The sequence below is a fragment of the Lysinibacillus sp. RC46 genome (genome assembly GCF_041262385.1).
Lineage (GTDB): Bacteria > Bacillota > Bacilli > Bacillales_A > Planococcaceae > Lysinibacillus.
Window position 1 is genome coordinate 1 of record NZ_JBGCCF010000029.1, and the last position, 57,671, is coordinate 57,671.

The 57,671-nt window shown below is 38.3% G+C and carries 58 protein-coding genes, 3 tRNA genes and 1 rRNA gene (1 of these 62 running past the window's edge); 56 read left to right on the forward strand and 6 right to left on the reverse strand.

The genetic code is table 11. From position 1 onward, the window contains the following. The 15 genes from rrf to ABH966_RS21150 form a co-directional block, all read left to right on the forward strand. Positions 1-93, forward strand: a 5S ribosomal RNA gene (rrf, locus tag ABH966_RS21080); the annotation flags it as partial. 116 nt (positions 94-209) lie between these two features. Next, the gene (locus tag ABH966_RS21085) at positions 210-644 is read left to right on the forward strand and encodes an SRPBCC domain-containing protein (RefSeq protein WP_370081849.1); all 435 of its coding nucleotides are present in this window, start codon (positions 210-212) and stop codon (positions 642-644) included. A 268-nt stretch (positions 645-912) separates the two neighbouring features. Next, positions 913-1,506: a TetR/AcrR family transcriptional regulator gene (locus ABH966_RS21090; RefSeq protein WP_370081851.1), complete on the forward strand. Its 594-nt coding sequence runs from the start codon at positions 913-915 to the stop codon at positions 1,504-1,506. Positions 1,507-1,693: 187 nt separating this feature from the next. After that, positions 1,694-2,230: an HXXEE domain-containing protein gene (locus ABH966_RS21095; RefSeq protein ID WP_370081853.1), complete on the forward strand. Its 537-nt coding sequence runs from the start codon at positions 1,694-1,696 to the stop codon at positions 2,228-2,230. 88 nt (positions 2,231-2,318) lie between these two features. Continuing rightward, on the forward strand, positions 2,319-3,743 hold the full coding sequence (locus tag ABH966_RS21100; RefSeq protein WP_370081855.1) for an aminotransferase class I/II-fold pyridoxal phosphate-dependent enzyme: 1,425 nt from the start codon (positions 2,319-2,321) through the stop codon (positions 3,741-3,743). Positions 3,744-3,760: 17 nt separating this feature from the next. Then, a complete protein-coding gene (gene tmk, locus ABH966_RS21105; RefSeq protein WP_370081857.1) occupies positions 3,761-4,390 on the forward strand; it encodes a dTMP kinase in 630 nt (209 codons plus the stop codon). Positions 4,391-4,583: 193 nt separating this feature from the next. Beyond that, positions 4,584-4,913 carry a cyclic-di-AMP receptor gene (locus ABH966_RS21110; RefSeq protein WP_049667342.1) on the forward strand — a complete coding sequence of 110 codons (330 nt, stop codon included), beginning with the start codon at positions 4,584-4,586 and terminating at the stop codon, positions 4,911-4,913. A gap of 47 nt (positions 4,914-4,960) precedes the next feature. After that, positions 4,961-5,401 (forward strand): YaaR family protein, encoded by a 441-nt coding sequence (locus tag ABH966_RS21115; protein WP_370081859.1) that lies wholly within the window; start codon positions 4,961-4,963, stop codon positions 5,399-5,401. A gap of 561 nt (positions 5,402-5,962) precedes the next feature. Continuing rightward, positions 5,963-6,967, forward strand: coding sequence for a DNA polymerase III subunit delta' (gene holB / locus ABH966_RS21120; RefSeq protein WP_370081863.1), 1,005 nt, complete (start codon positions 5,963-5,965; stop codon positions 6,965-6,967). Then, the gene (locus ABH966_RS21125; RefSeq protein ID WP_132364280.1) at positions 6,960-7,775 is read left to right on the forward strand and encodes a PSP1 domain-containing protein; all 816 of its coding nucleotides are present in this window, start codon (positions 6,960-6,962) and stop codon (positions 7,773-7,775) included. The genes holB and ABH966_RS21125 overlap by 8 nt, the downstream gene beginning before the upstream one ends. Before the next feature lie 27 nt (positions 7,776-7,802). After that, the gene (gene yabA, locus ABH966_RS21130; RefSeq protein WP_370081865.1) at positions 7,803-8,159 is read left to right on the forward strand and encodes a DNA replication initiation control protein YabA; all 357 of its coding nucleotides are present in this window, start codon (positions 7,803-7,805) and stop codon (positions 8,157-8,159) included. 63 nt (positions 8,160-8,222) lie between these two features. Further along, a complete protein-coding gene (locus tag ABH966_RS21135; RefSeq protein WP_370081867.1) occupies positions 8,223-8,972 on the forward strand; it encodes a tRNA1(Val) (adenine(37)-N6)-methyltransferase in 750 nt (249 codons plus the stop codon). Then, on the forward strand, positions 8,956-9,219 hold the full coding sequence (locus tag ABH966_RS21140) for a GIY-YIG nuclease family protein (protein WP_142510476.1): 264 nt from the start codon (positions 8,956-8,958) through the stop codon (positions 9,217-9,219). Before ABH966_RS21135 ends, ABH966_RS21140 begins: the two co-directional genes overlap by 17 nt. Next, on the forward strand, positions 9,216-10,088 hold the full coding sequence (gene rsmI / locus ABH966_RS21145; protein WP_370081869.1) for a 16S rRNA (cytidine(1402)-2'-O)-methyltransferase: 873 nt from the start codon (positions 9,216-9,218) through the stop codon (positions 10,086-10,088). The genes ABH966_RS21140 and rsmI overlap by 4 nt, the downstream gene beginning before the upstream one ends. A gap of 199 nt (positions 10,089-10,287) precedes the next feature. After that, entirely contained in the window at positions 10,288-10,413 is a 126-nt protein-coding gene (locus ABH966_RS21150) for a hypothetical protein (protein WP_370081871.1), read from the forward strand. 252 nt (positions 10,414-10,665) lie between these two features. On the opposite strand, the gene ABH966_RS21155 is transcribed toward ABH966_RS21150, so the two are convergent. Then, positions 10,666-10,944 (reverse strand): transition state genes transcriptional regulator AbrB, encoded by a 279-nt coding sequence (locus ABH966_RS21155; protein ID WP_004229214.1) that lies wholly within the window; start codon positions 10,942-10,944, stop codon positions 10,666-10,668. A 583-nt stretch (positions 10,945-11,527) separates the two neighbouring features. Between ABH966_RS21155 and metG the strand changes: the two genes are divergently transcribed. The 10 genes from metG (at position 11,528) to ABH966_RS21205 (ending at position 20,898) form a co-directional block, all read left to right on the forward strand. Beyond that, positions 11,528-13,504, forward strand: coding sequence for a methionine--tRNA ligase (gene metG, locus ABH966_RS21160; RefSeq protein WP_370081873.1), 1,977 nt, complete (start codon positions 11,528-11,530; stop codon positions 13,502-13,504). 253 nt (positions 13,505-13,757) lie between these two features. After that, positions 13,758-14,528, forward strand: coding sequence for a TatD family hydrolase (locus tag ABH966_RS21165; RefSeq protein WP_370081875.1), 771 nt, complete (start codon positions 13,758-13,760; stop codon positions 14,526-14,528). Between the two features lie 135 nt (positions 14,529-14,663). Continuing rightward, complete coding sequence (locus ABH966_RS21170; RefSeq protein WP_370081877.1) at positions 14,664-15,875, forward strand: resuscitation-promoting factor; 1,212 nt, start codon at positions 14,664-14,666, stop codon at positions 15,873-15,875. A gap of 221 nt (positions 15,876-16,096) precedes the next feature. Beyond that, on the forward strand, positions 16,097-16,663 hold the full coding sequence (rnmV, locus tag ABH966_RS21175; RefSeq protein WP_370081879.1) for a ribonuclease M5: 567 nt from the start codon (positions 16,097-16,099) through the stop codon (positions 16,661-16,663). After that, positions 16,656-17,537, forward strand: coding sequence for a 16S rRNA (adenine(1518)-N(6)/adenine(1519)-N(6))-dimethyltransferase RsmA (rsmA, locus tag ABH966_RS21180; protein ID WP_370081881.1), 882 nt, complete (start codon positions 16,656-16,658; stop codon positions 17,535-17,537). The genes rnmV and rsmA overlap by 8 nt, the downstream gene beginning before the upstream one ends. Before the next feature lie 157 nt (positions 17,538-17,694). Further along, positions 17,695-17,955: a biofilm formation stimulator Veg gene (gene veg, locus ABH966_RS21185; protein ID WP_370081883.1), complete on the forward strand. Its 261-nt coding sequence runs from the start codon at positions 17,695-17,697 to the stop codon at positions 17,953-17,955. Positions 17,956-18,064: 109 nt separating this feature from the next. Further along, positions 18,065-18,247 (forward strand): small, acid-soluble spore protein, alpha/beta type, encoded by a 183-nt coding sequence (locus ABH966_RS21190; protein ID WP_053594103.1) that lies wholly within the window; start codon positions 18,065-18,067, stop codon positions 18,245-18,247. A 523-nt stretch (positions 18,248-18,770) separates the two neighbouring features. Continuing rightward, entirely contained in the window at positions 18,771-19,637 is an 867-nt protein-coding gene (gene ispE / locus ABH966_RS21195) for a 4-(cytidine 5'-diphospho)-2-C-methyl-D-erythritol kinase (protein ID WP_370081886.1), read from the forward strand. Positions 19,638-19,693: 56 nt separating this feature from the next. Then, positions 19,694-20,527 carry a pur operon repressor gene (gene purR / locus ABH966_RS21200; protein ID WP_370081888.1) on the forward strand — a complete coding sequence of 278 codons (834 nt, stop codon included), beginning with the start codon at positions 19,694-19,696 and terminating at the stop codon, positions 20,525-20,527. Next, entirely contained in the window at positions 20,524-20,898 is a 375-nt protein-coding gene (locus tag ABH966_RS21205) for a RidA family protein (protein WP_142510486.1), read from the forward strand. Before purR ends, ABH966_RS21205 begins: the two co-directional genes overlap by 4 nt. Positions 20,899-21,051: 153 nt before the next feature. On the opposite strand, the gene ABH966_RS21210 is transcribed toward ABH966_RS21205, so the two are convergent. Further along, positions 21,052-21,237, reverse strand: a complete 186-nt coding sequence (locus tag ABH966_RS21210) for a hypothetical protein (protein WP_370081890.1) — start codon at positions 21,235-21,237, stop codon at positions 21,052-21,054. Between the two features lie 189 nt (positions 21,238-21,426). Here ABH966_RS21210 and spoVG point away from each other — a divergent pair, with 189 nt between their 5' ends. The 15 genes from spoVG to ABH966_RS21285 all read left to right on the forward strand — a co-directional run bounded on the left by spoVG (position 21,427) and on the right by ABH966_RS21285 (position 36,960). Next, positions 21,427-21,720: a septation regulator SpoVG gene (spoVG, locus tag ABH966_RS21215; protein WP_370081892.1), complete on the forward strand. Its 294-nt coding sequence runs from the start codon at positions 21,427-21,429 to the stop codon at positions 21,718-21,720. Between the two features lie 207 nt (positions 21,721-21,927). Beyond that, positions 21,928-23,298, forward strand: a complete 1,371-nt coding sequence (gene glmU, locus ABH966_RS21220) for a bifunctional UDP-N-acetylglucosamine diphosphorylase/glucosamine-1-phosphate N-acetyltransferase GlmU (protein WP_370081894.1) — start codon at positions 21,928-21,930, stop codon at positions 23,296-23,298. 24 nt (positions 23,299-23,322) lie between these two features. Then, a complete protein-coding gene (locus tag ABH966_RS21225) occupies positions 23,323-24,282 on the forward strand; it encodes a ribose-phosphate diphosphokinase (protein WP_370047888.1) in 960 nt (319 codons plus the stop codon). Between the two features lie 618 nt (positions 24,283-24,900). Next, positions 24,901-25,491 (forward strand): 50S ribosomal protein L25/general stress protein Ctc, encoded by a 591-nt coding sequence (locus ABH966_RS21230; RefSeq protein WP_370081896.1) that lies wholly within the window; start codon positions 24,901-24,903, stop codon positions 25,489-25,491. A 237-nt stretch (positions 25,492-25,728) separates the two neighbouring features. Further along, on the forward strand, positions 25,729-26,289 hold the full coding sequence (pth, locus tag ABH966_RS21235; protein ID WP_370081898.1) for an aminoacyl-tRNA hydrolase: 561 nt from the start codon (positions 25,729-25,731) through the stop codon (positions 26,287-26,289). 208 nt (positions 26,290-26,497) lie between these two features. Beyond that, the gene (locus tag ABH966_RS21240; RefSeq protein WP_132364328.1) at positions 26,498-26,725 is read left to right on the forward strand and encodes an anti-sigma-F factor Fin; all 228 of its coding nucleotides are present in this window, start codon (positions 26,498-26,500) and stop codon (positions 26,723-26,725) included. A gap of 137 nt (positions 26,726-26,862) precedes the next feature. Beyond that, positions 26,863-30,375 carry a transcription-repair coupling factor gene (gene mfd / locus ABH966_RS21245; protein WP_370081900.1) on the forward strand — a complete coding sequence of 1,171 codons (3,513 nt, stop codon included), beginning with the start codon at positions 26,863-26,865 and terminating at the stop codon, positions 30,373-30,375. 513 nt (positions 30,376-30,888) lie between these two features. Next, positions 30,889-31,425 carry a stage V sporulation protein T gene (gene spoVT, locus ABH966_RS21250; protein WP_142510491.1) on the forward strand — a complete coding sequence of 179 codons (537 nt, stop codon included), beginning with the start codon at positions 30,889-30,891 and terminating at the stop codon, positions 31,423-31,425. A 147-nt stretch (positions 31,426-31,572) separates the two neighbouring features. Continuing rightward, a complete protein-coding gene (locus ABH966_RS21255) occupies positions 31,573-33,195 on the forward strand; it encodes a putative polysaccharide biosynthesis protein (protein WP_370081902.1) in 1,623 nt (540 codons plus the stop codon). 9 nt (positions 33,196-33,204) lie between these two features. Next, positions 33,205-34,665, forward strand: coding sequence for a bifunctional methyltransferase/pyrophosphohydrolase YabN (gene yabN, locus ABH966_RS21260; RefSeq protein ID WP_370081904.1), 1,461 nt, complete (start codon positions 33,205-33,207; stop codon positions 34,663-34,665). 4 nt (positions 34,666-34,669) lie between these two features. Beyond that, positions 34,670-34,960 (forward strand): RNA-binding S4 domain-containing protein, encoded by a 291-nt coding sequence (locus ABH966_RS21265; RefSeq protein WP_370081906.1) that lies wholly within the window; start codon positions 34,670-34,672, stop codon positions 34,958-34,960. A gap of 149 nt (positions 34,961-35,109) precedes the next feature. Continuing rightward, positions 35,110-35,409, forward strand: coding sequence for a sporulation protein YabP (gene yabP / locus ABH966_RS21270; RefSeq protein ID WP_004229167.1), 300 nt, complete (start codon positions 35,110-35,112; stop codon positions 35,407-35,409). Further along, on the forward strand, positions 35,406-35,897 hold the full coding sequence (gene yabQ / locus ABH966_RS21275) for a spore cortex biosynthesis protein YabQ (protein ID WP_370081908.1): 492 nt from the start codon (positions 35,406-35,408) through the stop codon (positions 35,895-35,897). The genes yabP and yabQ overlap by 4 nt, the downstream gene beginning before the upstream one ends. 17 nt (positions 35,898-35,914) lie before the next feature. Beyond that, on the forward strand, positions 35,915-36,379 hold the full coding sequence (locus tag ABH966_RS21280; protein ID WP_370081910.1) for an FtsB family cell division protein: 465 nt from the start codon (positions 35,915-35,917) through the stop codon (positions 36,377-36,379). Between the two features lie 134 nt (positions 36,380-36,513). Further along, positions 36,514-36,960: a S1 domain-containing RNA-binding protein gene (locus ABH966_RS21285; RefSeq protein ID WP_054612548.1), complete on the forward strand. Its 447-nt coding sequence runs from the start codon at positions 36,514-36,516 to the stop codon at positions 36,958-36,960. Between the two features lie 151 nt (positions 36,961-37,111). On the opposite strand, the gene ABH966_RS21290 is transcribed toward ABH966_RS21285, so the two are convergent. The 4 genes from ABH966_RS21290 to ABH966_RS21305 all read right to left on the reverse strand — a co-directional run bounded on the left by ABH966_RS21290 (position 37,112) and on the right by ABH966_RS21305 (position 37,990). Further along, positions 37,112-37,363 (reverse strand): hypothetical protein, encoded by a 252-nt coding sequence (locus ABH966_RS21290; protein WP_370081912.1) that lies wholly within the window; start codon positions 37,361-37,363, stop codon positions 37,112-37,114. Between the two features lie 387 nt (positions 37,364-37,750). Continuing rightward, positions 37,751-37,822: transfer RNA gene (locus ABH966_RS21295), tRNA-Glu, on the reverse strand. Positions 37,823-37,827: 5 nt separating this feature from the next. After that, a tRNA-Met gene (locus ABH966_RS21300) sits at positions 37,828-37,904 on the reverse strand. Positions 37,905-37,915: 11 nt separating this feature from the next. Continuing rightward, positions 37,916-37,990 (reverse strand) — tRNA-Gly (locus tag ABH966_RS21305). 1,077 nt (positions 37,991-39,067) lie between these two features. Between ABH966_RS21305 and ABH966_RS21310 the strand changes: the two genes are divergently transcribed. From ABH966_RS21310 to dusB, 16 genes are all read left to right on the forward strand, one after another. After that, positions 39,068-41,461, forward strand: a complete 2,394-nt coding sequence (locus ABH966_RS21310; RefSeq protein ID WP_370081914.1) for a SpoIIE family protein phosphatase — start codon at positions 39,068-39,070, stop codon at positions 41,459-41,461. A 28-nt stretch (positions 41,462-41,489) separates the two neighbouring features. Next, complete coding sequence (tilS, locus tag ABH966_RS21315; RefSeq protein WP_370081916.1) at positions 41,490-42,896, forward strand: tRNA lysidine(34) synthetase TilS; 1,407 nt, start codon at positions 41,490-41,492, stop codon at positions 42,894-42,896. Positions 42,897-42,960: 64 nt separating this feature from the next. Continuing rightward, entirely contained in the window at positions 42,961-43,503 is a 543-nt protein-coding gene (hpt, locus tag ABH966_RS21320) for a hypoxanthine phosphoribosyltransferase (protein WP_132364364.1), read from the forward strand. 425 nt (positions 43,504-43,928) lie between these two features. Further along, positions 43,929-45,953: an ATP-dependent zinc metalloprotease FtsH gene (ftsH, locus tag ABH966_RS21325; protein ID WP_370081918.1), complete on the forward strand. Its 2,025-nt coding sequence runs from the start codon at positions 43,929-43,931 to the stop codon at positions 45,951-45,953. Positions 45,954-46,095: 142 nt separating this feature from the next. Then, entirely contained in the window at positions 46,096-46,929 is an 834-nt protein-coding gene (locus ABH966_RS21330) for an aldo/keto reductase (protein ID WP_370081920.1), read from the forward strand. A 764-nt stretch (positions 46,930-47,693) separates the two neighbouring features. Further along, positions 47,694-48,461, forward strand: a complete 768-nt coding sequence (locus ABH966_RS21335; RefSeq protein WP_142510501.1) for a type III pantothenate kinase — start codon at positions 47,694-47,696, stop codon at positions 48,459-48,461. 21 nt (positions 48,462-48,482) lie between these two features. Next, positions 48,483-49,364 carry an Hsp33 family molecular chaperone HslO gene (hslO, locus tag ABH966_RS21340; RefSeq protein WP_370081922.1) on the forward strand — a complete coding sequence of 294 codons (882 nt, stop codon included), beginning with the start codon at positions 48,483-48,485 and terminating at the stop codon, positions 49,362-49,364. Further along, positions 49,348-50,319 (forward strand): peptidyl-prolyl cis-trans isomerase, encoded by a 972-nt coding sequence (locus ABH966_RS21345; RefSeq protein WP_370081924.1) that lies wholly within the window; start codon positions 49,348-49,350, stop codon positions 50,317-50,319. The genes hslO and ABH966_RS21345 overlap by 17 nt, the downstream gene beginning before the upstream one ends. Positions 50,320-50,738: 419 nt before the next feature. Next, positions 50,739-51,668: a cysteine synthase A gene (gene cysK, locus ABH966_RS21350; RefSeq protein ID WP_370081926.1), complete on the forward strand. Its 930-nt coding sequence runs from the start codon at positions 50,739-50,741 to the stop codon at positions 51,666-51,668. A gap of 290 nt (positions 51,669-51,958) precedes the next feature. Further along, positions 51,959-53,368: an anthranilate synthase component I family protein gene (locus ABH966_RS21355; protein ID WP_370081928.1), complete on the forward strand. Its 1,410-nt coding sequence runs from the start codon at positions 51,959-51,961 to the stop codon at positions 53,366-53,368. After that, entirely contained in the window at positions 53,365-53,946 is a 582-nt protein-coding gene (gene pabA, locus ABH966_RS21360) for an aminodeoxychorismate/anthranilate synthase component II (protein WP_370081930.1), read from the forward strand. Before ABH966_RS21355 ends, pabA begins: the two co-directional genes overlap by 4 nt. Continuing rightward, the gene (gene pabC, locus ABH966_RS21365) at positions 53,947-54,786 is read left to right on the forward strand and encodes an aminodeoxychorismate lyase (protein WP_370081932.1); all 840 of its coding nucleotides are present in this window, start codon (positions 53,947-53,949) and stop codon (positions 54,784-54,786) included. It begins immediately after the preceding gene. Positions 54,787-54,799: 13 nt separating this feature from the next. Further along, a complete protein-coding gene (gene folP / locus ABH966_RS21370) occupies positions 54,800-55,654 on the forward strand; it encodes a dihydropteroate synthase (protein WP_370081934.1) in 855 nt (284 codons plus the stop codon). Then, positions 55,654-56,022, forward strand: coding sequence for a dihydroneopterin aldolase (gene folB, locus ABH966_RS21375; protein ID WP_370081936.1), 369 nt, complete (start codon positions 55,654-55,656; stop codon positions 56,020-56,022). Before folP ends, folB begins: the two co-directional genes overlap by 1 nt. Continuing rightward, a complete protein-coding gene (gene folK / locus ABH966_RS21380) occupies positions 56,019-56,540 on the forward strand; it encodes a 2-amino-4-hydroxy-6-hydroxymethyldihydropteridine diphosphokinase (RefSeq protein ID WP_370081938.1) in 522 nt (173 codons plus the stop codon). Before folB ends, folK begins: the two co-directional genes overlap by 4 nt. Positions 56,541-56,711: 171 nt before the next feature. Further along, positions 56,712-57,671: the 5' portion of a tRNA dihydrouridine synthase DusB gene (dusB, locus tag ABH966_RS21385; RefSeq protein WP_248717623.1), read on the forward strand. It continues 81 nt past the right edge of the window; the window shows 960 of its 1,041 coding nt (coding positions 1-960); its start codon is at positions 56,712-56,714; its stop codon lies off the right edge, out of view.

Sequence of the window (57,671 nt, forward strand, 5' to 3'; positions counted from 1 at the left end):
CACACCCGTTCCCATACCGAACACGGAAGTTAAGCTCTTTAGCGCCGATGGTAGTTGGGGGCTTCCCCCTGTGAGAGTAGGACGTCGCTAGGCACAAAGCAGCCACTGAGAAATCAGTGGTTTTTTTAATGTTTAAAAATCGGTAATAACGCCCTGAAAAATGTTAGAATTTAATTGATCTAAATGAATAAATAAAGGGGTGTATTGAAATGGCAACAGGATTATATAGTGAAAATATTCAAATTGAGAAAGCAAAACTACAAGAGTTTATTCATAATAAAGAGCAATGGGCTGTACTAATACCCGGATATTTACATCATGAATTTCCAAATGAACAAAATATGATTTGGGTATTTAAAGGGGATTTTGGCATTATCCAAAAAGCTGTAAAGGTTGAGCTTATGTGCAAGGAATCAAACCCTAATCAAGTTATGTTTGATTTGGTATGCTTATCAGACCCAATAAACGGTGACGGTTATTTTGAAATTACACAAGATCAGGATGGTACATGTCAGTTAGTAGGCAATTTAACAATGAAGGCAAGTGGTTTCTTAGCGGGCATGATGAATCCAATTTTAGAGAAGTTTGTACCACAATTAATTGAAAAGCTAGTACAAGGGATGGCGGTAAAAGCTAGTATCTAGTATGTTGTAGAGAAATTAGAGTTAAGTACATTTTAAAATAGTTTTTATTGATAAACGTGTAATATAAAGGATCGTTGCTATTAGGTGCAATGGTCTTTTTATATTTATCAGCAAAAGTAGTAAGAGATGACATGACATTATATTAAAACGTTTACGAGTCGGAACTGAAATCCTTTACGTTATTCGTACTTATTATATGGAATAACATGACAGATCCCTTTGTGAAGTTTAAATTTGAGTAAACACTCAAAAAAGGTGGTGAAAAGGTTTGGTATCAAAGAAGGATAAAATTTTAGAAGCGTCATTAGAGCTTTTTACTAAAAAGGGCTTTACCGCAACGACTACTAAAGAAATAGCATTAAAGAGCGGAGTAGCAGAGGGGCTTATATTTTATTATTTTAAAGATAAAAATGAACTTCTTAATTATCTTATTCATGAGTTTTCATTTATTGGCTCACTACAAAATGAGATAAAAGAGCTTTCAAAGATGGAGCCATATCCAGCTTTAATTAAATTTGGCCAATTATATGCCAATTTTTTATTAGATCATAAAAACTTTTTAACTTTTATTTGGTCTCCAGAAATAGTACAGAACACAAATGTTAGTAAGGATATTGTGGATTTTATAAATGCAATGGGTGAACAAGTCAGTTCACTTTTGATAAGAGCTTCTTCATGTGCTGTGGAAAAAAAGACGGTAGAAACAGCAGCTTCAATGTTTCTATCAACAATATTAACGCATGTTTTAATTGAAGAAAGAAAAACAGATAAAATGCCAATTGAAAATAATCATTATATTGAAGAGGTAGCTATGTTTATATTAAAAGGGATTCAAAATCCGGGCGCATTTGTTTATCTATAGCAAAAGCAATGCGACAGCGGTAATTATGCCAAGTCGAAATTGATATAAGTTGATTGAAGTGGAGATTAGATGCCCCTAGGAAAGCGCCCAATCGGAACGGAAATCAACCACACGTTATGATGAGAAGCTATTTTTTTTGAGAAATTTTGAGTAATTACTCAATATATTTTAGATAGGAGGAATCATCATGGAACAATGGGTAGGTATTCAAACACTTATTTGGTTATTTCCTATTATGTTTATTCTTCATGATTTTGAAGAAATTATTATGGTTGAAAAGTGGCTAAACAAGAATTCTATCATCTTGTACGAAAGATTGCCGAAAAACATTGCTGATCGGGTTATTAAACAGTTTTCGATGTCGACAGCGCAGTTTGCGGTAGCAGTCATCGTAATATTCATGTTTGTAAGTAGTTCCACTTTTGTGGCAAATCAGTATGTGAATCAAGGGCCATATGGAGATATCTACTTTTTTACTGTTGTTACACTAACCTACTTTCTACATGCGTTCACTCACCTTGCACAGTCTATATTTCTTCGTTCTATTACACCTGGTGCATTCACATCTTTGATAATCGTTATTCCATATAGTTTAATTTTGTATCATTCGTTATTAGTCAATAAAGTCATAACTTGGAACATTATTTTTATTTGCTTACCGTTTTGTCTTTTAGTGATCCCTATTGCATTACTAGCACATTGGATCGGGAAAAAGGTTATATGAATTTCACTTTATTTATCTTCAGCAAATGTTTTTGTAACGTAAGTGTTATAATTAACTAAGAGAATATAACGGAAATGGGTGTTTTGTTTTGCAAAAGAAAAGGCCGATTGTAGAAGGATTAGAGCGCTTTCGACAACAACAAAATATTTCCTTTCATGTCCCAGGGCATAAGCATGGAGAGCTGTCCCATCTTCCTCAGCCCTTTAAAGATGTAATGCGGTATGATGTGACTGAATTATCAGGTCTTGATGACTTACATCACCCAGAGGAAATGATATTAGAGGCAGAAAACTTGTTGGCAGATACATATGGGGCGATGAAAAGTTTCTTTTTAGTAGGCGGATCTACAATTGGAAACTTAGCGATGATTTATGCCACATGTAAAAAAGGAGATACGATTATTGTCCAACGTAATGCACATAAGTCTATATTTCACGCAATTGAGCTTGTTGGAGCAAAACCTGTATTTGTTTCCCCGCTATGGGATGAACGTACATTAACTGCAACACATGTTTCTTATAAAGATTTAAAAGGTGCAGTTGATGATTATCCAGTGGCCCGTGCTGTCGTATTAACGTACCCTACTTATTATGGTATAACATCTAAAGAAATGCAGCAGCAGATCGCGTATTGTCATGAGAAGGGTATTCCTGTTTTAGTGGATGAAGCACATGGTGCCCATTTTAGTGCATGTACTTTATTTCAACCATCAGCATTGACGTTTGGTGCAGATATAGTAGTACAGTCTGCACATAAAACACTACCTGCTATGACAATGGCATCCTTTATGCATGTTAATTCTGATTTAATCGATGTCGACAAAATAAATCACTATTTACGTATGTTACAATCTAGCAGCCCATCCTATCTTTTATTGGCTTCATTAGATGATGCACGTTATTATATACAGACATATTTGGAGAGTGACGGTGCATATATAATAGGAAAAAGAGATCAATGGGTTGAGGCATTACGAGCTATTGGCTCTTTGGAAGTTATTGAGGTAGACGACCCTATAAAATTATTGTTACGTGTTAATGGCTATAGCGGTTTTCAATTACAAGAGGCATTGGAAGCAAAGCATGTATATGCAGAACTAGCAGATGCAAATCAAGTATTGCTTGTGCTACCTTTATTGAAACAGGGACATAACTATCCATTTGCAGAAATACGCGTTCGTATTAAGGATGCTATAACATTGTTAGTAAGTACACCAAAGGCAGAAATAATAACGGCTTCACAAACAGCCTATAATTTTGTAGCTATTACGGAACCAGCCTACACATTTGAGGAAATTGAAAAGGCAGAAAAAGAATGGTTACCGTATATGCGAACAATAGGACGTATCTCTGCTAATATGATTATTCCTTATCCACCAGGCATTCCATTGCTTGTTCCTGGAGAAAAAATAACAGTAGCAAAGCTAAGCCAGCTAGAGGAGTTACTGGCTTGTGGTGCAACGTTCCAAGGAAATCACCGTTTAGAAGAAAAGATGATTGAGATCATTAAATAGTTGGAGGCAATAACAGCATGAATTGCAATTTATTTATTACATTTGAAGGTCCAGAAGGTGCTGGGAAAACAACAGTTATTCAAAAAATAGCCGAGCGACTTGCAGAAGAAAATATTGATGTATTAGCAACGAGAGAACCTGGTGGTATTGAAATTGCTGAGAAAATTAGGAGCATTATTTTAAACCCTGAACATACAGCCATGGATGAGCGTACAGAAGCATTATTATACGCAGCAGCAAGAAGTCAGCATTATTTTGAAAAAGTACGACCTGCGCTGGATGCTGGTAAAACGGTTATTTGCGATCGATTTATCGATTCTTCATTAGCATACCAAGGATATGCGCGTGGTATCGGCGTTGATGAAGTATTATCTATTAACGAGTTTGCAATCGGTAAGATGTTACCCGATATGACAATATTATTTGACCTTGCACCAGAGGTTGGCTTGGCACGGATTCATGCTCATGGAGAGCGAGAAGTAAATCGCTTAGATGTCGAAAGTTTAGCTTTTCATAAGAAAGTTCGGGAAGGATATTTACAGTTAGTAGAGCGTTACCCTGAGCGTATACATGTCGTCAATGCGGATCAAAATATTGAGCGTGTTGTTGAAGATGTATGGTCATTAGTATATGAAGCAATACAGTAAATGCATGAAGTTGTCTACCACAATGTGATATAATGGTAACATCAATAATCATTCAGCAATGTTTTCTGCGCGAAAGCAAAGCGACAGCGACAAATGTTTTCTGCGCGAAAGCGAAGCGACAGCAGCTGAATGCGGATAGATAAAAGGTAACTAAAATTTATTTAGATGAATTTTATCGAAGGGGTGAGTGCGAATGAAGTTAGTCGTAGCTGTAGTGCAAGATCAGGATAGCAGCCGCTTATCGAATGCTTTAACGAAAAATCAGTTTCGTGCAACTAAATTAGCGAGCACAGGAGGATTTTTACGCTCTGGAAATACGACGTTTCTTATTGGGACGGAAGACTCTCTCATACCTAAAGTTTTAGATATTATTCGTGATAATTGTCGAGCACGAGAACAAATGGTTGCCCCTGTTTCGCCATTAGGCGGGAATACAGATTCCTATATACCTTATCCTGTAGAGGTAGAGGTAGGAGGAGCCACAGTTTTTGTATTACCAATTGAACAGTTTCATCATTTTTAAGCACAATATATGTATTTGATAAAGAAAGCAAGTGGGGGCGAAACAGCTTGAAGATCAATCAAGATATACGTGTCGGGTTAAATACTAATCGTAAAGAGCCACTGCATAACAATAACCTAAATAACCGATTTGGAGATATGGTCGTCAAGCAAGGAACCAAATTACAGACTGAACAGCTTACACGATTGCTAGGGGATATTTCTACAGCAGGTGATCGTGTTGCAAGATCACGTAATTTACGAGAACTTGCTCGTTTTAAAATGCTTGTTAAACGATTCCTACAAGAAACGGTAGAGCATGGTATGGATTTAAAGCAATCCCATACTTGGAATCGTTTTGGTGAAGGAAGACGCTTGAAAATAATTGAAACTATTGATACGCGTCTTGTAGAGCTTGCGCAAGATATTTTAGATGAAGAAAAGGAAGCAATTGACCTTCTTGATAAAATCGGTGAGATTAAAGGCTTATTAATTAATTTGTATATGTAAAACCCGTGTCTCGTTCTCTTGTAGGCGCGGGCTTTTTTCAAATCTATTCAGCAGCCAAATTTATTTGTTGAATGACATAAAACTAATCTATCTGCTCTAAAGCCGCAGATATTTCTGTACTAAAATTGGTTCATCACCAAAATTTATGGATGACTTTTGTTAAAACGTCTACTATGTAAATAAGTTGATTGGAGTGGAGGCTGGGCGACTCCTTGGGGATTAGCGATAGAGGAACGAAGGCTAAAACCATCACATCCTGTGATAACGCCTTCGTGACTAACATCGTGTAGGCCCGAGACCCTGGAGCGAGCACATAGGGGAACGAAGGCTAAAAGCATCACGTTCTGTGATAACACCTTCGTGACCAACATCCTGTTGCCCCAAGCGGCTCATCGGACGCCCCCAGGAAGCTCTGCTCTGCGCGAAAGCGAAGCGTCAGCAACAACAAAGCGCCCAGCCGGAACGGAAATCAACCACACGTTTTGGTGATGATCCATAAAATTGAGCAATAGGAAACAATTATGCTATGAGCGTAATTGATATAGGAAGGAATTTAAATTTATGGCCAAGAATGTTGAAGAGCTATTCACACTGCAACCAGTCGTAATGAAGCAGCTTCAAACGATTTTTGACAAAAATAGATTAGCACATGCATACATTTTTGATGGCGAAAAAGGGACAGGCAAAGTAGATATTATGCAGTTTTTTGTCAAATTAATGCTATGTGAGCAACCAAGTCAAAATGTTCCATGTGAAACATGTCGAAATTGCAGACGTGTTGTTTCGGGTAATCATCCAAATATTCATCAAATTTATCCAGAAGGTCAATTTATAAAAATTGATCAAATACGTGATTTAATTGCAGAAATGAAGATGATGGGTGTTGAAGAGGGACGTAAGATTTATGTACTTCATCATGCAGATCGTCTCAATATTGCATCTGCAAACATGATACTTAAATTTTTAGAGGAACCAGAGGGTGAAGTAACTGCAATTTTGTTAACGGAGCAAATGCAGTCAATTTTACCAACGATTCGTTCTCGCTGCCAGCATGTTAAATTCCAAAAAATGCCCCGACACTTATTATTAAAGCATTTGCAAGATAGCAACATTTCTTACTCGATGGCTTCTACAGTGAGCATGCTGACGAACGAGCTCGAAACAGCTATGATTTTAGCAAATGATGAGCAGTTTGCACATGCTCGAAAAACAGTGTTAAAATTAGTAGAGGCAATTCGTCAGAATGTACATGAGGCAATGCTTGTTGTACATGAAGAATGGTTGCCACTGTTTAAAGAAAAAGGCGAGATGGAGCAGGCATTAGATTTACTACTATTTGCTTACCGTGATATAGTGTCAATAAAAGCTAACCCCGAAGTAGCTTGTACTTACCCAGACATGTTACAAACATTTAAAGAAGCTGCGCTACATTCGACTTATGAACGTCTATCTAGTCAAATGGAGTCTATTTTACAGGCACGTTCATCTTTACAGCGTAACATGAATAGGACGTTAATGATGGAGCAGTTAATGCTAAATCTGCAGGAGGGATATACATTTGTATAATGTAGTGGGAGTCCGTTTTAAAAAAGCGGGTAAAATATATTACTTTGATCCAGCATCATATCTACTCGAGGACAGCCAATATGTCATTGTAGAGACAGCTCGCGGTGTAGAATATGGTAAAGTAGTTGTCCCCCAAAAGGTTGTTGGGGATAATGATGTTGTATTACCACTTAAACAAGTTCTACGACCAGCGGATGAACGTGATCGTATCCAAGTAGAGGAAAATGCAGCCGAATCAAAGCATGCATTTGAACTAGCAAGCGCAAAAATCATTGAGCATAATTTAGAAATGAAGCTCGTTGATGTTGAATATACATTTGATCGTAATAAAATCATCTTTTATTTTACGGCTGAAGGACGCGTTGATTTCAGAGATCTTGTAAAAGATTTAGCTTCGGTTTTCAGAACACGTATCGAACTTCGTCAAATTGGTGTTCGTGATGAGGCGAAGTTGTTAGGTGGCATTGGTCCGTGTGGCCGAATGCTTTGCTGCTCAACGTTTTTAGGAGATTTTGAGCCGGTTTCTATTAAAATGGCTAAAGATCAAAACTTATCTTTAAATCCATCCAAAATTTCAGGTCTTTGCGGTCGTTTAATGTGCTGCTTGAAGTATGAAAATGATGAATATGAGGAAGCAAAAGAGGGTATGCCAGACGTTGGTGATATGACGATGACACCAGATGGCCGCGGTAAAGTTGTAGGTTTAAATGTACTGGAAAGACTCATTCAAGTATATTTACAAGAGCAGGAGCGCACAGTCGAGTATACATTAGAAGAACTGCTAGCATGCGAAAAAAATCTTATTTAAGATAGAGAATTGGACGAGGTGGCTTGGGTGAAGGACCGTAATTTCTTAGATACCGTTATGGAGTTCGAACAACAGCTCGAAGCAATGCAGGAGCAATTTAGTGCATTGAAACAATTTGTAGCGTTAATGATGGAGGAGCATAAAGCACTCGAAACAGAAAATCATCACCTTCGTACACGTCTAGAAGAACTACTTTCTAATGAAAACTCTGTACAGGCTTCTGATGTGAAGAAAGAGAATCCGTTAGATATTGGCGAAGGTTATGATAACCTAGCACGTTTATACCAAGAAGGCTTCCATGTTTGTCATGTTCATTTCGGAAGTTCCCGTAAAGGTGAAGACTGTCTGTTTTGTCTATCATTTTTAAATAAACAAAATGTGTAATAGAAGGCTGATTCCCACTATAGTGGTGTCAGTCTTTTGTTTTGTATAGTAGGAGGAAGAAACATGGAAAATTGGTTGAAGGGTGATGAACGATTAGACTATTTATTAGCTGAGAATTTACGTATTATTCAAAGTCCCTCGGTCTTTTCGTTTTCATTGGATGCAGTGCTACTTTCAAAATTTATCAATGTCCCATATCATAAAGGGAAAATTGTTGATTTGTGCTCAGGTAATGGTGTAATTCCACTTTTTCTAAGCGCCAGAACAAAGGGACATATTACAGGAGTAGAAATTCAACCACGTTTATTTGATATGGCTGAGCGAAGTATCCGTTACAATAAGTTAGAAGAACAAATTCATATGGTTCTTGGTGATGTGAAGGAAATTCCTAAGGAGCTTGGTATTGAAAAATATGATGTTGTAACCTGTAATCCACCATATTTTTTAGCACATGAAGCTAGTGATAAAAATTTAAGTGAGCATTACGCTATTGCACGTCATGAACTATATTTAACCCTAGAGGAAGCAATACAATCAGCAAGTAAATTATTAAAGCAAGGCGGAAAGGCAGCTTTTGTTCATCGTCCTGGTCGATTACTAGATATTGTTACGGCAATGCGTGCAAATCGCTTAGAGCCTAAACGTATGCAATTTATTTATCCGAAAGAAGGTAAGGAGGCCAATACACTATTAATAGAAGGAATTAAAGATGGTAAGCCTGATCTGAAAATATTACCGCCCCTGTATGTTTATAATTCGGATAATGAATATACAGCAGAAGTGAGAGAAATCCTTTATGGAAAAGAGCAATAGCCATTATTTTTATGTGTTAGAGTGTGCCGATCAATCCTTTTACGCTGGCTACACGAATAATGTAGACAGGCGTGTCGATGTGCATAATGCTGGTAAGGGAGCAAAATATACGAGAGCGCGAGGTCCAGTGGAATGTATTTATGTAGAGGAATTCGATACAAAACAAGAAGCGATGCGCGCAGAATACGCTTTTAAACAGCTAACACGAAAGCAAAAAATGAAATATATAGGGAGGGATGACGCATGAAATCTCAGAAAAGTACAATGCACGGTCATACAGGTTGTTTATATTTAGTGGCAACGCCTATTGGTAACCTAGAGGATATGAGTGTACGTGCGTTACGTATTTTAAAGGAAGCAGATATTATTGCTGCCGAGGATACACGTAATACAAAGAAGCTATGCAACTACTTTGATATAGAAACACCACTGATAAGCTATCATGAGCATAATTTAGAGGTGGGGGGAGAAAAGCTATTAGCCTTCTTACGTGAAGGAAAAACAGTCGCATTAGTTAGCGATGCTGGTCTACCTTGTATTTCCGATCCAGGTGCAGATATAGTCGAAAAAGCTATCGATCAAGACTTTCCAGTTGTGCCGGTGCCAGGTCCCAATGCTGCAATATCAGCATTAATCGCTTCTGGATTAACACCGCAGCCATTTTTCTTTTACGGATTTTTAAATAGAGGAAAAAAGGACCGTCGACAGCAATTAGAGCAACTAAAAAAACGTCAGGAAACTATTTTGTTTTATGAGGCTCCTCATCGTTTAAAGGACACTTTAAAAGATATGGAATCTATTCTTGGTAATCGTCGAATCGTATTAGCTCGTGAGTTAACTAAAAAATTCGAAGAGTTTTTACGTGGTACGTTGGCTGAAGCAGTGGAATGGTCACAAACGGAGGAAATTCGAGGGGAATTTTGTATTGTCCTTGAAGGTAATGAGAATGCCGAGGAAGAAATTAACGAAGATGCTTATTGGATGACAATGTCTGTCGTTGAACATGTCGATTATATTATTAATGATACAGGCGTTACATCAAAAGAAGCTATAAAGGAAGTAGCAAAACTACGTCAAGTAGCTAAGCGAGAAGTCTATAATGAATACCATAGTTAATGGAAAGAAAGAGGTTGCCTAAATAAGGCGACCTCTTTCTTTGTATATCTAATCAAATAGATGACTCATCACAATAACGTGAGGTTGATTTACGTTCCGGCTGAGCGCTTTGTTGTTGCTGTCGCTACGCTTTCGCACAGAAAACATTTGTTGCTGACGCTTCGCTTTCGCGCAGAGCAAAGATTCCTGGGGGCGTCCGATGAGCCGCTTGGGCCAACACGATGTTGGTCACGAAGGCGTTATCACAGGACGTGATGGTTTTAGCCTTCGTTCCTCTATTGCTGATCCCCAAGGAATCGCCCAGCCTCCACTCCAATCAACTTAACTTCATAGTTTTACAAATGTCACGCCTAACCTTTAGTGAGGAGCATATAAATCAAATAAATTGATAATAATTGTAAAAAATAGTATCCTTAATCATAAAAGGTCTGACATGGACATTATAAGGGACTCGAAAATTGGGTATATTATATTTATCTTCTATTAAATGAAGATAACGCCTCCAGGCATCAAGCCAAGGCGAAATTGATAAAAAAAAACCTAAATCACTGTGCTTGATTTAGGTGTGTATATCAAATTATTTTTTTAAGTTAGATTGGATTTCTTTCACTAACATTTCTGCGCCTTCAGGGCTTAAAATTAATTTGCCTCCAACTAGACGGAAGTTATCATCAGAAACTTCACCAGTTACAGCACATGTCATGTTTGGCATATATTTTTTTAAGATGATTTTGTCATCATCCACATAGATTTCTAAAGCGTCTTTTTCTGCAATACCTAGTGTACGGCGAAGTTCGATTGGAATTACTACACGTCCTAATTCATCGACTTTACGAACGATTCCTGTTGATTTCATAATTATTTTTCCTCCTAATGTAAAAAAGTTATATTGGTATTTCGTCAAATTTCGACATAATTTCCTTGTCTGATAGTTATCATACCAAGTAATGCCATAAACGTCAATTAATTAATACACTAATATTATTGTTTTGAAAAAATTTTTTGAGGAGAAAACAGATATTTTGCTTATTTTAAAAGGTTTTTATTATATATTTTAATTTATAGTAAAAAAGCTTCTCATTTAAGACATTAAATGGATTGGTTCTATCATTCGACATTTTTCGCGCGCGATGAACTATCAATCAATTATGCCTCGGCATAATTGCGTCCGGAATTGGCTTTGTGCCAGGCCTGCAGATGTTTTTTGTGCGAAAGCGTAGTGCTAACGCAGCGGCAGCAACTTGTTTTTGTCTGTGCGAAAGCGAAGCGTCAGCAACAGCACCGATGCTGGTCACTCAGGCGTTTTCACAGGATGTAAAGGTCTTAGCCTGAGTTCCTCTATTTCAGCGGGTGTTTGGACACCCGCTGAAAGAAGTTGAAACGAATTTCGTACTTAGTTAGAATAGATAGTATACTGTGAAACAATGGAGGCAGTTCTTGTGAGCGAACAAAACAAAACATTCTATATAACAACCCCTATTTATTACCCAAGTGGGAAATTCCATATCGGTACAGCGTATACAACTGTAGCATCAGATACAATTGCACGTTATAAACGTTTACGTGGTTATGATGTACGTTTCTTAACGGGAATGGATGAGCATGGGCAAAAGATTCAAGAAAAAGCTGCAGAAGCGGGCAAACATCCTCAAGAATACGTGAATGAAATTGCAGATGCTGCGAAAAAGCTTTGGGCATTGATGGACATTTCATACGATGACTTTATTCAAACGACGCAAGAGCGTCATACGAAAACTGTCGAAAAGATTTTCCAAAAGTTTTTAGATAATGGTGATATTTATAAAGGTGAGTATGAAGGTTCGTACTGTACACCATGTGAATCTTTCTTTACTGAGACACAATTAGTAGAGGGTAACTGTCCAGACTGTGGTCGTCCAGTACACAAAGTTAAAGAGGAATCTTACTTCTTTAATATGAAGAAATACGCAGATCGTCTTTTAGCTTATTATGAAGAAAACCTTGAATTTATTGAGCCTGAATCTCGAAAAAATGAAATGATTAATAACTTCATTAAACCAGGGCTAGAAGATTTATCTGTTTCAAGAACTTCATTTGATTGGGGCATTAAAGTTCCAGGAGACCCTAAACATGTAATTTATGTATGGGTAGATGCCTTAACTAACTATATAACGTCATTAGGATATCTTTCGGAGGATGAAACATTATTCAATAAATATTGGCCGGCAGATGTACATGTAGTTGGTAAAGATATCGTTCGATTCCATACTATTTATTGGCCAATTTTCTTAATGGCACTAGATTTACCACTTCCTAAAAAAGTATTTGCCCATGGTTTTATAATGATGAAAGACGGTAAGATGTCTAAATCAAAGGGCAATGTTATTTATCCTGAAATGTTAATAGAACGTTATGGTTTAGATGCGACACGATATTTCCTATTGCGCGAGTTACCATTCGGATCTGATGGTGTATTTTCGCCAGAATCATTTGTTGAACGTACAAACTTCGACTTAGCAAACGATTTAGGCAATTTATTGAATCGTACTATTTCAATGATTAATAAATATTTCGACGGCATTATTCCAACTGAAAATCTTCAGTCGACAGAATTTGATGCGGCTTTAAAAGAGCAGGCTAAATCGGTACGTATTAAATATGAAGAAAGTATGGAAAAAATGCAATTTAGTGTCGTATTAGCAGACGTATGGACACTTGTTTCAAGAACGAATAAATATATAGATGAAACTCAACCGTGGGTGCTAGCAAAAGAGGAATCAGATAAGCCAAAATTAGGAGCTGTTATGCGAAATTTGGCGGAGAGTTTACACCAAATTGCTGTCATGTTACAACCATTTATGACATCTACTCCCAAACGAATTATTGAACAATTAGGCTTGGATGACAAATTCTTAGCATGGGAAACAATTGAAACATTCGGCAATACTATTCCAGCAAACATTAAAGTGGTAGAAAAAGGGATTCCCATTTTCCCTCGTTTAGAGAGTGAAGTTGAAATTGCGTATATTCGTGAAGAAATGCGTGGTTCAGTGAAAACTCCACAAGTGGAAGAAACAAAAAACGAGCAAAAAGCTGCAGAGGTTCCAGAAATTCCTGAAATTACTATTGATGATTTTATGAAAGTTGATTTACGTGTAGCTACTGTAACAGCGTGTGAAACTATTCCAAAGGCAGACAAATTATTAAAGCTTCAAGTGGATCTTGGATATGAGCAACGACAAGTAGTTTCAGGTATTGCAAAGTTTTATTCTCCAGATGAATTAATTGGTCAAAAAGTGATTGTAGTCTCTAACTTAAAGCCAGTTAAATTACGTGGTGAATTATCACAAGGAATGATTCTAGCTGGTGAAAAAGATGGGATTTTAAAATTAGCATCGGTTGATCCGAAACTAGAGAACGGCGCAAAAGTAAAGTAATAAATTTTAGGAATGCCTGCTGAATGTAAAAAGTTCAGCAGGCTTTTAAAATCCGTCTTGAAAATGAGTGTTTTATTATCTTGAAATAATTTATACACATTATTCATTGAGGTTTTTTAGGTATATAGTAACAAAAGTGGTGTCTGAGGTTATGAGTAATGTTATAATACTAAATTGTTTGTAACAAAATTGTAACACTGATGAAAAATATGAAATAATAATTTCTAATAAAATCTATGTTAGGAGAATGACGATGTTTATTGATACACATGTACACTTAAATGCAGATCAGTATGAAGAAGACTTACAAGAGGTTATAGATAGAGCTCTTGAAGCCAAAGTAGAAACAATGGTTGTTGTTGGTTTCGACCGCAAAACTATAGAAAAAACAATGCAACTGGTTGAACAGTATGATTTTGTTTATGGTGTCATTGGTTGGCACCCTGTCGATGCCATTGATTGTACAGAAGAGGATTTAAATTGGATTGAGAAATTAGCAGCACATCCAAAAATAGTAGGTATTGGTGAAACCGGGTTGGACTATTATTGGGATAAATCCCCGAAAGATGTTCAACAAGCACTTTTTCGCAAGCAAATTCATTTAGCGCAAAAGCTGAATTTACCAATCATTATTCATAACAGGGATGCTACTGGAGATGTTGTACAAATTTTACGTGAAGAAAACGCTGCTTCCGTGGGAGGCGTTATGCATTGTTATAGTGGCAGTGTGGAAACCGCACAAGAATGTATTGCTATGAATTTTATGATTAGTCTTGGTGGGCCGGTGACATTTAAAAATGCACGAATGCCGAAAGAAGTGGCGACAGAAATACCTTTAGAACATTTGATGATTGAAACTGATGCACCGTATTTAGCACCTCATCCATATCGAGGAAAACGTAATGAGCCAGCTTTAGTGCCATTAGTTGCAGAAGAAATTGCCCGTTTAAAAGGATTAACGATTGAGGAAATTGCACAAGTAACGACAGCCAATGCGAAAAAATTTTTTAGGATTGACAATTAACTAGCTGAGATGCCTCCAATACTGGGTTTGTGGTTGGCTAAAAAGGGAATGTCAATTTTCTTTGAAATACATTCGGGTTGACAGTGCCAAATCTAGTACGTATAATCCAACTTTGTATTAAGGAGGCGTTTTTTCATGTCAAATAATTCCATGAAAAACTTGTTCTTAGGATCATTGAGGAGTAAGCAAACAGTGATAAGCATTATTTCACTTGTCCTGTTTGTATCTGTAATTTCATTTGTACTTTATCAAGGTACTAAAAAGTCCGTAACGCTTGATGCGAACGGAGAAACAATCGAAGTAACAACACATGCCAAAACTGTAGAACAATTATTACAAGATCAAAATATAGACGTAGCAGAGCATGACAAAATATCACCCTCTCTGAACACCAAAATTGTTAATGGATTAGCAATTTCATGGGAACAGGCAAAAGAAGTAACTATTTCAGTTGATGGAAATCAGTCAAAAGTTTGGACAACTGAAACACAAGTGAAAGACATTTTGAAAGAAGCAAATATTGAAGTATCAGAGCATGACTCATTAGTACAAGGTCTAGATACAGAAGTAGGAGCAGACAACAAGATCGATATTCAAAAGGCGTTTCAAGTATCGCTTGTCGATGGCGTAAACGAGAGACAAGTATGGTCCACTTCGACTACGGTCGCTAACTTTTTAAAACAACAAGGAATTCAACTAAATGAATTCGATCGTGTCGAGAATAACCTGAAGGACGTAATCACTCCGCAGAGTAAAATCACAGTAGTTCGCGTAGAAAAGGTTATCGATGTAGTGGAAGAATCTTTAGATTTCGCAATTGAAAAGAAGCAGGATGCTTCATTGCAAAAAGGAAAACAAAAAGTTGTAACAGCAGGCCAAAAAGGATTAATGACTAAAACATATGAAGTTGTGAAAGAGAATGGCCAAGTTGTAACTAAAAATTTACAATCAGAGAAAGTTGTAAAAGAATCGCAAAAGCAAGTGGTTGCAGTAGGTACTAAAACTGTAGTAGCTAGCGCAGCGACTGTATCACGTGGTTCATCAGAGCCAGCTAGTGGTAAAGAATTTTATGTAACAGCAACCGCTTATACACCTAATTGTAGCGGCTGCTCGGGGATATCTGCCACTGGGATTAATTTGCAATCAGGATCTGGGTTGAAAGTAATAGCTGTAGACCCTTCTGTTATTAAGCTCGGTTCAAAAGTTTGGGTTGAGGGCTATGGAACAGCTATTGCAGGAGATACTGGTGGTGCAATTAAGGGTAATCGGATCGACATACTTGTACAATCTGAATCCCAAGCTAGTAATTGGGGAGTAAGGAAAGTGCGTATAAAAGTATTAAATTAAAAAAATTGTAAAATTAATCAAAATGTTTTTCACTATTATTAGCTTTCCTGTTTTGACTGGCGGGAAAGCTTTTTTATTTTTTTCAGTAATTTGTTCTAGAGAATCAACAATAGCAAAATCAAGGCTGAATATTATAAAAGATGAATAGCCGGGTATTTCTGTACAATCGTACAGTGCAGTTGTAAAATGGTCTGAAGATAAGGTAGAAAAGAGGAGCCTTTTTGCAAATAAAAGAAATCATTGTTGTTGAAGGAAAAGATGATACAACAGCTATTAAGCGAGCTGTACAAGCAGATACTATAGAAACAAATGGATCGGCTATTTCAGAGGAAACACTGAAGAGAATTCAACATGCACAGGATAAAAGAGGTGTTATTGTTTTTACTGATCCAGATTATCCAGGACGTCGAATTCGTTCCATTATCGAGGAGCATGTAAAAGGTGTAAAACACGCTTTTTTACCGAAAGCCAAAACAATTGCGAAAAACGGTAAAGGACTAGGCATTGAGCATGCAGCAGATGAAGATATACGCGAGGCACTGCAACATGTCTATACCCCAAATGAGATTGAGCCAACCACAGATGATATCACTCTCGAAGATTTAATGACGGCACATTTAATTGGCCATCCACGGGCGAAGACTCGACGTGATCGTCTTGGAGAAATTTTGAATATTGGTGCAACAAACGGCAAACAACTTCATAAAAGATTGAAAATGTTTCAAATTACAGAAAAGCAATTTGGTGCGGCAATCGCACAGTTAGATCAGGAGGAAAACGATGCATAAGGATATTGCAACACCAATTAGAACACAGGAAATTTTAAGAAAATATGGATTTTCATTTAAAAAAAGCTTAGGTCAAAACTTTTTAATAGATCCGAACATTTTACGAAATATTGTTAGTCATGCAAATTTAACTGAAAATAGTGGCGCAATCGAAGTTGGTCCTGGCATTGGAGCATTAACAGAGCATTTAGCAAGAAGTGCAAAAAAGGTTGTATCTTTTGAAATTGATCAGAGATTATTACCTGTATTAGAAGACACACTTAGCCCATATAATAATGTAACTATTGTACATTCAGATGTTTTAAAGGCGGATGTGGCTAAAGTAATTCAGGAAGAGATGCCAGGTATTGAAGATATTATGGTTGTAGCGAATTTACCTTATTATGTGACGACACCAATTTTAATGAAATTACTTAATGATCGTTTGCCGATTCGCGGTTTCGTTGTCATGATGCAAAAGGAGGTTGCAGATCGTATTACAGCTAAGCCTGGAACGAAGGAGTACGGTTCTTTATCAATTGCGATTCAATATTATGTAAAGGCTGATATTGCCATGACGGTACCGAAAACTGTTTTTATGCCGCAACCAAACGTGGATTCTGCAGTGATCCGTCTTATTAAGCATGATGAACCTCCAGTAAACGTAATTGATGAGGATTTTTTATTCGTTGTTACTCGTGCGTCGTTTGTACAACGACGAAAAACAATCTTCAATAATTTACAATCAGGTTTACCAAATGGTAAGGTACACAAAGAAAAAATTATGGATGCTTTAAGAGCGGTAAATATTGAACCAACACGTCGAGGAGAGACCCTAACCATTCAAGAGTTTGGAAAATTAGCCGATGCACTATACCCTACATTTGCAAAGTAAAAAATTTTTGTTAACTTTTTTGAGTATAAGTAAAAAAACATGTCTTTTTTATGAAAAATAAGTTGACAACATTAATTAGAGGCTGATAAAATAATATATTTTGTTGACATTTTTGGGCGAATCGCTTATACTATTTATTAGTGAGGTGTAAGCGAAAATGCCAAAAACTTTAGCGGACATTAAAAAGTCGTTGGATTGTCATTTGGGTAAACGTTTGCAGTTAAAAGCAAACGGAGGTCGCAAAAAAACGGTCGAGTGTGCAGGGGTATTGCGTGAGACATATCGCGCTATCTTTGTAGTTGAGCTTGATCAAGAAGACAATACGTGCAAGCGCGTATCGTATAGCTACACAGATATTTTAACTGAGGCAGTAGAGATTACATTTTTAGACGAAGCACAAGCTGCTATCGCAAAATAGTTTCTAGTACTTATTTCTATATTTTGAAACACTCATGTATAAAAACTGCATGAGTGTTTTGCGTTTTCTGGGGCATACTAAAATCGTCAGTTGTTAAGGAGGAGTTTATATGCCTAGAAAAGGTATCATGTCACCTCGTTTAAAGGAAGAGATCGCTAAAGAGCTTGGATTTTATGATGTTGTGCAACGAGAAGGCTGGGGCGGCATAAAAGCTCGAGACGCCGGTAATATGGTCAAACGTGCCATCGAAATGGCTGAAAGAGCAAGTAGTGAGCAAGAGCATAATAAGTAGCCTCTTTGTGAAAATAGACCACTTATTATTTTGAAACTTCAATTACAGGGATGAAAACTTCCTGTATACACAACAACACGACTGACGAAAGAGAACCGTTACACCAAATAGGGGTATACGGTTCTTTTTTTCCATTTTCACATTCCCATTATGGTAAAATAAAATGAATAATCTTGTGAAAGATGAATGACAGGTTTATCTTCATTCAGAAAATGTTTTATATAGCGAAGTGAACGCCAGCTACTGATGTTTTGTAACAGTTACAGAAGACTCCTACATCTAAAGACAGACAAAGTGTAATTTCTATTCAGTGTGTATTAAAATATCAAACTGAATGATCTGTCAGATGTTACGGTTTAAAGGACAAGCTAGGAGGTTAGCCTAACTCCATGCGATAAGGCTTATTAACCTGCATCGGTAGCTTTAATTTAAAATTAGGAGCATTGTTTATCTGTGCGAGGCGAAGCGTCAGCCAATTGCGCTAATGCGTAATTGATAAGTGTAGCTATAAGGAGGAAGAAAGATGCTTTATGTAAAGGCGCCTGCAAAAATAAATTTAACATTAGATGTGCTTTATAAAAGACCAGATAATTTTCATGAGGTAGAGATGGTCATGACAACTGTGGATTTAGCTGACCGTATCTGCCTAGAATCTCGAGAAGATGGCGTAATTGAAATAATTTCTACTGATAATTTCGTGCCAAATGATCACCGAAATTTTGCTTATCAGGCAGCGCGTCTAGTTAAAGATACATACGGCATTGGACAAGGTGTATCCATTACTATAGAAAAGGAAATACCAATCGCAGCAGGGTTAGCAGGTGGCAGTAGCGATGCGGCTGCTACACTAAAGGGTTTAAATGAGTTGTGGAATTTAGGGTTATCTATAGATGAGTTAGCTGAATTAGGTGCGAAAATTGGTTCGGATGTTTCATTTTGTGTCTATGGTGGCACAGCATTAGCAACGGGGCGCGGAGAAAAAATTCAGGAATTGCCTGCACCACCAAACTGTTGGGTAGTCTTAGCTAAGCCTAAAATAGGTGTCTCTACTGCAGAGGTATATGGAGGATTAAAGGTTGAAGGGTTAGAACATCCAAATACGAAGCAAATGATTCATGCTATTGAAACGGAAGATTATGAGCTACTATGTGCATCATTAGGGAATGTTTTGGAAACTGTAACTTTTAAGCTACATCCAGAAGTAGTAATGTTAAAGGAACAAATGAAGCGCTTTGGAGCAGATGCAACATTAATGAGTGGAAGCGGTCCGACGGTGTTTGGTTTAGTGGATAGTGAAGCTCGAGTGAGCCGAATTTATAATGGTTTACGTGGTTTTTGCGAAGAAGTATATGCTGTTCGGATTTTAGGTGAGCGAAATTCGCTTGCTTAAAACCGCAAATTTATGTTAATTTTACCTATAAATATTCGTGTTTAGGAGAGGGTCGCATGAAATGGAAGCGTAGTGAACGACTAGTTGATATGACGTACTATTTACTAGAACATCCACATCAGCTGATCCCGCTAACTTATTTTTCTGAACTATATCAATCTGCAAAGTCTTCTATTAGTGAAGATTTGACGATTGTAAAAGAAACTTTCGAAGAAAAAGGAATCGGGTTATTGATGACAGTACCGGGCGCTGCAGGAGGAGTTAAGTATATTCCTAAAATGTCCGAGGTTGAGGTCCGTTTAGTTATTCATGATTTAAAGGCGGAGCTTGAGCATTCAGATCGTTTGTTACCGGGCGGTTATTTATTTATGACGGACTTACTCGGCAATCCAGATTTAATTAATCGAGTGGGAAAGGTATTTGCATCCGCATTTGCTGATCAACAAATTGATGTCATAATGACTGTCGCAACAAAGGGGATCTCTATTGCCCACGCAATTGCAAGACATTTAAATGTACCAGTTGTTGTTGTCAGAAGAGATAGTAAGGTAACTGAAGGCTCTACAGTCAGCATCAACTATGTATCTGGTTCTTCCAGAAGAATTCAGACAATGGTATTATCAAAAAGAAGCATGAAGAGTGGGCAACGAGTGCTTATTACTGACGACTTTATGAAGGTCGGTGGTACAATGAACGGCATGAAAAATCTATTAGAGGAATTTGACTGTCAGCTAGCTGGTATTGCAGTGCTTGTAGAGGCTGAGCATGCAGACGAAACTTTAGTAGATGATTATTATTCACTAGTAAAGCTTCATGAGGTCAATGAAAAAGACCGTACAATTGCACTAAGTGAAGGTAACTATTTTTCTAAAAGGGGAAATGACAAATGAAAGTAGTAGCAACAACAAATGCACCAGCAGCAATTGGACCATATTCACAAGGGATTATTGTAAATGGCATGTTTTATAGCTCAGGTCAGATCCCACTAACAGCAACAGGCGAATTAGTGGAAGGTGATATCACTGTTCAAACAAATCAAGTATTTGCAAATTTAAAAGCAGTTCTAGCTGCTGCTGGATCATCTTTGGACAATGTTATTAAAACAACCGTTTTTATGAAGGATATGAACGACTTTGTTGCAATGAATGAAGTATATGCTAGCCACTTTGGTGATCATAAACCAGCTCGTTCAGCCGTAGAGGTTGCACGTCTACCAAAAGATGTGAGAGTAGAAATCGAAGTTATTGCCATCGTTAAATAAGGAATTTTTTAAGCTCACTAGAAGAGAATCTTTTAGTGGGCTTTTTTTTATAGCAATGTTTTCTGCGCGAAAGCAAAGCGACAGCGACAAATGTTTTCTGCGCGAAAGCAAAGCGACAGCGACAATACGCCAAGGGGAAGTGAATATTCTAAACTACAAGTAGTATCGCTGATAAAGTAGTGAAATCGATGATAGAATTCCAATAATCGCTGATAAAAATGGAAAAACCGCTAATAGAGTTCCAATAATCGCTGATAAAAATAAAATAACCGCTGATAAAACCCCAACAATCGCCGATAAGGAGCAAATCGCTGATAAAACTCCTAAAAGTATTACCAAACTGAAAAGTAACACCCATAGAGGGCGACTGACAAACAATTGACAAAATTTACGTATAAAAAAGGAAATATTATACTAATAAGTATTCAAATTTTTTAGAAAATTTGATAGACTAGAAAAAGGAAAATATTCGGTAATAAAGAATATTATATTTTCATTTAGGCATCTAAGAAGAGAGGTGGTGAGAAAATGGAAGTTACTGATGTAAGATTACGTCGTGTACAGACGGATGGTCGCATGCGTGCGATTGCTTCCATTACACTCGACAATGAGTTCGTAGTTCATGATATTCGTGTGATTGATGGCAATACAGGTTTGTTCGTTGCTATGCCAAGTAAACGAACGCCAGATGGTGAATTTAGAGATATTGCGCATCCTATCAATTCTACTACTCGTAATAAAATTCAGGAGATTATTTTAAACGAGTACCATAATTCAAGCGAAGTAGAAGCAGCAGAAGAATTAGAAGGAATTGGCGTATAGTTAAAGAGAGCTCTTCATAATTTGGAGAGTTCTTTTTATTTTGAGAATAAGAGAAAATGAGTAGTTTTAGGACATACATATTAACATTCGAGCATAAGGTGCATATGATTTGGAAATTCATCTTTTTGTCAAGTCAACATGCCTTGAAAATAGATGGATTTTGCTATATAGTCATAAGAGAAAATGAGCGTATTGGAGGACTTACAGATGAGCAACATTTTTGCTGTCATTTTGGCTGCAGGTCAAGGTACACGTATGAAGTCCAAATTATATAAAGTGCTCCATCCAGTATGTGGGAAGCCAATGGTACAACATGTGGTGGATCACATTCAAACGTTAGATGTGAATCGCATTGTAACGGTTGTAGGACATGGTGCAGAAAAGGTGAAACAACAGCTTGGCGATAAAAGCGAGTATGTTTTACAGGCTGAACAGTTAGGGACAGCTCATGCTGTACAACAGGCGGAGGCAATTTTAGGTAGCGAAGAAGGGACAACATTAGTTGTTTGTGGCGATACACCACTTATTCGCCCTGAAACGATGCAAGCATTATTCGAGCATCATCAAGCAAAGAATGCTAAAGCAACGATTTTAACAGCTATTGCTGAAAATCCAACAGGCTATGGTCGTATTTTACGTGGCGACAATGGACAAGTGGAGCAAATTGTTGAGCAAAAGGATGCTTCAGCAGAGCAGCAATTAGTGAAAGAGATTAATACGGGCACATATTGCTTCGATAATAAAGCGTTATTTGAGACATTGAAGCTTGTGAAAAATGACAATGCTCAGGGTGAGTATTATTTACCTGATGTGATTGAAATTTTACAAAAACAAGGCGATGTCGTTGAAGCATTTGTAACGGAAGATTTTGAAGAAACACTTGGTGTCAATGATCGTGTTGCTCTGTCTCAAGCAGAGGCGCTAATGCGTACAAGAATTAATGAAAAGCATATGCGTAACGGTGTCACAATTATTAATTCAGAAGCAACATACATCAGCGCTGAGGCAATGATTGGTCGTGATACTGTCATCCAACCAGGTTCTATGATTGAAGGTACAACTGTTATTGGTGAAGATTGTATAATTGGGCCAAACACACAAATCATTGATAGCCGTATCGGTGACCGAACAACTGTACATTCTTCTGTTGTACGTGAAAGCGCTGTAGCAGAAGACACAGCTATAGGACCGTTTGCAAATATTCGACCACTTTCTGATATAGGTAGCCATGTGAAAATTGGTAACTTTGTAGAAGTGAAGAAAAGTAAACTAGGTAATGACACGAAAGTATCCCACTTAAGCTATATTGGCGATGCTGAAATAGGAAGCAATGTCAATATTGGCTGTGGTTCCATTACAGTAAACTATGATGGGAAAAACAAGTTCCAAACAATTATTGAAGATGATGTATTTGTAGGATGTAATACTAACTTAGTAGCGCCAGTGAAAGTTGGAAAAGGTTCATTTATTGCAGCAGGATCTACAATTACAAAAGAAGTTCCTGAGGATGCGCTAGCAATTGCTCGTGCAAGACAAGAAAACAAACCGAATTATGTAAGCAAATTAAATTCAAAATAATTATCAACTAAACAGGAGGCCATCATGCCGTATCATTATGCAAACTCACAATTAAAAATATTTTCACTTAACTCTAACAATCCGCTCGCTCAAGAAATTGCGCAAGAAATGGGTGTTGAATTAGGTAAATCTTCTGTTAAACACTTCAGCGATGGAGAGGTTCAAATTAGCATTGAAGAAAGTATTCGTGGTTGTGATGTGTTTATCGTGCAGTCTACTTCTGCGCCTGTAAACGAACATTTAATGGAGCTTTTAATTATGGTAGATGCTGTCAAACGCGCATCTGCTCGTACAGTAAACGTTGTAATGCCTTATTATGGATATGCTCGTCAGGACCGTAAAGCAAAAGCACGTGAGCCAATTACAGCTAAATTAGTAGCAAACTTACTTGAAACAGCTGGTGCAACACGTGTTATCGTTTTAGATTTACATGCACCACAAATCCAAGGTTTCTTCGATATTTTAATCGATCACCTGATGGCAGTGCCTTTATTATCTGATCACTTCAAATCAAAAGGTATCCCAGAAGAAGAAATCGTTGTTGTTTCCCCAGACCATGGTGGTGTAACACGTGCTCGTAAAATGGCAGAACGTTTAAAAGCACCTATTGCAATTATTGACAAACGCCGTCCAAAACCAAACGTTGCAGAAGTAATGAACATTGTTGGTAATGTTGATGGTAAAGTGGCAATCTTGATTGATGATATTATTGATACTGCTGGTACGATTACAATCGGCGCGGATGCATTACGTGCAGCTGGTGCGAAAGAAGTTTATGCTTGTTGTTCTCACCCGGTATTATCAGGCCCAGCAATCGAGCGTATCGAAAACTCTTCGATTAAAGAATTAGTTGTAACAAATACAATCCAACTTCCTGAAGAGAAAAAATCTCCAAAAATTACAGAGCTTTCAGTAGCTAAATTGATGGCAGATGCAATCTCTCGTGTCTATGAAAATAAATCTGTAAGTACTCTATTTGATTAATATAAATAAACAGATCCCAATATGTGGCTTATTAAGGACAAATCTACGTTTGTAAGTAGATTTGTCCTTTTTCTAGGTTTCTTTTGTTTGAATTTTCTTGTAAAAGGGTATATGGTAATTGTGACTTAATAATATTTACACTACTTTATAAAAAATAGTTTACCGCCTAAGGTGGGATATATTTTGTTAAAACATAAGTTATGAATAAGTTGATTGGAGTGGAGGCTGGGCGACTCCTTGGGGAATAGCAATAGAGGAACGAAGGCTAAAACCATCACGTCCTGTGATAACGCCTTCGTGACCAACATCGGTGCTGTTGCTGTCGCTTCGTTGCACTACGCTTTCGCACAAAAAACATCTGTTGGCCCAAGCGGCTCATCGGACGCCCCCAGGAAGCTCTGCTCTGCGCGAAAGCGAAGCGTCAGCAACAAATGTTTTTATCTGTGCGAAAGCGAAGCGTCAGCAACAAAGCGCCCAGCTGGAACGGAAATCAACCCCACGTTATGGTGATAAGCTAAAATTGTAGTAAATATTATTATAGCCTTAACAAATGTCATTGAAAGTAGTGACATTTATAATAAGGCGTAAATAAATTTTTCTTGGAAGGGGAAGTATAGTATGAGTACAGTATTAAGTGTTAAAAAGCGCGAAGCTGGGCATCGTTCGACATTAACCCAACTTAGAAAAGGGGGAGCCATTCCTGCAGTTATTTACGGCTATAAATTAGATTCGACCCCAATTTCTATTTCAGCGAATGAATTCAGAAAATCCATTCAAAAGAATGGGCAAAACGGTGTTTTTTCAATGGAGTTAGATGGTAAAAAGGTGAATGTTGTTGTATCAGAAATCCAACAATGCTCAATGAAAGATGAAGTAAATCATATCGACTTTTTAGCAATTGATATGTCCGAAGCAATAGAAGCTGAAGTGCCTATTAGACTTGTTGGAGAGTCAGTTGGAGTTAGTGTGGGTGGCATATTAATGCAGCCCAACCTAGATGTGAAAATTAACGTAAAACCAGCAGATATACCAGAAGCTATTGAAGTTGACATTACTGAACTTAAAATTGGTGAAACAATTACGGTAGCAGATATTCGAGATACGATTGATTTTGATATTATCAGTGAAAATGGTCATACATTGGTATCAATTATGGTCCCGGCAGTCGTTGAGGAATCGACAGTAGATAGTGAGCAGGTACAAGAGTAAAAATATTTGTTAAGGAAAGGCTACTGAGGAAGTTAAACTTCTTCAGTAGCCTTTTATATTTTAAATTAATACATGTGTTGTTTTAAAACCATTTCACGATATGTATGGTTGAAGTGAGGATTTTAAATAATATCAAGCCATTATTGAACTTTTACTTTCAAAAACTGTACAAACTGCTTTCTTAGTGCATGATATGGTAAAATAATGACTATTAGATTTGAAAGAAGAGGGGTACTTATGAAAATTATCGTTGGTTTAGGGAATCCAGGCAAGCCTTATGAGCATACAAGACATAATATTGGCTTCGATGTTATTGATGCATTAGCTGAAAAATGGGGTACACCTTTAACTAATTCAAAGTTTAATGGTATGTATGCAACGGTACATCGTCCTGAAGGAAAGGTTCTACTTGTTAAACCTTTAACATATATGAATTTATCGGGGGAATGTGTTGGGCCCCTTATGAACTATTTTGATATTGATGTGGAAGACTTAATTGTTATTTATGACGATTTAGATTTAGAAACAGGGAAATTACGCCTGCGTCAAAAAGGAAGTGCGGGTGGACATAATGGTATTAAATCATTAATTCAGCATCTAGGTACACAAGAATTTAATCGCATACGTGTTGGGGTTAATCGCCCGCCTGCTGGTATGAAGGTAGCAGATTATGTGTTGTCAAAATTTTCAAAAGAAGATCAAGCTATTGTTAGTGAAGCTATTGAAAAAAGTGTAAATGCTGTAGAAGAATCTCTTTCAAAGCCATTTCTTGATGTGATGAATCGCTTTAACGGGTAATAATAGGTTAAAGCGTAGTGTGGATATTACAGCTGTTTTAACCTAAGCGGCTCATCGGACGCCCCCAGGAAAGCGACTGGTTGGTACGAAAATCAACCCCACGTTTCTATATTCTAAAAGGCGCTAAAGCAAAATTGGAAGTGCATAAACTGTTTTAGAAATGTCTATACTTTAAGTAGTAAGTTGCTTAAAGGAGGATGATTTGGAGATGTCAGTTCGCTATCGATGTCGTCATTGTGAAGTAGAAATAGGAACACTACCATTTGATGCAGATGATACAATTCGAAAACTACATATTTTCGAAATGGGTGAAGCGGATGATTATGTTGAGAAAGATCAGCATGGTCACACGACGGTGCACTGCATTTGTGAGCAATGTGAGGATTCGCTGAAACAATATCCAGATTATCACGCACTCAATAAATGGATTCAATGATTGGAAGGATGCTTTGGCGCACATCACGTGCGTTCAAAGCTTTTTCCATTGATAAAATATACAAAAAAGATGCGTATTATAGTACTAGATTACTAGTAATGGCGAATAGAATTATGCGCTGAGAGGAGCTTTTGACATTGGAAGTTTTACGACAGCTTGTGATGCAGGACAAACATATCACATCATTTTTACAGGAGATTCAGAGCGGTCAATCTGCAACACAGCTTATAACAGGATTAACAGGAAGCGCGCGCCCGGTAATGGTCGATGCGTTATTTGAATATGTAAAAAAACCTATTTATATTGTATCTCCTAATCTATTGCAGGCACAAAAAATGGTTGACGAGCTGGCGGGACTTTTAGGTGAGGAGCATGTTCATTATTATCCTGCCGATGAGTTTATTGCTGCAGATTTGTCTGTTGCCTCTCCAGAGTTACGTGCTGAGCGTATCGCAACACTTGATTGCCTAGCTAGAGGTGAAAAAGCTGTTTATGTGATACCAGTTGCGGGCTTACGCAAAATGATGCAGCCTAAAGAGCATTGGCAACAGTATTTTTTACAGATTGCAGTAGGCGAAGATATTCAGATTGATGAATGGCTCCAAACGTTAGTAGAGATGGGTTACGTGCGTAATTCAATGGTGACAACACCTGGAGAGTTTGCGCTACGTGGAGGGATATTAGATATTTATCCACCATATTTAGAGGCGCCGATTCGTATAGAATTATTTGATACGGAAGTTGACTCGATTCGAACATTTTCTGCGGACGACCAACGTTCCATTGATAAATTGCAGAAGGTTCGTATTCTACCAGCATCAGAAGTTATTTTGACAAAGGAAGAAAGAATGGCATTGGCAGGCCGTTTAGAAGCGGCATTAGCGACAAGTTTAAAGAAAGTCAAAAAGCAGGAGACGAAGGAATTACTGTATCAGCATATTCAATATGATATTGAATTGTTACAGCAAGGGAATTTACCGGACTATGTAAATAAATATGGTTCGTTATTGTATGAGAAAACATCATATTTAGGAGATTATTTTGTACATGATGGCATTGTGCTGTTTGATGAGCTCGGACGTATTCAGGAGGTTATGGATGCCTGGGAGCGCGAAGAGGATGAGTGGTTTTTATCATTAATTGAAGAAGGGAAAATGGTGCATGATGTAAAGCCAGCATTCTCTTTGAAAGAAATCCTAGCAATGCTGTCTCAACAAAAGCTATACTTCTCATTATTTTCACGAACATTTGCAGGTGTATCTTTTAATAAGACGACGAACTTTTCTTGCAAACCAATGCAACAATTTCATGGCCAAATGTCATTATTACAAAGTGAGATTGAACGCTGGTTGCTTGGTAAATTTACAGTATTAATTGTTGCAAGAGATAAAGATCGTGTTAAACGTGTACAGCAAATGCTTGGAGAATATGATATTCATACGACAATTGGTAAGCCGACAGAAGCGGGTATTTATATTGTGGATGGCTCACTATCTAGTGGCTTTGAATTACCACTACAACGTGTGGTGATTGTCACAGAGGATGAGTTATTTAAACAACAGGTGAAGAAAAAAGCACGTCCTCAAAAAATGACGAACGCAGAACGTATTAAAAGCTATACAGAAATTAAACCAGGCGACTATGTTGTCCATGTACATCACGGTATTGGGAAATATATAGGCTTAGAAACATTAGAGGTAAATGGAACACATAAGGATTACTTACACATTCGATACCGCGCAGATGATAAGTTATATGTTCCCGTAGAGCAAATAGATTTAATCCAAAAATATGTAGCATCTGAAGACCGAGAACCGAAGCTACATAAATTAGGTGGAGCAGAGTGGAAAAAAGCTAAAGCCAAGGTATCCTCTGCTGTGCAAGATATTGCTGATGATTTAATTAAGCTGTATGCGAAACGTGAAGCAGAGAAAGGCCATGCATTCGCGATTGACAATGACGATCAGCGCAATTTTGAGGCTTCTTTCCCTTATGAAGAAACGGAGGATCAGCTACGTTCAATTATCGAAGTAAAACGTGATATGGAGCGTGAGCGTCCGATGGATCGTCTTGTATGTGGAGACGTAGGGTACGGCAAAACAGAGGTAGCGATTCGTGCGGCATTTAAAGCAATTCAAGATGGCAAGCAGGTAGCTTTCCTTGTGCCGACAACGATTTTAGCGCAGCAGCATTACGAAACGATTCGTGAGAGATTCCAAGACTTTGCTATGAATGTAGGTCTCTTGTCTCGTTTCCGTTCGAAAAAAGAGCAAACAGCGACGTTAAAGGGCTTAAAAGAAGGGCAAGTTGATATTGTCGTTGGAACGCATCGAATTTTATCTAAAGATTTATTATTCCAAGACCTTGGACTACTGATTGTTGATGAGGAGCAACGTTTTGGTGTAACGCATAAGGAAAAAATTAAACAACTAAAGACGAATGTTGATGTATTAACGCTAACGGCAACTCCGATCCCAAGAACACTTCATATGTCGATGGTAGGTGTTCGTGATCTATCGGTAATTGAAACGCCACCAGCAAACCGTTTCCCTGTGCAAACTTATGTAATGGAGCATAGCGGTGCATTAGTGGGGGAAGCTATTGAGAGAGAAATGGCGCGTGGTGGGCAAGTATTCTACTTATACAATCGTGTAGAAGATATGGCTCGTAAGGTTGATGAAATTCAAATGCTTGTCCCAGAAGCGCGTATTGGGCATGCACATGGCAAAATGACGGAATCAGAATTAGAATCTGTTATATTAGCCTTTTTAGAAGGTGACTATGATGTGCTTGTAACGACAACCATTATTGAGACAGGCGTGGATATACCAAACGTTAACACATTGATTGTTCATGATGCTGATCGAATGGGCTTAGCGCAGCTTTATCAATTGCGTGGGCGTGTTGGACGTTCTAATAGGGTGGCGTATGCTTACTTTATGTATCAACGTGACAAAGTCCTTACGGATGTAGCTGAGCAAAGATTACAGGCGATTAAAGAATTTACAGAGTTAGGTTCAGGATTTAAAATTGCTATGCGTGACTTATCTATTCGTGGTGCAGGAAATTTACTTGGAGCGCAGCAGCATGGCTTTATTGATTCTGTCGGTTTTGACTTGTATTCACAAATGCTGGAAGAAGCGATTGCTGAGCGCCAAACAGGTGTGAAAAAAGAAGAGAAGCCTGACATTGAAATTTTATTGAGTGTGGATGCGTATATCCCAGATGCATACATTCCTGATGGCTATCAAAAAATTCAAATGTATAAACGTATAAAAGCAATGGGTCAAGTGGAGGAGTACAGCGAAATCATAGAGGAATTACAGGATCGTTTTGGTGATCTTCCGATTGAAACAGAGCGTTTATTGCGAATTGCGCGTATGAAGGTATGGGGCTTGGGTACAGGTGTATTGTCTGTAAAAGAAAAGCAAAAAATTATCACAATATTGTTGTCTGAAGAAGGTACTGGGCAAGTTGATGGCGGTAAAATTGTGGAAGAATCTATGAAATTTGAACGTGCTGTAGGGTTTGGTATGGATGGTATGCAATTGAAACTAACGATTGATGAACGTAAGTGTGGGAAATATCAACCCTTTGATATTTTAGAAGAAATGATGCATATTATTGCTGACGCAAAAAAACAACAATAGAAGAAAAGCTGATCTTATCTCTAGGGATAATGATCAGCTTTTTATTGTTAAAAACAAAAAATTACAAGGAAATCTCTGTGAATGTTGTGGCGCTTTATCTTCATTTATTAATTGGACTGTAGACTGTGTGGCTCCTTAGAGATCAATATCACAAATTGAGACTCATGAGCTAGATAGTAGGGAAAATAAGGGTAAAAGTATCACTTTTTGTTATGGTTCTTTTGTGATAAACATCCTTTTGACTTATTGACGTAATGGCAAAGGTTGAATTATTATTATTTCTTGTTAAAAATATTTTATAAATTAATTTATAAAAATTTGTTTTTGTGGTTAATCTAAGATAAGTTGATTGAAGTTGAAAAATTCTACATGGTATTTGCTTAGGTTTTTAAGGCCTTTTTGAAAATATTGTTGGGTGTGAAATCCTATTTCTTCAGTTTTTGCATAGATTGCTTCATAAAAAACCATACTAAAATTGAAAAAATTTCATTGTAGCGAAAGCGAGGATTAAGAATGAAGGCAACAGGGATTGTTCGTCGTATTGATGATTTAGGGCGTGTGGTTATTCCAAAAGAAATTCGTAGAACGTTACGTATTCGTGAGGGAGACCCACTAGAAATTTATACAGACCGTGAAGGTGAAGTCATTTTAAAGAAATATTCTCCAATTAATGATTTAGGGGAATTTGCAAGAGAATATGTGGAAACATTATATGAAACGTTAGGTACTCCAGCGTTTGTAACCGACCGAGATGAAGTAATTGCTGTCTCAGGGATCGGTAAGAAAGAGTATATTAATCGTCGTATTACATCCTTTGCGGAAAGTTTTATGGACGAACGTTCAACAAAAATAGAAAAAATGGAAACAACAATCGAGATTGTTCCTGGACAATATGAGCAAGTAAAGTCTTATTGTGCAACGCCTATTATGGTAAACGGTGATCCGATCGGCTGTATTATCGTTTTGTCTAAAGTACACTTTATCGGTGAAGTTGAAGTGAAAGTTGCTGAAACAGCTGCTAACTTCCTAGCTAAACAAATGAATAGTTGATAAGAATTGAAAGTTATTGCGCTGACCTTTTTAGGCTGAACAATAACTTTTTTTCGTACATAGTTTTATGGTAGTGCTATCGAGCGCGTCATACTTTGGAGATGTGCTATACTATTGGCATTGTTAAAGAAGGAAAGAGGGCAATTTATGTCGGAACGTTTTGGCATGAAAAGCTACATGAAGGGCGCAGCCTTACTTACAATTGCTGCTCTTATTGTGAAGGTTCTTAGTGCAATTTATCGTGTGCCTTTTCAAAATCTTGTTGGTGATGAAGGATTTTATATTTATCAGCAAGTGTATCCAGTTATATCTATTTTTGTCGTATGGACAGCTAGTGGATTTGCAGTAGCTATTTCTAAAATGCTTGCAGATAATGATTGTATTTTAGACCCGCTAGAGAGAGATCATCAACGAAGCGGTATTATGCGTATTGTTTTTCGTTATTTAACCGTACTATCGTTATTGTTTTTTGTTGCTTTATTTAGTGGTGCTGAAATAATTGCGCAGCTTATGGGCGATACTCAGCTTGCGCCTTTAATACGGACGGGTTCATTTATAGTACTTGTTATGCCAGCTCATGCTATTTTTAAGGGCGGCTTCCAATCAAGAGGCATTATGGAGCCGATTGCTTATGCACAAGTCCTTGAACAAGCTGTGAGAGTATCTGTCATTATAGCAGGAACATTTATCATTATGAAGACGACAGAATCACTTTATAGTGCTGGACAAATGGCCATTATAGGTACAGTTATTGGTGAAATTGTAGGCTTTGTATTACTTGCGCTGATCTTTAAAAAACGTTTTGGTTTATTTAATGATAAGAAACAACAGCGGCGTATCGATAGTTTTCCCATTATTAAAGAGGTAACATTGCTGAGTTTAAGTGTGAGCATGAGTGGTCTATTGTTGCTTGGCTATCAGTTAGTTGATTCCTTTACAATTTATTCGCTATTAATAGATGGTGGAATGGATCAGACGGTAGCTAAGGCAACAAAAGGCGTTTATGATCGTGGGCAGCCATTGGTACAGCTCGGAGTTGTTATTGCTTCTTCACTTTCACTTGCTATTGTGCCTCTTGTCGCGCATATGTCCAAAAGACAGGAAGGCCGTAGTGCCATTCCGTTTATTCAACTAACGTATAAAGCGTCTGTATTATTTGGATGGGCGGCATCTCTAGGTTTAATACTCGTTATGCCTTATATTAATGTAATGCTCTTTAAAACAGATGCACTGTCGGAAGTACTTATGGTATATGTATTACAAATTGTTCCATTGTCGATTATTTTGACATTTACAGCTATTTTGCAAGGCTATGGAAAATTAAAAAAGCCGGCTTTATTTTTGATTATAGGTTTTATTTTAAAAATAATATTGAATGTGCTAACAATTAATTTATTCGGTGTATTAGGTGCGGCTATTGCTAATAATGTAGGTCTTTTGTTTACTGCCCTAATGCTTATTTTTTATTTAAAAAGAATGACTGCCATTCAATTAGCGCCAGCCAATTTTTACAAAAAACTTGGAATTGCATCACTCAGCATGGCAGCTGTAGTGCTAGTTTGGCTACAGTTTATACCATCGTTGTTAAACCAATTTTTATCACCTCGATTTGTCGCAGTGGTAGCAGGTTTTTCAGCCGTGTGTTTAGGAGCGTTTGTAATGATCACAATAATTGCTAAGTTACGAGTACTAGTCGAAAAAGAGTGGTACTTACTACCGTTTGGGCGCAAAATGGCAGTTTATCAATTATGGTTAAATCGAAAGAAGTAGGTGGATTGATTGAATACTTTAACAGTTATTGGTCTAGGTGCGGGTGATTTTAATCAGCTGCAAATGGGTGTCTATAAGAAACTAAAAGCGGCAAGAAAATTATATGTTCGTACAGTGGACCATCCTGTATTAGAAGAATTATCAGCTGAGGGCTTACAATTTGAAAGCTTTGATGCAGTCTATGAAAAACATAATTCGTTCCAGCCTGTGTATGAGGAAATTGCAGAAAAGCTTGTGGCTGCAACAGCAAATGAAGATGTCATGTACGCTGTACCGGGGCATCCACTTGTCGCAGAGCAGACTGTACAATTGCTTATTGCCGCTGCGGATGAGGGAAAAGTAAAACTAGTCATTGAAGGTGGGCAAAGCTTCTTAGATCCAATATTTGGTGCGTTAAAAATCGACCCAATTGAGGGTTTCCAACTGCTGGATGGCACTAGCTTTTCTATGCATGACATTAACATGCGTCAACATATTTTAATAGCCCAAGTATATGATACATTTAGTGCATCAGAAGTAAAGCTAACGTTAATGGAGAAATACGATGACGAATACCCTGTTACAGTCGTTACAGCAGCTGGCTCGTCACAGGAAAAATTAGTGAAGGTACCACTTTATGAACTCGACCAAAGCGTTGAGGTGGACAATTTAACAACGGTATATGTGCCACCTGTAAAATCACAAGAGGACGCTTTACGAGACTGGACAACTTTCCGTCAAATTATTGCTGTATTACGAGGTCCAGATGGCTGTCCATGGGATCAAAAGCAAACACATGAGTCACTGAAAAAATATTTACTAGAAGAAGCACACGAATATTTGGCAGCGGTAGATGCAGAGGATGACTTTGCGATGATCGAGGAGCTTGGAGATGTACTGTTACAAGTGTTCCTTCATGCACAAATCGGAGAAGATCAAGGTTACTTTACGTTGGAAGATGTATTAGCTTCAATAAGTGAAAAAATGATTCGTCGACACCCTCATGTATTTGGAGATGTATCGGTGGAAGATGTAGAGGGTGTTGTAGCTAACTGGGAAGTTATAAAAGCGGAAGAAAAGGGTATAAGTGAAAAGCCACTATTAAAAGAGGAATACCGGGCGTCATCTGCTCTACAAACAGCATATAATTATCAAAAAAGAGCTGCGAAGGTAGGATTTGATTGGCCTGATGTAGATGGCGCATGGGACAAGTTTGCAGAGGAGTGGCAGGAATTTCGTAATGAGGTGACGAAAGGTACAAATGCGTCACGTCTCGATGAATTTGGAGATGTCTTGTTCACACTTGTGAATTTAGCGCGTTTCTACAAGCTATCTCCAGAAGAGGCTATGTTACATGCGAATGAGAAGTTTGCGAAACGCTTTGGTTATGTGGAAGCAAAGGTAAAGGAAAGTGGAAAGCCATTTTCTGATTATACATTAGAACAATTAGATGCTTTCTGGAATGAAGCAAAGCAGCTAGAAAAGGAGTAAAAATATGCGATTAGATAAATTTTTAAAAGTATCACGTTTAATTAAACGTCGTACATTAGCGAAGGAAGTAGCAGACCAAGGTCGTATTACGATCAATGGTAAGGTCGCGAAAGCTAGTAGTGCTGTTAAAGTTGGCGATGAGCTAGCTATTCGTTTTGGACAAAAAATTGTGACAGCGCGTGTAGAGGAATTACGTGATACTGTGAAAAAAGAAGATGCCGCAAAAATGTTTACTATTTTGAAGGAAGAGCGCCTTGAAAAAATTGAACCTGAATTTATTGATGATGAGGACTAATTAATAATAGTGTAGGAGTCTTCTGAAGTTGTCCATGGCTTTTTCCGTAAATGGGGGATAAAAGTGTAACAACTTTAATAAAGTTGTCATGCTTTTAAGGTTGTCCGCATAAAGTGAACAGAAGCTAGGACGACTAAAGGAGGAAAAAAATGACGCTACATCAAGAAAGTAACCGTTACACAATTCCATCTGGAGAGCATATTTTAACGATTCGTAATCGTAAAAGAATGGACATGACTTCTGTAAAATCAATTGAACGCTTTGATCAGGAAGAATTTTTCATCAAGACGTCCCAAGGGCATTTGTTAATCCGTGGAGAAGAACTGCATATCGTTCATTTAGATGTTGACAAAGGGTTATTGACGCTTGAAGGAACTGTAAAAACCTTGCAGTATGACGAGGAGGAAAGTGGCTTCTCGAAAGGTTTCCTTCATAAATTGTTTGGATGATTGTTAGTGAACAATTTGTTCAGCTATTAGTCATGGTTTTGAGCGGTATAGCAGTCGGGTTCATTATTGATAGTGTAAGGCTCATTGTTTTTTCAACTCCAAAAAGGTCAAGCCTTCGAAGATGGATGATGGTATTTGAACTACTTACCTGGATTCTACTTGGAGGCATGACATACTATTTATTATTTTGGCTAAAAGATGGCGCTTGGCGGGCTTATGACCCGCTAGCGCAAATAGCCGGAATTTTTTTGTATCAAACGTTTTTTCAAACTTTTTTACGTTTCGTCGCGAGGGTTTTGGTGAATATAACATGGAGACCCCTGTGGTTCATCATACGGTTAATAAGTGCTATTATTCGACAAATTTTTAAATTCTTAATAAGTATTGGTGCGTTTGTTTTAAGACCTTTTGTCAAAATTTATTCGTATTTGTCCAACACTTTTTTTAAAAAAGTTCGATTTATCAAGTATAATAAAAGACAACAATAATTTTCGGAGGTGCGGGCATGACTTTACGTCGTTCATCAAATGATGACCAACAAAACTATACTAAACTTGATAATGACTATGTCCGTAACACGGATAAAGCTATAAATCGTAAAATTCAAGCGCGAAAACGGAAAATGCGCCGTATTGCCTTTTTTGCGATTGTGCCAGTCGTTATTATTGCCTTTCTCTTAAATATACTTTCGAATCAAAATGAAACTCTAGCTGCAAAAGAGCAAAAAAAGGTTGAAGCGAAGGAGCATCTTTCTGAATTGAAAGATGAGCGAGATTCGTTAAATCTTAAAATTAAACAGTTAGAGGATGATGAGTATATCGCGAAGTTATTACGTAAAGATTATTTTTTATCCGAAAAAGGTGAAATAATTTTCATTATTCCGGACGAAAAAGGTAAAAAAGGCGATATACCGGAGGAAAAAGATAAAAAAGACAGCAAATCAGAAAAGAAAGGTAAAAAAGAAGACTGAAAAGCTATGTATTGTTGACACTCTTTTATTGTTATATATAATGAAAAGAGAAACTTATTGTAGTAAAAAGTTTGATTAAATTGATTACATGACTCAAATGAGTCGCTTAATTTTTAAGGAGGAGCATTTTTTTTATGTCAATTGAAGTAGGCAGCAAGGTACAAGGTAAAGTAACAGGAATCACAAATTTTGGAGCATTCGTTGAGCTGCCAGACGGCAAAACAGGCTTAGTACACATCAGTGAAGTTGCTGACAATTATGTAAAAGATATCAATGAGCATCTAAAAGTTGGAGATGAAGTTGAAGTAAAAGTGATGAATGTTGAAGCGGACGGAAAGATCGGTCTTTCAATCCGTAAAGCAAAGCCTCAAGCAGAGAGACCAGAGAGACCAGAGCGTCCAGAGCGTCCGGCACGTCCACGTCGCGATAATCGATCTAATGATCGCAACGATCGTCATCAGCCAAAAGAGAATTTTGAGCAAAAAATGGCACGTTTCTTAAAAGATAGTGATGAACGCCTAGCAACACTTAAACGTGCTACAGAATCAAAACGCGGTGGTCGTGGAGCTAGAAGAGGGTAGTTTGCTGACTGTTTTAATCGTAGAAAAAGTGTATTAAATAGATTTGGGATTAGCTTTATTAAAAAGCTAATCCCTTTTTTTAATAATCTTTGCATACATCTCATCTGGCTATAAGTCATAATAACCCTTCTAGTAGGATCTATGTGTCGTCCTACAACGTGGATGTCGGTCTTTTCTTCTTTTTAGGAGCTTGCGCGGGTGTTTGTTCTGTTAGTGTTTCTAAAGGTTTTTCGGCTGGCTTAACAACCATTTTGACAAGTAAAAACACACCGTAAACACTAACCGCTAGTCCGGTGAGGAGTAAAAATATTTGTACGGCAAATGGTAAATTAATAAGAATAGATACGAGAATAATCATAGAGCCACTTCCGCAAATTAAAGCAGCTTTAGTTAATGAACCCAAAGGAAATAAACCTCCTAGTTTACACGCTTTTTTCATTATTAGTATGCCATATTTTTATGTTCATCACCATAACTTGGGTTGATTTCCGTTTCAGCTGGGGTCTTTCCGAAGGGGCGTTAGGAGCAACGAGTATTTTTTATGTGCGAAAGCGAAGCGACAGTAACAATAGGGTTTTGTCTGTGCGAAAGCAACAGCAACAGTAACAACAACAGTGGCAATAACAAAGGGAAACTGCTCGTGAAACCATTGGCGCAGGCGTTCCTAAACTGATTACACCGGGGCATCAGGTAGTAAAAAAATAAATAAATTCGATATTTCTAGTATTCAACTTTAATCTGCAAAAAAAAATAGGCGTCTCAGAAATCGTTCTGAGACGCCTATTTGATATGACCCCTACGGGATTCGAACCCGTGTTACCGCCGTGAAAGGGCGGTGTCTTAACCACTTGACCAAGGGGCCTACTATGGTGGCGGCCGAGGGGATCGAACCCCCGACCTTACGGGTATGAACCGTACGCTCTAGCCAGCTGAGCTAGGCCGCCATTAAAGATTATGGAGCGGAAGACGAGGTTCGAACTCGCGACCCCCACCTTGGCAAGGTGGTGTTCTACCACTGAACTACTTCCGCGTTTTGCCTTAAGCAACAAGTTATATAATACATGCCTTTGTAACTAACGTCAAGTAGTTTTTTTAAAAAAATTAATAAAAATATATGGTTTTATTAATTATTTAAAGATTTGCTAACAAAAAGAAAGAGTATTTGATAGCTCATCACCATAAAGTGTGGTTGATTTCCGTTCCGACTAGGCGCTTTGTTGCTGACGCTTCGCTTTCGCACAGATAAAACATTTGCCGCTGAAGCTTCGCTTTCGCGCAGATAACATCCGCTTCGCTGCAGGGTCTCGGGCCAACAGATGTCTTTTGCGCGAAAGCGTAGTGCTAACGAAGCGACAGCAAAAGGGTTTCATTCTGTGCGAAAGCGTAGTGCAACGAAGCGACAGCAACAGCACCGATGTTGGTCACGAAGGCGTTATCACAGGATGTGATGCTTTTAGCCTTCGTTCCTCTATTGCTAATCTCCAAGGAGTCGCCTAGTCTCCACTCCGATCAACTCTTATCAAAGGTGTTTGGACTCCACTGAAATGGAACCACACCTTTATTTATCTCACCACCTACAAATGTAGGAGTCTTCTGTAGCTGACGCTTCTCTTTCGTTACAAAAGACATTGCTGAATGAAGTTAGAGCCTCCGTACGCAATTATACCGAGGCATAATTAATCAAATGTCATCCACAACTTTTGGTGATGAGCCTTTTGATTGGGAATTTATCAAACTTTTTGTTCTTAAGTAGAAAAGTATCGGTGTACTTGTTGACTATAGTATTTTAATGAAATTGGGAGCATCGATCAATGAAAAAGAAGGGGGCCAACATGCACTAGACCTCTCATGGCAAAAAAATGTAAAGTTTTTTATGTAACAACGGTGGGACTGGGTTGTGTAATTTTCGTAATTTTTAAACAAATTATACAGAAAGAGATGTTTATAATGTTGTGCAGCAAATCGTTTTTGTAGAAATTGTTGCCATTTCTCGTATTTATGCATATGTATTCGTCGAAATGTTTATATTTTTTTCTGTCACCGTCAGACAATCTTTCCATACATAATTTCTTATAATAGCTCCAAAAGGCAGAAAGGGGATAGTGAAATGACGAGTATTGAATGGTATAACACGGCAAATGTAGACGAACAGAAATTAGGAGTGAAAAAAAGGCAATTGTTAATAGGCTCTTTATTTTTTTTAACATCCTTCTTTTTAGCTCAGTCTGTGGTGTTTGAAGCGGCCGTACCTTTCTCAGTTCCTTTTTGGGCAATTATTCGAACGAAATATAAAGAATATGCCAAATATGTTTTGTTCGGTGGTTTGATAGGATGTTTTTTCCTTGGCTTTGGACAAGTCTTCATTTTAGCATTGCAGATCGTCTTGTATGAATGTGTTATGCGCTTCCGTTATTGGCAGATACCACAAAGTATAGCGGTATCTTTAGCGGTACTACTTGTACAGATAATGTGGCAGGGAGTTATGTATCAAGGTTTACCTCCGGTGCTTGTGCAATTTTATGTAGGCTGTGAAGCGGCTTTAGCTCTTATTATGACGCTGTTTATGCAAGTGTTGTTTGTCAATTCTCATGAATGGTTTACGAGTCATTGGACTTATGAGAAGCTAGGCTCTGGATTAGTTGTATTTGCTGCTATGCTTACAGGTATGCAAGCGATTGTCATTAGCTATTTTTCACTCCCCATTTTTTTATTACAACTATTCATTTGCTTCGGTGCGTTAGTAGGAAGTGTACCATTAGCGACGGTTATCGGAGCCGTACTCGGGACTCTCATTGGTGTTGCAAAACTTTCATTTACGGGTATGCTGTCTGTAGCCACCTTAACAGGATTGTGTGCCGGGATGGGGGCTCGTGTTGGACGATTCGGTGTAGCAATTGGCAGTATTTTGCCAAGTGTGTTTTTTTTATTTTACGATGCAACATTGCCGTTAGATAGCGTGTATTTTACATCGATTGTTGTTGGTAGTATCGTTTTTATAACAATCCCAAGTAAATATTCTGAAAAGGTGCGGGACAAGCTGTTTCCACAGCGTGAGGAGGTCTTACTCGCTCGTCAAAATTGGTTAACGGAGCATGTTACGTTTAAATTAGAGCATTTTCAGCATTTTGTACAGTTTATGAAGGAGCTTGTGTTTGAGCGTTTTATGACGGCCCCGATAGAAGAGGCGAAGGAAGTGTCACCGATGAATACATGCTTGAGCTGTTTCCGCTATGATCGCTGTTGGGGAGCGCAAAATAACGGAATGGACAAGCTCATGACAGACTGGTTTCATATGAAAGGTGTTGGGAAGGATTCTGGTATTCATCGTGTCGAAGAACAAATACGCTATAAATGTGTGAAATCAACGAAAATTTTCGAGGAATTGGAAACGGAGCTGTACAGAGAGCGCATTAATGGTCAGTATTTCCATGGTAAGAAAATGATAGCGCTTCAGCTACGTGATATGAGCAATCATCTAAATCAGTTAATAGCGGAGATGAAAGAAGAGACTATTTCATTCGTTAGTGTGGAGAAGGACATTACTCAACGATTAAAAGATGCTAATATTGAATGTTTTCAACTAGATGTGCTTAGTAATAAACCTGGGGCACGAAAAATAGTCTGTGCTTTAGCACCAGCACGAGTCGATTGGGAGGAAGACACAACAGTAGCTGAACGGATGATATTGCCGATTTTATATGATATTTTTGAAGAACCATTTGAAATTGAAAAAGTAGTAGCAAGCGATATACCATTTCGTCACATTCAAGTAAGCTTTAGATCAGCTATTAGCTTTGAAGTAGAGTATGATATATATAGCATGTCTAAAGATGCGACGTTATATTCCGGTGATTCCCATGCATTATTTCAATTACATCCAGGACTATTTGCAATTTTATTGTCAGATGGTATGGGTCAGAGTAAAGAAGCACAGCATGAGAGTAGAAAGTTAATACACTTAATGCGAGAATGTTTAAATTACAATATGAACCCAGAGACTGCGATGCATACGTTGCATTATGTCATGTCCTTAAAGCAACAAAATGATATGTATGCAACGCTTGATTTTGCACTTGTCGATTTACAACAAGGTGATTTATGGTCGTGGAAGGCAGGGGGAATGTCTACGTATATTTTACGTGGGAAAGAGGTGCTGAAGGTTGAAAGTAATGCAGCGCCTGTAGGTTTTTTATCCATTTCAGCAGTCGAGGCTGAAAAAAGAAAGCTTAAAGCTGGCGATGTAATTTTGATGCACTCTGATGGATTATTTTCAAGTGTTGATGATTGGGACGAGCAAGAAGAGCTATTTTTAGCGTATGCGCAGCAAGTAGCTGGAACTACTAAAACCATCCAGGAAAAACTAACAACGATTATGCAATCTTTCCAATCTTACTATGCCATTGAAGACGATTGCACTGTATTGATGCTAGAGGTTACACATGTTGTACCTACGTGGGCTGTATTTAGGCCAGTTCAACACTCTATGAGCAATTCATCATAAAAGAGAACGAAAAGGGGAGGAGAAGCGTTTGTCACTTGAATTAAAGGTCAAAAAATTTATCGAAGAAGAGCAATTATTGCAGCAAGACGACCATCTTCTCATCGCCGTTTCGGGTGGAGTGGATTCAATGGCTTTGCTCCATTATTTTGTCAAAACAAAAGAGCAGTGGGGAATTACAGTAGGAGCCGTACATGTTGATCATATGCTAAGAGGTGAAGCGTCTACTGAGGACAGAGCTTTTGTCCAGAAGTATTGTGATGAGTATGGTGTATATTTATATGCAAAGGCAATTCCAATACCAGAGATTATGGCTTCAGAAAATGGAAATACACAGCTTATTTGTCGTAGAGAAAGGTATCAATATTTTAAAGAGGTCATGGAAAAAACGAATGCTAGCAAGCTTGTAACTGCACATCATGCGGACGACCAACTGGAGTCAGTATTAATGGCCCTGACAAAAAATGCAACGATAAATGGTATGCAAGGTATACGTTCACAACGTATTTTTGAAGGAAAAACATTAATTCGTCCGTTTTTAACGGTTACAAAGTTAGAAATAAGGGAATATTTACTTAAGCAAGGTTTAGATTATCGGGAAGACGCTAGCAATGCTAAGGATACCTATGTACGCAATCGTTTTAGACATCATGTGGTGCCTTTGTTGGAGGCAGAAAACCCAAGAGTAACAGAGCAGGTAACTCATTTTACAAAACAATTGCAAGAAGACGATGCCTATTTAATGACATTAGCGGAGGATGTATTTTCTAGAACAGTAAAAAGAAAAGATGGAAATACATATAGCATGGAAATTAAGGCTCTTCAATTGGTACCACTTGCTTTACAAAGGAGGCTCATTTTAATACTATTAAACTATCTTTACAAAGATTCAAATACGATACAAAGTTATGCTTTATTGACTTCAATTTCAAAGCTTTGTGATACGACAGCAGGGTATGCTGAAGTTCACTTGCCAGAAGATTTTATAGCAGTTCGCCGTTACGGAAAATTAACAATTCAGAAGAAAGAGCCATTAGAAGATGAAGCTTCTCCTGAGAAAAAGATTATTTCGACTACTAATGGGTGGACAACACTGACGAATGGTGAACGTTTATGCGTAGTCGAGTTGCCTGATTTATCGTCTGAAATGCTGACGAATACTGCACAACTTTTTTATTTTAACGCTAGCAAACTCAAACTTCCACTCTATGTTAGAGCGCGTAAGGAAGGGGACAGAATACTGTTAAAAGGAATGGATCAGCCAAAACGCTTATCTCGCCTTTTTATAGATGAAAAGATTCCTTTAAATGAGCGAAATAGCTGGCCGTTACTGATTTCTCAATCTGATGAGGTCGTAGCGGTAATTGATGTGCGTATGGGAATGTTTTTTTCAACCTCTCCGCAACCAAACGATGATACAGTGCTCATCGTAGACTAAGGTCTTTGTAAAATTTCACCCCAAATGGTTGAACATTTTTTTATACACACGAGGAGGAATCGCTATGTTACAAAATGACATCGAAAAAGTTATGATTACAGAAGAACAATTACAAGAAAGAATCGCTGAGTTAGGGGCACAATTGACAGAGGAATACAAAGATTCATTCCCGCTAGCAGTTGGTGTTTTAAAAGGGGCAATGCCTTTTATGACAGACTTGATGAAACGTTTCGATTCTTTCATTGAGCTAGATTTTATGGATGTTTCTAGCTACGGAAATGCTACAGTTTCATCAGGGGAAGTTAAAATTCTAAAGGATTTAAATACAAGCGTTGAGGGACGTGACGTATTAATCATCGAGGATATTATTGATAGCGGCTTAACGTTAAGTTATTTAGTAGACTTATTTAAATACCGTAAAGCAAAATCCATCAAAATTGTGACATTGTTAGATAAACCATCAGGTCGTAAAGTAGACTTAGGTGCTGATTATGTTGGTTTTGAAGTGCCAGATGGTTTTGTTGTAGGGTATGGTTTAGACTACGCAGAAAAATACCGTAATTTACCGTATATCGGCATTTTAAAGCCGGCAGTTTATTCTTTCTAACAAGTAAGAAATTAACGAAAGAATACCACTATGAAAAGTAAGTGCCTCCAGCGAAGGTCATAGATTTTTATTTTTTTAACTTCTTTCGTCCCCCACCTCTATAGGTGGTGAGATGAATGCAGGTTTAAGTTGCTTTTTAGCAGGTGTCCAAACATCCGCTAAGAACGCCACGTCCTGTGGCAATTAAGCACAAAGCCGATTCAGGACACAATTATGCAGAGGCATAATTGATCATAATTCAAAAATCTAGGTACATTGTTAGATGCAACTACGCTGGAACATACTTGATAAATGCATAAATATTTTTCGATTTCGACAAAAATCGGACGAAACTTTTTTTATGTAGGGCTTTTCGTTGTATGATGAAATCATGATATGTTAAGATTTTACTTATAATTTTTCTGTTTGTAATGAGGAGGCTGGAGATGAATCGAATATTTCGATATACCATATTCTATTTACTGATTTTCTTAGTGATTATCGGTATATTTGGTACTTTCAATGGTGGAAATGCGCCAACGAAAGAGTTAACTTATTCTGAGTTTCAAGATGCTCTAGATAAGAAAGAAATAACAAGTGCTACAATTCAACCTGATAAATCAGTATACATCGTTGAGGGTACGATGAAGGGTTATGAGAAGGGTCAAAGCTTTACAGCAAATATCCCTCGTGATAACCAATCTTTATTGAACCGTATCGATGAGGCTGCTAAGGATAAGAATAGTAATATTAAATATTTAACAGCGCCAGAAACAAGTGGATGGATTCAGTTCTTTACAGGGATCATTCCTTTCATCATTATCATTTTCTTATTCTTCTTCCTAATGAGTCAATCTCAAGGTGGCGGTAATAAAGTGATGAGCTTTGGTAAAAGTAAAGCCAAACTTTATGACGACCAGAAGAAAAAAGTTCGTTTTACAGATGTAGCGGGTGCTGATGAAGAGAAAGCAGAGCTTGTAGAGGTTGTTGATTTCTTAAAGGATCACCGTAAATTTACTGAAATTGGTGCCCGAATTCCAAAGGGTATCTTACTTGTAGGTCCTCCAGGTACAGGTAAAACATTACTTGCACGAGCGGTAGCAGGTGAGGCAGGCGTACCATTCTTCTCGATTTCAGGTTCTGACTTCGTAGAAATGTTTGTCGGTGTCGGTGCATCACGTGTTCGTGACTTATTTGAAAATGCCAAGAAAAATGCACCTTGTATCATCTTTATCGATGAGATTGATGCAGTAGGTCGTCAACGTGGCGCAGGTCTTGGTGGTGGCCATGACGAGCGTGAACAAACATTGAACCAATTGTTAGTTGAAATGGATGGTTTCGGGGCAAATGAAGGTATTATTATTATCGCTGCAACAAACCGCCCAGATATTTTAGATAAAGCGTTATTACGTCCTGGTCGATTTGACCGTCAAATTACAGTAGGACATCCTGATGTAAAAGGTCGTGAAGCAATTCTAAAAGTACATGCGCGCAACAAGCCTTTATCTGATACAGTAGATTTAGCAGCTGTTGCACAACGTACACCAGGTTTCTCAGGTGCTGACTTAGAGAACTTGTTAAATGAGGCTGCACTTGTAGCGGCTCGTAAAAGCAAACGTACAATTAATATGGCAGATATCGATGAGGCATCTGACCGAGTAATTGCAGGTCCGGCAAAAGCTAGCCGCGTTTACTCAGCGAAAGAGAAGAAACTTGTAGCCTTCCATGAAGCTGGGCACGTAGTTGTTGGTTTAGAGTTAGATGAAGCAGATACAGTACACAAAGTAACAATCGTCCCTCGTGGCCAAGCTGGAGGTTACGCGATTATGTTACCGAAGGAAGAACGTTTCTTCACAACAAAACAAGAACTATTAGACCGTATTGCTGGCCTACTTGGTGGTCGTGTAGCAGAGGAAATCGTACTTGGCGAAGTATCTACTGGGGCACATAACGACTTCCAAAAGGTAACAAGTATTGCACGTGCCATGGTCACTGAATATGGTATGAGTGAAAATCTTGGTGCAATGCAGTTTGGTTCAAGTCAGGGTGGGAATGTATTCCTTGGTCGTGACTTTAATTCAGATCAAAATTACTCTGATTCAATCGCCTATGAAATTGATAAAGAAATGCAAAAAATTATCGATTCGCAATATGAGCGTACTAAACGAATCTTAACTGAAAAACGTCATTTACTTGATTTAATTGCTAATACATTAATGCAAAAAGAAACATTAAATGCGCAAGAAATTGAGCATTTACGTGATCACGGTGTCTTACCGGAACCTGAGGTAGAAACGGTTGTGGAAAAAGCTCCTAAAGCTGAAGCTCAACCAATATTAGATGTAGTTGGTGAACAGGCTGTTAAAAAAGAATTGCTTAGCAATGAGCCGGATCCAACAACAGCTGATTTACCTAAAGAAGGTAGAGAGTCGAATAATACACCAAAAGGTATCGATGAAAAGCGTGATTAATGTGAGAAAGACTGTTTACGATTTTAGTAAGCAGTCTTTTTCTTTGCCTTTTTTCGGTAATAGGTATTACGATAGAATGTACGCAGCTGCGTATATAGGTTCTTAAATTTTTTAGGACCAAAATAGATAGGAGTGTTGTAACGTGGGAAATGTAACATTGAATAATGGTTTAGAGATGCCGTTAATAGGCTATGGCGTTTTTCGAGTGCCTGAAGGGGATGACTTGGCTGAGGCGGTTAAAACAGCTATTGCAAAAGGTTACCGTAGCATTGATACAGCCCAAGTGTATCGCAATGAAGAAAGTGTTGGACGAGGAATTCGTGCAGCAATTGACGAGGGCTTAGTAACACGTGAAGAACTATTCGTAACATCAAAGGTTTGGAATGATGGGCTTTCCTATGAAGAAACACTTGCAGCTTATGATAGTAGTTTAGAGAAATTAGGATTAGATTATTTAGATTTATATTTAGTTCACTGGCCAGGTATAGATACAAATTATGTTGATGTTTATAAAGCGCTTGAAAAAATCTATCAGGATGGCCGTGTACGCTCAATTGGTGTTAGTAATTTCCATGTTCATCATTTAGAAAATTTATTAAAGGAAACATCGGTTGTGCCTGTTATTAATCAAATTGAATTTCATCCGCACTTAACTCAAGAGGAGGTACGTGCCTATTGTAAGGAAAAGGGGATACAGGCAGAAGCGTGGTCACCATTAATGAATGGTTCTTTATTGGAAGAATCATTGATTCAGCAGTTAGCTTCTAAATATGGCAAAACACCAGCGCAGATTGTGTTACGTTATGATGTGCAGCATGGTGTAGTCACTATTCCAAAAACAATGACTCCTGCACGTATGACGGAAAATCTAACGGTCTTTGACTTTGCATTAGCTGAGGAAGAAATGACTCAGTTAGATGCACTAAATGATGGCCTACGTTGCGGACCAGACCCAGAAAAATTTAATTTTAAATAATGTGAAAGGAGCTACCTAATATGGGGGTGGCTCCTTTCAAAATAAATTTCATACTAAAAAAGTGAAGTTGATTTCCGTTCCAGGCTACTCGCTTTGTTGCTGACGCTTCGCTTTCGCACAGAGCAAAGCTTCCTGTGGGCGAGCGTCGAGCCGCTTCCTTCGCTTACGCTCCGTGCAGGGTCTCGTCTGTCTCGCTTTCCCACGGGAGTCGAGTAGCCTTCCACTCCAATCAGCGGTAGCGTAGAACTTTTATAAAATATTATTCATTTCAAAAGTGAATAATATTACGACCTATAACAGGGAAGTAATTGTCGACCTGTTATTGCTAACGCTACGCTTTCGCACAAAAACACATTTTGTTGAAGTTTTTTAATAACTATAAATAGAGTACCTTGCCAGAAGATACACGCTAAGTAGATTGGTTGATTGAAGTGGAGGTTGGGCGACTCCTTGGGGATCAGCGTCACAGATGAGACCCTGAAGCGGCTCATCGGACGCCCCCAGGAAAGCGCCCAGCCGGAACGGAAATCAACACCACGTTTTGGTGATAGGAATTAAATTTAATTGAAAGGAGCTACCTAATATGAGGGTAGCTCCTTTTGGGAGTAAGAATGTATGCTATTTCATAGGAATAAAAATGTGGTATCATTTTCTAAAGTGTTTAATTCGATTTTTTGTGCATGAATATGCATTGTTTTAGTTGTATCAATCGTATAGTGACAGGTACAATTACGATGAAGGGCAATAAATAGGAGGCATCAACCATGATTTTAGTTTTAGATGCAGGAAATTCGAATATCGTATTAGGTGTCTATGATGACAACGATCAATTGGCCTTCCATTGGCGTATGGTGACAGACCTTCATAAAACAGAAGATGAATACGCAATGCAAGTATTATCTTTCTTTAATCATGCAGGCATTTCATTTGAACAAGTTACAGGCATTATTATATCCTCTGTTGTACCACCAATAATGTTTTCGTTAGAAACGATGTGTCAAAAGTATTTTCGTAAAAAACCGCTCGTTGTAGGACCAGGTGTAAAAACAGGATTGAATATTAAATATGAAAACCCGCGTGAAGTTGGCTCAGACCGCATAGTGAACGCTATTGCAGCTCTTGATGTTTATAAAGCACCACTGATTATTGTTGATTTTGGTACTGCCACAACATATTGTTACTTAAACGAAAAGGGCGATTATATGGGCGGTGCTATCGCTCCAGGTATTTCGATTTCAACGGAGGCGCTTTATACACAGGCAGCTAGATTGCCGCGTATTGAAATATTGCGCTCTACACATATTGTTGGAAAGACAACCGTATCTGCGATGCAGGCCGGGATTTTTTATGGCTTCGTGGGGCAAGTTGAGGGAATTGTTAATCGCATGAAAGCACAAAGTAAGGAAGAGCCTTTAGTAATTGCTACTGGAGGATTAGCAAATTTAATTGCTGGTGAGACGCAAGCTATTGATGTAGTCGATCCGTTTTTAACATTAAAAGGCTTATATAAGCTATATAAACGCAATCAATAAGAAATGAGGGACATTTCATTTATGAAAGACTATTTAGTACGAGGTTTAGGATTCAACGGACAGGTTCGTGTTTTTGCGGCTTGTACAACAACAACTGTAGGAGAAGCACAACGTCGTCATAATACATGGCCTGTTGTGTCGGCAGCCCTTGGTCGTTCTATGACTGCTGCGGTGATGATGGGTGCCATGTTAAAAGGTGAGGAAAAAATCACTGTTAAAATTGAGGGGAACGGTCCAATTGGTCCAATGGTAATTGACAGTAACGCGCACGGTGAAGTACGTGGTTTTGTAACAAATCCCCACGTTCATTTCGATTTAAACGAGCACGGTAAGCTTGATGTTCGAGCGGGTGTTGGGACAGAGGGCTCATTAACAGTCGTAAAAGATCTTGGCTTGAGAGACATGTTCTCTGGACAAACGCCAATTGTATCGGGTGAAATTGCTGAGGACTTTACTTACTATTTCGCTACATCAGAGCAAGTGCCTTCATCTGTTGGCTTAGGGGTTTTAGTAAATCCTGATAACACAATTCTAGCAGCTGGTGGGTTTATCCTTCAATTAATGCCAGGTTGTGAAGAAGAAACAATCGATGAAATTGAGCAGCATCTTGCTTCTATAGAGCCTGTTTCAAAAATGATTGAAAAAGGTTTTACACCGGAGCAAATATTAGAAGCTGTATTAGGAAACGGTCATCTGCAAATTTTAGATTCCATGCCGGTAGAATTCAAATGTCAATGTTCAAAAGAACGATTTTGTGCAGCGATTTTAGGGTTAGGGACACAGGAAATTCGAGAAATGATTAAAGAGGATGGCGAAGCAGAAGCACAATGTCATTTCTGTTTAGAAACATACCACTTCTCAAAAGAAGAGTTAGAAGGATTCATCGATGAGCTCAACGCGTAATCGACGACCTTTATCCGCTGCAACACCCAACCAAACGCCCTTATTGCAACGTCGTCTGAAGACAAAACCTGCATTAACAGTTATTGCAATCTTATTATTAGGAAATATTTTATGGTTTATAACTTGGTTAATTCCTAATAAAGACAAGGAAATTGGTAGCGACGAGCAAGTCGCTGCCGTTGACGGGGATATTATTACACGTCAAGAGTGGATGGTAGCCATGGAAGAACGTTATGGTAAAGAGACGCTACAAAATTTAGTGAATGAAACAGTGATGGAAAAAGCAGCTAAAAAGTTTAAAATACAAGTAACGGATAAGGAGATTGATCTAGAGTTAGCCTTAATGCGTTCTGCCCAAGATAAATTTGATACTGCAATGCAAAACCTTTCGTCAGAGCAACTGCAACAAAAAATTCGCTCACAGCTTATATTAGATAAGGTACTGACAAAAGATGTGGTTATAAAAGAAGGTAGTATTGAAAAATATTATGAGGAAAATCAGGCACTGTACAATACGAAAACAAGCTATCGTACGAATTTTATAGAAGTGAATTCAAAAAAAGCTGCTGAGGAAGCATTAAGTGAAATAAAAGATCCCGCTGATTTTTCGGTGTTAGCACGTGAAGTTTCAGTAGACAGTGCTTCAGCTAGCTTAGGCGGAGATATTGGTTTCCTCACAGAAAAACAGGAAAATGTCGATCCTGCCATTTTAAAAGCAGTGAAGGCTTTAAAAACAGGTGAGGTTAGTAAAGCATTTAAGCTCGCTAACGGTCATTACGGAATTGTACAAGTTCAAGAGATAACAGAAGGACAATCCTTTACATATGACGATGTGAAAGAACATATTGAACGTGAGCTTGCGTTAGAGCAATTGCCACAACATGTTACACCGGAATCATTCTGGTCTGAATTCAATGCGACTTGGTATTACGGAGAAGCAAAAAAAAGTAAATAACAGATTGCTCTGAAATGAGTAGCAATTATGCCTCGGCATAATTGCGTCCGGAATCGGCTTTGTGCTTTGGCCTGCAGATACGTTACAAAAACATTTGTACCTGTCGCTACGCTTTCGGTACAAAAGACATTTGCTGAAAGAAGTTGAAAAATCTGCAAGATATCTGCGGGAAAAGTGAGCCAGGGAAACCCTGCAGACGTTTAGCGTCAACAGAGTAATGGCCACTTCGGGATATTGAGCAGATTTTTGTTTCCCTTCATTCGCAAAGCCAATAACTTTTGACGTTATTACGAACAAGGCGAAGTAATAAATATTCTGAAAATATAAGTTATATTTATTGACAATCGAATGGTAAAATTGATAAAATCAAAAATAAGTAAAACCTATAAAATTAGTAGGGATTAGGAGTGGATTGATAAATGAGTAGATTAGCAAACTCAGTAGCTGAATTAGTTGGTAAAACGCCAATTGTTAAATTAAATCATGCAACAGGTGAAAACGAAGGTACTGTTTATGTAAAATTAGAATATTTTAACCCGGGTAGCTCAGTGAAAGATCGTTTAGCTTTAGCGATGATTGAAGCGGCTGAAAAAGACGGTACATTAAAGTCTGGTGGTACAATTATTGAACCTACTTCTGGTAACACTGGTATTGGTCTAGCGATGATTGCTGCTGCTAAAGGCTATAAAGCGATTTTAGTAATGCCGGAAACAATGAGCCTAGAGCGTCGTAACTTATTACGTGCATATGGTGCAGAGCTTGTGTTAACACCTGGACCGGCAGGTATGAAAGGTGCAATTTCTAAGGCGGAGGAATTAGCTGCTGAACATGGCTACTTCTTACCACAACAATTCACGAACCCAGCTAATGCAGTTGTTCACCGTTTAACAACTGGTCCGGAAATTGTAGAAGCATTTGAAGGTTTAAAATTAGATGCATTTGTTGCTGGTGTTGGTACAGGTGGTACAATTACGGGTGCGGGTGCTGTGCTAAAAGAGAAGTATCCAGAGATTGAAATTATTGCTGTTGAGCCAAAAGATTCACCAGTACTTTCTGGCGGTCAACCAGGTCCTCATAAAATTCAAGGTATCGGAGCTGGCTTCGTACCTGAAGTGTTAGATACAGATGTGTATTCTTCTGTATTCCCAGTTGAAAATGAAATTGCTTTCGAGGTAGCTCGTAAAGTAGCACGTGAAGAAGGTATCTTATGCGGTATTTCATCAGGTGCAGCTATTCATGTTGCGATTGAAGCAGCAAAACGTTTAGGTAAGGGCTCGAATGTTCTTGCAATCGTACCTTCTAATGGGGAACGTTACTTATCAACACCTTTATATCAATTTGAAGACTAATCCAATTATTTGAACGTAAAGGCTCCTTTAACGAGGAGTCTTTTTTATTTGTTAAAGAATCTTATTCTATTTTCAAGTTATGGATTACGAGGTGTTTCGTTCGCAAAAGAGGTGGAGTGCGTACTGTTGCTTCGGATGTAAATGAGCGTTTTAGCATATTTGTTCATCACCGATCTGATGTAAAAACATTCGTTAATTAAATTTTACGTGGCTATTGAAAAATATTCGCTTCCAGGCAATATTCAAGTTAAGATGGAATCACATCATATGACTTAAAGGGGAATAGCAACTTGAAGACAATGCTGACGAAAACAATAACGATGGATGCAGACTCGTTTTTTTATAGTTATAAGAAGCAAACTGAAGCAGAACAAGCACATGTATTTTTAGAAAGTGGACGCGGAGGAAATTTTACAATAGCTGCTTGGAATCCGCTAGCTATAGCACAATCAATCGAGAATGGTTTACTTGTAAATTGGAGAAATGGTGAGACTGAAAATTTAAATGGTGAACCTCTTGCATTATTAGAGAAATTAGTGAAGAACTATCACATTTCATATAATGCGGAGCTTCCTGTTTTTCAAGGTGGTGCTATCGGGTTTGTTTCATACGATTACGCTCGTAAAATTGAAGCGTTACAGAATACTGCTGTAGATGATTTACATATACCAGATATCTATTTTTATATTTTTGATTGCTGGGCAGTACACGATGTGAAAACAAATAAAGTAACGCTTATGAAGCTAACAGACTGTAGTGTGGATTTGGAAGAATGGGCTAATGTGTGGCAAGAGGCCGCACAAGAAGGACTGCTTACACGTAAATTTGAAAAAACAAATGCTGTCGAAATAGTAAATGACGAAAGTGAATTGTTAGTATCTTTTGCTGGGACTGCCTTTGAGGAAGCAGTAAGTAAAATCCAAACATACATAGCGCAAGGTGATGTATTTCAAGTGAATTTGTCGGTACGTCAATCAAAAAAATTAAACGCAACTGCAATGGATGTATATGAAGCATTACGTGCATTTAATCCTTCACCTTACATGGCTTATATAGAAGCGCCGGATTTTACTGTCGTTTCTGGTTCACCTGAGCTTTTGGTGAAGCGTCATGGTAAGGAGTTGTCTACTCGACCAATCGCTGGTACACGACCAAGAGGTAAATCCGAGGCTGAGGATTTAGCTTTAGCGCAAGAATTGATCGATAACGAAAAGGAACGCGCTGAACATGTAATGCTTGTTGATTTAGAGCGCAATGATTTAGGGAGAGTATCTACATATGGGACGGTTGAAGTAGATGAGTTCATGGTGATTGAACGTTATTCACACGTGATGCACATTGTTTCTAATGTACGAGGAGAAATAGCTGAAGGGAAAACCAATGCAGACGTTATCCGTGCCATGTTCCCAGGAGGAACAATAACAGGTGCACCTAAAATTCGTACGATGGAGATTATTGAAGAATTAGAACCTGTAAGACGAGGGTTATATACGGGTTCAATTGGCTGGCTAGGCTTCACAGGTGATATGGAATTTAATATTGTTATTCGTACAGCATTTGTTAAAGATGGAGTAGCGCATATTCAGGCAGGCGCAGGAATTGTTATTGATTCTGTTCCAGAAAGAGAATACCTAGAATCTTTAAATAAAGCGAAGGCGATGTGGCAGGCAAAGGCAATGGCAGAGGAGCGAGCAAAATGATTTTAATGATTGATAACTACGATTCTTTTACGTATAACTTAGTACAGTATTTTGGGGAATTTGGACATGAATTAGTGGTCAAAAGAAACGATGTATTAACGGTGAAAGATATTGAGCAGCTTGCACCAGATATGATTGTCATTTCTCCGGGGCCATGTAGCCCGAATGAAGCGGGTGAAAGCCTGAACATTATTAAGTATTTCGCGGGAAATATTCCGATTTTAGGCGTTTGCCTTGGCCATCAAGCTATTGCTCAAGTATTCGGGGGGAATGTTATACGAGCTGAACGTTTGATGCATGGTAAAACATCACCGGTACTACATGCTGAAATAGGTTTGCATAAGGGGATGCCAAATCCATTTGCAGCTACTCGTTACCACTCCTTAATTGTAGAAAAGGAAACGTTACCGGCATGTTTTGAAGTGACAGCATGGACAGAAGAAGGTGAAATTATGGGCGTTCGTCATAAAGACTATCCAATTGAGGGAGTGCAATATCATCCTGAATCGATTATGACGGAGCAAGGTAAAAAGCTTCTACGCCAGTTTATAGATTTGTATGTTGAGGGAGCGAAGTAAATGCTGTGCTGGATGAATGGAGACTACATAGCGGCGCAGGATTTGCGCATTTCACCATTTGATCATGGATTTTTATACGGGTTAGGCTTTTTTGAAACGTTTCGAACGTATAAGGGAAAGGTGTTTTGCTGGGAAGCACATATGGAGAGGTTGCAAACCGCGCTTTCTCAATATCGTATTCATATGCCATATACGGAAGAGGATTTACTGAAGGTTGTTCAGCAATTAAATGAACAAGCCGATGGGCAGGATGGATATTTCCGAATAAATGTCTCAGCTGGAGAGCATAGTATCGGTTTACAGCCTACTGAATATAGACAACCGAATGTTATTGTTTTTCGCAAAGAATTACATGATACACCTCGAGGTATGGAAAAAAACGCACAATGGCTTGTAACACCGCGTAATACGCCTGAAAAAGGGCTTCGAGTGAAATCGCACCATTATGGCAATAACGTTCTTGGGCGTTTTGAGATGCCATCTCTGGCACAACAAGAAGGCTTCTTTTTAACGGAAAATGGCTTTGTTGCTGAAGGTGTAACATCAAATATCTTTTGGGTGAAAGATGATATACTATATACGCCTTCCTTAGAGGCGGGTATTTTACCTGGTATTATCCGAGCGTGGGTAGTGGAGCGAGCACAATCTCTAGGGATTAAGGTAAAAGAAGGCTTCTTTACTAAAGAGGATGTAGAGCAAAGTTCAGAGTGCTTTATTACTAACTCTGTACAAGAGCTTGTTCCAATTCTTAAATTAGAGAGCAAGCAGTTATTAGGCAATAAAGGGCCTGTTTATTCGCGTTTACATGAAGTATTTGTTAATGAAGTGGAACAAGAATAGAAGGAGAGTTAACATGCTAGAAAAATATACAACACCATTAACTATTAACGGGATCACGTTAGACTATACAGCAGAAACTTTTGTGATGGGTATTTTAAATGTCACACCGGATTCATTTTCAGATGGAGGAAAGTACAATAACGTAGAAGCTGCAGTTGCTCAAGCGAAAAAAATGGTAGCTGAGGGCGCTAAAATTATTGATGTTGGCGGAGAATCAACACGCCCAGGTTATGAACGTATTTCCGATGAAGATGAAATTGCACGAATTGTACCAGTTATTCAAGCTTTAGTAGCTGAAGTGCCAGCAGTTATATCGGTTGATACGTATAAAGCGAACGTAGCTCGTGCAGCCATTGAAGCTGGTGCACATATTATTAATGATATTTGGGGAGCGCAAGCTGAACCCGAGATCGCTCAAGTTGCTGCAGATTTAAATGTACCGATTATTTTAATGCATAATCGAGACAACACTAATTACGGTGCTGATTTCTGGATGACGGCAAAGGCTGACTTAGAGAAGAGTATTGCTATTGCTCGGAATGCAGGTATACCAGACAATCATATTATTTTAGATCCAGGCATAGGCTTTGCGAAGACTACTGCTCAAAATATAGAAATGATGAAGCATTTAGATGATTTAGTAGCAATGGGTTATCCTGTTTTGCTAGCGACTTCACGTAAATCAATGATTGGTAATGTCTTAAAGTTGCCTGTTGAGGAGCGTATAGAAGGTACAGGGGCAACAGTTGTTTACGGTATTGAAAAAGGCTGCCATATGATTCGTGTGCATGATGTAAAGGAAATGGCACGATCTACACATATGGCTGATGTTTTAGTTGGTAAGCGTACTTATAAGGAGGAAGCGTGATGGACTATATTCATTTAAAGGACATGCAGTTTTACGGCTATCATGGCGTTTTAGCAGCGGAAACAACACTTGGCCAACGCTTCCGTGCCAATGTTTCACTTGCTGTAGATATGACAAAGGCTGGAGAGACGGATGACTTAAATCATACGGTGAACTATGCAGAGGTTTATGCGTTATGCCGTGATATTGTAGAAGGAGAGCCGTTCAAGCTTATTGAAGCGCTTGTATCCAAAATAGCAAACAGTATTTTAGAGACATACTCAGAAAAGGTTAAGGGAGTTCGCGTGGAGCTTATTAAACCAGATCCACCAATCCATGGCTATTATAAAGAAGTATCGGTAGAGATCACGAGAGGTGATTACGAATGAATGATGTGTATTTATCAATCGGTACAAATATGGGAGATCGATTTGAAAACCTACAACATGCTGTTACTCTTTTAAAGGGCAAAGAGGAAATTGAAGTTGTACACATTTCTTCTGTTTATGAAACAGCTGCTGTAGGCTACACGGACCAAGCAGATTTTTTAAATATTGCTGTTCATATTAAAACGAGTTACTCATCTTCCGAAATGCTGAACATTTGCCAATGGGTTGAAAGCGAACTTGGGCGTGTTCGTGAATTTCGATGGGGCCCTCGAATCATAGACCTTGACATTCTACTCTACAATCACGAAAATGTTGAAACAGAGAGCTTAATTGTTCCACATCCAAGAATGTATGAGCGAGCTTTCGTATTAGTTCCACTAATAGAAATTACACCTGCACCAGTTGGACAACAACTGCAAAGGGCACATGATACAATGCAGCAGATGAATTGTGAAGAGGAAGGCGTAACTTTATGGCGAGCATCAGCAGAGCTGAAAATTATGCAGACTGTTAATTAAGTTTTTAATCCAGTGGTCAAAGATAACTGGTGTAGTGACTGCCTATAACATCAGCAAGCCTAAGCACAAAGCCAAATTCGGATGCCATCATGCCGAGGCATAATTGATTTGCGTAGCATTAACGATTGATATATGGAATAGGTGAAAACCTATAGAAGGAGGAAAACAGCGTTGAGTCAGACAACTGAGAAGCCGTTTCAAATTGGCGATATAGTCATGGACAACCGTGTCGTATTAGCACCAATGGCAGGAATCTGTAACTCTGCTTTCCGTTTAACTGTTAAGGAGTTCGGAGCAGGGCTAGTATATGCAGAAATGATTAGTGATAAAGGGATTGTCCAGAAGAACGAAAAAACACTAGGCATGCTTTATATCGATGAGCGTGAAAATCCACTTTCATTGCAAATCTTTGGTGGTGATAAGGCTACGCTAGTGGAAGCGGCTAAGTATGTAGATGAAAACACAACTGCCGATATTATCGATATTAATATGGGTTGCCCAGTTAATAAAATTATTAAATGTGAAGCGGGCGCCCGTTTACTTTTAGATCCAAATAAATTATATGAAATGGTAGCGGCTGTTGTAGATGCAGTAAAAAAACCTGTCAGCGTGAAAATGCGTATTGGCTGGGATGACGAGCATATCTTTGCTGTTGAGAATGCACAAGCTGCCGAACGTGCTGGTGCTTCAGCAGTAGCTGTTCATGGACGTACACGTGTACAAATGTATGAAGGAAAAGCAAATTGGGATTTCATTCGTCAAGTGAAGGAAAATGTAAAAATTCCTGTGCTTGGTAATGGTGATGTAGAAACTCCTCAAGATGCAAAACGTATGCTTGATACTACTGGAGTGGATGCAGTAATGATTGGACGCGCTGCGTTAGGCAATCCATGGATGATTTATCGTACAGTTCAATACCTTGAAACTGGTGAGTTAAAGGAAGAGCCGAGTGTACGCGAAAAAATTGATGTGTGTTTGCTTCACTTTGAACGCCTTATGCAATTAAAAGGAGAAGGTGTGGCGGTACGTGAAATGCGTAAACATGCTTCATGGTATTTAAAAGGTATTCGTGGTAATGGTAAAGCGCGTAAAGCGATTAACCAAACAGAAACTGCGGTAGAGCTTCGTGCG

What these genes read in the sequence shown, in the direction of transcription:
- ABH966_RS21280 (WP_370081910.1), top strand. Translation starts at nt 35,915, where the DNA reads ATGACTTTACGTCGTTCATCAAATGATGACCAACAAAACTATACTAAA.
- ABH966_RS21310 (WP_370081914.1), top strand. Translation starts at nt 39,068, where the DNA reads ATGACGAGTATTGAATGGTATAACACGGCAAATGTAGACGAACAGAAA.
- pabA (WP_370081930.1), top strand. Translation starts at nt 53,365, where the DNA reads ATGATTTTAATGATTGATAACTACGATTCTTTTACGTATAACTTAGTA.
- folK (WP_370081938.1), top strand. Translation starts at nt 56,019, where the DNA reads ATGAATGATGTGTATTTATCAATCGGTACAAATATGGGAGATCGATTT.
- purR (WP_370081888.1), top strand. Translation starts at nt 19,694, where the DNA reads ATGAAATGGAAGCGTAGTGAACGACTAGTTGATATGACGTACTATTTA.
- veg (WP_370081883.1), top strand. Translation starts at nt 17,695, where the DNA reads ATGCCAAAAACTTTAGCGGACATTAAAAAGTCGTTGGATTGTCATTTG.
- ABH966_RS21135 (WP_370081867.1), top strand. Translation starts at nt 8,223, where the DNA reads ATGGAAAATTGGTTGAAGGGTGATGAACGATTAGACTATTTATTAGCT.
- yabP (WP_004229167.1), top strand. Translation starts at nt 35,110, where the DNA reads ATGACGCTACATCAAGAAAGTAACCGTTACACAATTCCATCTGGAGAG.
- ABH966_RS21155 (WP_004229214.1), bottom strand. Translation starts at nt 10,944, where the DNA reads ATGAAATCAACAGGAATCGTTCGTAAAGTCGATGAATTAGGACGTGTA.
- holB (WP_370081863.1), top strand. Translation starts at nt 5,963, where the DNA reads ATGGCCAAGAATGTTGAAGAGCTATTCACACTGCAACCAGTCGTAATG.
- ABH966_RS21150 (WP_370081871.1), top strand. Translation starts at nt 10,288, where the DNA reads ATGAGCCGCTTGGGCCAACACGATGTTGGTCACGAAGGCGTTATCACA.
- ABH966_RS21345 (WP_370081924.1), top strand. Translation starts at nt 49,348, where the DNA reads ATGAGCTCAACGCGTAATCGACGACCTTTATCCGCTGCAACACCCAAC.
- glmU (WP_370081894.1), top strand. Translation starts at nt 21,928, where the DNA reads ATGAGCAACATTTTTGCTGTCATTTTGGCTGCAGGTCAAGGTACACGT.
- hslO (WP_370081922.1), top strand. Translation starts at nt 48,483, where the DNA reads ATGAAAGACTATTTAGTACGAGGTTTAGGATTCAACGGACAGGTTCGT.
- pth (WP_370081898.1), top strand. Translation starts at nt 25,729, where the DNA reads ATGAAAATTATCGTTGGTTTAGGGAATCCAGGCAAGCCTTATGAGCAT.
- ftsH (WP_370081918.1), top strand. Translation starts at nt 43,929, where the DNA reads ATGAATCGAATATTTCGATATACCATATTCTATTTACTGATTTTCTTA.
- ABH966_RS21110 (WP_049667342.1), top strand. Translation starts at nt 4,584, where the DNA reads ATGAAGTTAGTCGTAGCTGTAGTGCAAGATCAGGATAGCAGCCGCTTA.
- ABH966_RS21190 (WP_053594103.1), top strand. Translation starts at nt 18,065, where the DNA reads ATGCCTAGAAAAGGTATCATGTCACCTCGTTTAAAGGAAGAGATCGCT.
- rsmI (WP_370081869.1), top strand. Translation starts at nt 9,216, where the DNA reads ATGAAATCTCAGAAAAGTACAATGCACGGTCATACAGGTTGTTTATAT.
- tmk (WP_370081857.1), top strand. Translation starts at nt 3,761, where the DNA reads ATGAATTGCAATTTATTTATTACATTTGAAGGTCCAGAAGGTGCTGGG.
- pabC (WP_370081932.1), top strand. Translation starts at nt 53,947, where the DNA reads ATGCTGTGCTGGATGAATGGAGACTACATAGCGGCGCAGGATTTGCGC.
- ABH966_RS21255 (WP_370081902.1), top strand. Translation starts at nt 31,573, where the DNA reads ATGTCGGAACGTTTTGGCATGAAAAGCTACATGAAGGGCGCAGCCTTA.
- ABH966_RS21285 (WP_054612548.1), top strand. Translation starts at nt 36,514, where the DNA reads ATGTCAATTGAAGTAGGCAGCAAGGTACAAGGTAAAGTAACAGGAATC.
- ABH966_RS21205 (WP_142510486.1), top strand. Translation starts at nt 20,524, where the DNA reads ATGAAAGTAGTAGCAACAACAAATGCACCAGCAGCAATTGGACCATAT.
- ABH966_RS21140 (WP_142510476.1), top strand. Translation starts at nt 8,956, where the DNA reads ATGGAAAAGAGCAATAGCCATTATTTTTATGTGTTAGAGTGTGCCGAT.
- ABH966_RS21085 (WP_370081849.1), top strand. Translation starts at nt 210, where the DNA reads ATGGCAACAGGATTATATAGTGAAAATATTCAAATTGAGAAAGCAAAA.
- spoVT (WP_142510491.1), top strand. Translation starts at nt 30,889, where the DNA reads ATGAAGGCAACAGGGATTGTTCGTCGTATTGATGATTTAGGGCGTGTG.
- hpt (WP_132364364.1), top strand. Translation starts at nt 42,961, where the DNA reads ATGTTACAAAATGACATCGAAAAAGTTATGATTACAGAAGAACAATTA.
- ABH966_RS21230 (WP_370081896.1), top strand. Translation starts at nt 24,901, where the DNA reads ATGAGTACAGTATTAAGTGTTAAAAAGCGCGAAGCTGGGCATCGTTCG.
- ABH966_RS21165 (WP_370081875.1), top strand. Translation starts at nt 13,758, where the DNA reads ATGTTTATTGATACACATGTACACTTAAATGCAGATCAGTATGAAGAA.
- ABH966_RS21265 (WP_370081906.1), top strand. Translation starts at nt 34,670, where the DNA reads ATGCGATTAGATAAATTTTTAAAAGTATCACGTTTAATTAAACGTCGT.
- folP (WP_370081934.1), top strand. Translation starts at nt 54,800, where the DNA reads ATGCTAGAAAAATATACAACACCATTAACTATTAACGGGATCACGTTA.
- spoVG (WP_370081892.1), top strand. Translation starts at nt 21,427, where the DNA reads ATGGAAGTTACTGATGTAAGATTACGTCGTGTACAGACGGATGGTCGC.
- yabQ (WP_370081908.1), top strand. Translation starts at nt 35,406, where the DNA reads ATGATTGTTAGTGAACAATTTGTTCAGCTATTAGTCATGGTTTTGAGC.
- ABH966_RS21095 (WP_370081853.1), top strand. Translation starts at nt 1,694, where the DNA reads ATGGAACAATGGGTAGGTATTCAAACACTTATTTGGTTATTTCCTATT.
- ispE (WP_370081886.1), top strand. Translation starts at nt 18,771, where the DNA reads ATGCTTTATGTAAAGGCGCCTGCAAAAATAAATTTAACATTAGATGTG.
- ABH966_RS21240 (WP_132364328.1), top strand. Translation starts at nt 26,498, where the DNA reads ATGTCAGTTCGCTATCGATGTCGTCATTGTGAAGTAGAAATAGGAACA.
- folB (WP_370081936.1), top strand. Translation starts at nt 55,654, where the DNA reads ATGGACTATATTCATTTAAAGGACATGCAGTTTTACGGCTATCATGGC.
- cysK (WP_370081926.1), top strand. Translation starts at nt 50,739, where the DNA reads ATGAGTAGATTAGCAAACTCAGTAGCTGAATTAGTTGGTAAAACGCCA.
- rsmA (WP_370081881.1), top strand. Translation starts at nt 16,656, where the DNA reads ATGCATAAGGATATTGCAACACCAATTAGAACACAGGAAATTTTAAGA.
- ABH966_RS21225 (WP_370047888.1), top strand. Translation starts at nt 23,323, where the DNA reads ATGCCGTATCATTATGCAAACTCACAATTAAAAATATTTTCACTTAAC.
- ABH966_RS21335 (WP_142510501.1), top strand. Translation starts at nt 47,694, where the DNA reads ATGATTTTAGTTTTAGATGCAGGAAATTCGAATATCGTATTAGGTGTC.
- ABH966_RS21170 (WP_370081877.1), top strand. Translation starts at nt 14,664, where the DNA reads ATGTCAAATAATTCCATGAAAAACTTGTTCTTAGGATCATTGAGGAGT.